Origin of the sequence: Bradyrhizobium genomosp. I (2014) (genome assembly GCF_000261685.1) — a bacterium.
Classification (GTDB): domain Bacteria; phylum Pseudomonadota; class Alphaproteobacteria; order Rhizobiales; family Xanthobacteraceae; genus Bradyrhizobium.
Genome location: NZ_AJQE01000151.1, coordinates 1 through 42,962 on the forward strand (window position 1 = coordinate 1; position 42,962 = coordinate 42,962).

The window sequence follows — 42,962 nt, forward strand, 5'->3', positions numbered from 1 at the left end:
CAGAGGTAACGGGCGGGCGCCGGCGGCGTAGAGCAATGTCAGAGGCTCAGGTGGACCGGCAGGCGAAGGCAGCGATGAAGGTCGATCCCGAACGACGGCTTCGTGCGATCACAAGGCTGACGGTCAGCATCCGCCTTGCGGTGTCCGCGCTGGTCCTGGCGGCGATCCTGCTGACGGCCGCGCTCTCCAGCCTGCTCTGGTGGCGCACGGCGGAGGCGACCAGCCGGCAGCTCGCCTCGACCATCAACGATCAGATCGTGGCGGCGGTGCGCAAGGAGGTCTCGGCCATCGTCGACGAGGCGCGCGCCGCGCACACCGCGATCCGCACGCTGTTTCTGCAGAACGTGCTCGACACCCGCGAGGCCGACAAGCGCGAGTTCGTATTTCTGTCGCAATTGCAGTCGCAGGCGACGATCTCGTGGGTCGCGTTCGGCTGGCCCGACGGTTCCTTCTTCGCCGCGCACAAGCTCGGCGATCGCCGGCTCGAGATGATGGAGATCTCGCTGACGGATCATCCAGGCCAGCGCCGCGTCGATGAATATGACGTGGTGCCCGGCGACATCGAATTCGCCAATCGCCGTTTCGAGCCGACCTCATTCCACGTCGCCGATCAGGCCTGGTTCAAGGCCGGGCTCACGGCCGATGATCCGCAATGGTTCAGGGTGATGGACCATGCGACCGGTGGGCGGCCGTCGATCGCGTTCGCGGGGCCGATCGACGTCTACCGGGAGCGGCAAGGCGTTCTGGCCGTCATCATCGAGTATACGAGGCTCGCGCGCTTCCTGTCGCAGCTCGAGGTCGGGCGAACGGGGACTGCGTTCATCGTCGATGATGGCGGGGAGCTCGTCGCGGCGCCGGACAAGGCGGCCGACGAGCTCCATCCGGCGCGTGGCGACACGACGTTGCTGCCGCTGGCGCGCGCAGCGCTCGACAAGGCAGGCGAGGCCGGCCGCAAGGAGGCCTGGCGAAGCCGGCTCACCTCGGGCGGCGCGGCCTACGAGGTTGCGCTGACGCCGCTGCCGTTTCCCGGCTGGTCGCTCGCGACCGTGATTCCCGAGGCCGAATTTCTCGGGCCGGTCGAGACGACGCTGCGGCGCCTGATCCTCGGCCTTGCCATCGGTGCCGTGCTCGCGGCGCTGGCCTCGGCGATGCTGGCGCGTTCCGTCATTGCCGCGCCGTTGTCGCGCGTCGTCGGCGAGCTTCGCCATGTCGAGGCCTTCGCGCTGGAGCAGGTGCGCCGCCACCCTTCGCGGCTCAAGGAGATTGCCAGCCTGTCCGGCGCGATCGCCGAGATGGCGTCCGGCCTCTCCGCGTTCCGCAAGTTCATCCCGGCCGATCTCGTCCGCGGCCTGCTGCGCCAGGGCGTCGAGGCGAGGCCCGGCGGCAGCATCCAGGAGCTCAGCGTGATGTTCATCGACATTGCCGGCTTCACCGGCCTGTCCGAGCGGCTCGGCGATCGCGTGGTGCCGCTGCTGTCGCGCTATCTCGACGTCACCTCGGCGATCATCGTCGACAATGGCGGCACCATCGACAAGTTCATCGGCGACGCCGTGATGGCGTTCTGGGGGGCGCCGCAGCCGCAGGGCGATCACGCGGCGCGATGCTGCCGCGCGGCGCTCGCCTGCCGCAAGGCGGTCGAAGAGTCGGGCCTGGTGGATGATCTCGGGCAGCCGCTCCAGATCCGGATCGGCATCAATTCCGGCCGCATGCTGGTCGGCAATATCGGCTCGGAGCTGCGGCTGAACTACACCGTGATCGGCGATGCCGTGAACGTCGCCAGCCGGCTCGAAGGCGCCAACAAATCCTATGGCACGCAGATTCTGATCGGCGAGACGACCGAACGTCTGGCGCGCGGCGTCGTCGTCACGCGCGAGATCGACAGCATCGCGGTGTACGGACGGGAGGAGGGGCTGTCCGTCCACGAATTGATCGGGATGGTGAACGCAGATGCCGTCGATGGCGAGACCACCGGCTGGATCGCGGATTACGAGCGCGGCCTCGCCGCCTATCGCGCACAGCGGTTCGCCGATGCGCTGGCCGATTTCGAAGCTGTGTTGAAGCAGCGCGGTCATGATCGTCCCGCCGCGCTGATGCGCGACCGCTGCCAGCAGTTCGCCGCAGCCGCGCCCGATGCGACGTGGCGGCCCGTGGCGGCGTTGGCGTCGAAATAGCGAGATGGACCCCAGGTCGCGGCCTCCGGCCGTTGCAGTGGAAACCGGTTGGCAAAGTCTGCTGATTCCGCTCATGATGTGGACATGAAAACCACATTGCTCACACCCGAACGCTACACCCGCTCGCCCTGGAAGAACGGCGGCGGCATCTTCACCGACATTGCAGGCGCCTGGCGCGCCGAGGCGGCGACGAGGGATTGGACCAGTCTGCTCTGGCGCTTTGCCAGCACGCCGATCGTGGCGCCCGGTCCCTTCTCCCACATGCCCGGTATCGACCGCTTGCAGATGGTCGTCGGCGGGGGCGGGCTGGTCCTGAAGTCGCCGACGCAGGAGTTCGACGAACGTGAACCTTTTACGACGGTGCGCTTCACCGGCGAGATGGAGATCGTGACGGCGCTCGAACAAGGCCCGGTCGAGGTCGTGAACCTGATGGCCAGGCGCGACGCGGCGGAGATCGATCTCGTGGCGTTGCGCGAGCCCGGCGCGCGGCAGCTCAATGCCGGCACTCATCTGGTCTACGCCGCGCGCGGCGATTGCCGCGTCCGCCTCGATGGCGAGGAGTTTTCACTTTCGCACGAAAACACGCTGCAGGTGGAACTTGCCGCGGCCTCGCAGCTCGTGCTGGTGTCGGGGCTGGCGGTGCTGGGCTCGATCTGGCGGGTCGGCTAGCGTCCTCACTCCGTGCGCACAATCCGGGCAGCTGGCCAGGTTGACGGCGCGCGGCCAGCGCACGATATGTGTTGCGATGCACACCGCCGCTGAAGGGCAGACGATGACAACGCCGCCGACCAACAATGCCCCCACGCAGGCCGACAGCGTCGTCGACTGGCTGACCAACGGCACGCGCGACGAGCGCTTCATCGACAACATCTTCGCGCAGATGTGCATCCGCCTCCAGCAGGCGGGCATACCGGTCAGGCGCGCGACGCTCCACGTGCTGATCAATCACCCGCAGTGGCTCGGGGCACGGATGATGTGGTCCGATGGGATGCGCGAGGCGGAGATTGCGCTGGTCGATTATGACGTTCGCGAGCGGTCCGAATATATCGGCAGCGCCGCCAGCGAGATCCATGACGGCGCCGCCGAGGTGCGTGAGCGGCTCGAGCAGGATTCCACGCTCAGCCGCAAGCACGCCCTCTATGACGAAATGCGGGCCAAGGGCCTCACCGACTATATCGCCTGGCCGCTCTACCACACGCTCGGCAAGCGCCATCTCGTCACCTTCGCGACCGATCGGCCCGGCGGTTTCGACGATGCGCATGTCGCCGGCCTGAAGAAGCTGCTGCCGGTGCTGGCGCTGGTCAGCGAAATTCGCATCAAGAACCGCCTGGCACGGACGCTGCTGGAGACCTATGTCGGTTCCCATGCCGGCGAGTTGATCCTTGCCGGCGCGACGAGGCGCGGCAGCGGCACGACGGTGCGCGCCGCGATCATGATCTGCGATCTCAGGGATTTCACCAAGATTTCCGACAATTGGCCGCGCGACGACGTCATCGACCTGCTCAACGACTATTTCGACGCGATGTCGGAGCCGATTGCGCGGCACCGCGGCGAGATCCTGAAATTCATCGGCGACGGACTGCTCGCCATCTTCCCGCTTCATGAGCCCAACGCCTGCGCGAATCTGCTGCATGCCGTGGCCGAGGCCCGCAAGGCCATGGCCGCGCTGAACGAACGGAACGGCGCGACCGGCCGCGCGCCGCTGAACTACGGCATCGGCGTCCATGTCGGCGACGTCATGTACGGCAATATCGGATCGACGAGCCGGCTCGACTTCACCGTGATCGGCCCGGCCGTCAACATGGCCTCCCGCCTCGAAGCCCTCACCAAGCAGTTGGGACGAAAGGTGCTGCTGTCACGCGCCTTCGCCGAGCTGGTGGAGAAGCAGTTCCAGCTGGAGCACGTAGGCAGGCACGAGGTGCGCGGCTTCAGCGATCCGATCGAGCTGTTTGCGTATCCGGGCTGAGGGCAGGGCCAGCGCATATGACGTGCTGGACGGTCCGGGCCAACGCCTCGTCCTTCGAGACGACCGCTTCCAGCGGTCTCCGCAGGATGACGCCAATGGGGCCCGCTGAAGCTGCTGCCGCATACGTCAACGGAACCGCGCTGCCTGTTCCTGCTATTTCTCGACCGGCCCCGACCAATCCTTGAAGCCGCCGACATTGTAGACCTTCTCGTAGCCCATGTCCTTCAGCACCTTCCCGGCCAGCGCCGATCTGCCGCCGGACGCGCAGTAGAGGATCACGGTCTTGGTCTTGTCGAATGCCTTATCGTGATAGGGCGACTCCGGATCGGCGCGAAACTCCAGCATCCCGCGCGAGACATGCACGGCGCCGGCGATCTTGCCGCTGGCGGCGACTTCGGGCGCATCGCGAACGTCTACGACCAGCGTGTTGCCGCTTCCGATCATCTCGGCCGCCTGCTCCGACGTGATCTTCGGGACTGCCGCGTTCGCAGCTTCCAGCATTTGCTTCACACTCGTTACCATCGGTCTCTCTCCTGCCGCCCCCGTTGGAGGATAGCACATCGATCCAGGCTGCGCCTCCTCCGGTCGACGGCCGCCGCGCCACTCAGACGGGCGTTCGCCGGCCCCTTTCATGGACCGGGCCGGGCGTCGTGCGGATGGGCAAATGAGGGCGCCTTGTTGAAAGAGATTGCCGCGCAGGACTCGTAAGCTGGCTTCGTTGGCGGCTCGGACGACGAGTGCCGCCCGCTTCATCGGGAGGGAGGCGAGCCCGGTGCAACAGAAGAGGTGATCGGCGACATCAGGCGCGACAGCAAGAGGAGACGTCAATGCCAATTTGCTCCGGAAATCTTCACGGTCGAGCCGGGCGCTGTGCCGTCTGCGACGGCCAGTTCGGTCTCGTCAGGTATTACGCGTGGCGCAACCCTCTTTGCTCGAGAAAGTGCGTCGAACGTTTCGCGACGCGCCGCCAGGACGACCGCGACTGGGTCGGCCATTTCCCGGTCGCCTTCGACCTGCCCCCAGAGAACCGCGCGAGGATCCCATGACGCTGCAGATGTCACGACGAGGCAAGGAATATATGGAAACGGCGCAGAGCCTGCTGCGCGTGGCCCGGAGCATGACCGACGATGCGGTGGCAGCGCGGTTGAAGATGCTGGCCGATGACTATCAACGGCGCGCCGAAGAGGCCTCGAGCGTCGATGCCGCCAAATCGGTGACGCGCTCGGCTGCCAGGGCCGAGTACGATTGGTCGCAGGAGCCCGCGTGAGAGCCCCGCAACTCGCCGAGTGGATGGCGCAGCATCCGGCCGAACGTCTGGTCGCATGGCGCTGCACGATCGGCAAGCAGGGCGGCGGCAGAGCAGCCTAGGATGCGGACCTGGAATACGCGGGGCGGAGGGCGGGTCGGGGTCCGGTTGCCAACGCCGGATTGTGCGACTACGCTTTGCGACAAGTTGGGCCCAAACGGTCTTTGGCCGCACGTTCATGCCGAAATTCCTTCGCATCGGAGTCCATCAGTCCAACGTGTCCGGATACACGTCGAAGGCGTGGTGCGTCAGGCGCGTCGGCTCGGCGGTGTTCCTGAAATGGGGTGCCGTGGAGGTGCATGGCGCCGGCGATGGGCGCAAGGTCTTCTGGTCGCGATCGCCGCAGGAGAAGACGGTTCGTTGCGGCACGGCGCAGCGCGCACAGGACTACACGAAGGCCGCGATCGCGCGGCGACGCAACCATCGCTACGAGCCGCTGACGGGACCGATTGCGCTCGGGCGCAGGTCCTTCGATCGCGGCACTGAACCCAAGCAGGCGCTCGCCACCATCCTGATCGTCGATATCGTCGGCTCCACCGCGAAAGCCGCGAAACTCGGCGATGCGCGCTGGACCAAGGTGATGGGCCATTACTACGCCGCGGTCCGCAAGGAGCTGAAGAGCGCGCGCGGCAAGGAAGTCGTGACCACAGGCGACGGCGTGCTGGCAACGTTCAGGAAGCCCGCCGCCGGCATCACTTGCGCGGCCGCGATCCAGAAGGCGGTTCGCACGCTGGGCCTCGAGATCAGGGTGGGCTTGCACGCCGGCGAGTACACGATCAGCGGCGGCGAAATGGTCGGCCTCGCCTTCCACATAGGCACCCGCGTCGCCGCGAAGGCGCGCGCGGGAGAGGTGCTGGTGTCGAGCGCGGTGAAGGAGCTGGTTTCGCAGCCCGAGATCAGGTTCAGGGATCATGGCGTGCATCAGCTCAAGGGCGTGCCGGAGCGGTGGAGGTTGTGGCGGGTGGAGGCGTGAAGCGGCGCCGCGCCGGTGCGAAGGCGATGCGGACCAGCAGGACGCGGGCCGCAACTTGCGTTGCGGATCAATTGAATCCGACGACGTCTCGCGGCCGGAGCGGCGACGGTCTTCGCCATGGAACGCTTTCGAATCCGTGAGTCGACTACGAAGGCCCGAAACTCTGCTCAGGTTACGTTGAAGCGCCGAATAGCTTGCGCACTGCCGGCAACCACTCGCCGGTCATTGTGAACTCGAGCCCGAGACGAGCTCCGCAGGCAATCGCCAGCATGGTGATCGGTGCCGAGACGGCGAGCGTCGAGAGCGCGGTCAATCCCTGGCCGATCGTGCATCCCATCGACATGACCCCCCCGATACCCATCAGGAGCGCGCCGGTCATGTGACGCTTCAATTCGCGCGCGTCGTCGCAGGCCTCCCAACGAAAGCCGCGCGCGAGCATCGCCGCGGCAAGGGAGCCTGCCACGACGCCGGCGACGGAGCCGATACCGAAATTCAGCCGCGCACCGGAGAAGGTGGCGATGTAGAGGATGGTGTCGCCGAGTGGTGCGACGAAACTGAGCGATGAGACGCGGACGGGATCGAATTCGTCATCGGCGAGCCATCCGGTCGCGAACCAGCCGAATGCGATCGCGCCGCCGACGGCAAGGCCAGAGACCAGCAGTCGGGGCGATCGCATCAGCCTGCCGTCGGCGAGGGCCCAGACGGCAAGCGCCGTGGCGATCGACAGGACGAGGAGTGCGCGCACCGCGCTCCCCGCGCCCAGAAGCGAGGTCAGCGTCTGGTCATAGCCTTCGGAGAGCCGCAGCGACAACGGCTCGATCAGCATCAGGCGCAGCATCCCCGTGATCCCGCGCATGGTCGCGAGCGCCGAGAGGCCGAGCACAAGAAAGACCACGATGGCCCGCAGATCCCCGCCGCCGATACGGACCAACGTGCCGAAGCCGCAGGTGCCGACCAGCGCCATGCCGATGCCGAACGTCAGCCCGCCCAGAATCGCGCCGCCAAGCCCGATCGACGACGTCAGGTAGATCGACCGCGACAGGTCGACGATGCCGAACTCGGCGAGCATCTGGGTGGCCAGCAGGGCCACGGCCGCAGCCAGCGCAAAGGATTTCAGCCGACGCAAATCCGACCCGAAGAACGCATCCTCGAGCATCGCCAAGGTGCAAAACCGTCCCGCGCGGCCGGCAACGCCGAGCACGGCACCGGCGGCAAGCCCACATGCAAACGCTATGGTCGAAGGGCTCAGCAGTCCTCCCGCTTCTTCTTGGTTTGGCCTTGCGGGTAATCTGCGCCGTCAGGGCGCGAAAAGCCAGCGCGGAAGAAATTACCGGCGGCGCCGGCGTACCGGCTCGCAGAACACGTCGTAAACGGCGGTGAGAATCTTGCGGACGTCCTCGCTGGCGAGACTGTAGTAGATCGTCTTGCCGTCGCGCCGGGTCGTTACCAGCCGATCCAGCCTCAGCCGCGCGAGCTGTTGCGAGACGGTCGATTGCCGCTCGCCCAGGAATTGCTCGAGCTCGGTTACGGATTTCTCGCCCTCGGCGAGGATGCAGAGCAGCAACAGTCGGGACTCGTGGGACAGCGCCTTGAGCATGTCGCTCGCCTCGCGCGCCTTTTCGATCATCTGCTCGAGTTCGGCGGAGCCTTCGATCTCCTTCAGCTTCGGCAATGGCATCGCGTCAAGTTCCTCTCAGCAAAATCCGCAAGACCAGTCACGACTTCTCGGGTTCCGATCCCGCCTTTGACAGGATTCGGCCCAAGAGGCCAAAGAAGAAGGCATCCCCCGGATAGCCGCGAATGCGCCCGATCTCACGGCCCTCTTGTACCACGACGAAGGTCGGCGTGAAGGGACCCGGATCGATTCCGGCGAGATCGGCGGGAACGGGGCTGTTCAGGTCGACCCGGCGCAGCGGTGCGGCCCGGCTTTCGTCGGTCTTGCCGTAGATCGGCGCGATCTCGGCGTCGAAGCGCGCACACCAGGCGCAACCGGCCCGCTCGAACATGACGAGCTCGACGGCGCGCGACGCCGTCGCGGGCAGCGCGAGCCCGACGGCGACTGCGACCAAAATGACGATTCTGTTCATGCGTGACCGAACTCCGGACTTGCCTGTAGACGTCCCTGGCGCTTTATATCATTAAATTCGCATATGTGATAGGGATGGGGTGGAATGACCTTGGACGTCACGCTTGGTGCGGCCTTCGTCGCGGGCCTCTTGTCGTTTCTGTCGCCCTGCATCCTCCCCCTGGTCCCGCCTTTCCTGTGCTACATGGCCGGCGTCTCGGTCACGGATCTGTCCGGCGACCGGCCGGATCTGCGGCCGCGCATCCTGGTGTCCGCGCTGGCCTTCGTGGCGGGCTTTTCGCTGGTCTTCATCGCGCTCGGCTCGACTGCCTCGATCGCGGGCCGCTTCGTCTCCGCGCATCTGTCGACGCTCGGCATCGTCGCGGGCGGACTGATTATCGTCATGGGCCTGCATTTTCTCGGCGTATTCAGGATTCCGCTGCTCTATCGCAGCGCGACCATGCAGGTCGACAACCGCCCGGCCGGCCTGGCGGGAGCCTTCGTCATGGGTCTGGCATTCGCGTTTGGCTGGACGCCCTGTGCTGGCCCCATCCTTGCAGCCGTCCTGCTGATGGCAGGCTCGGAGGACACGACCGGACGGGGCGCGCTGCTGCTTGCAGCCTATTCGGTCGGGACCGGCATTCCCTTCCTGGTTGCGGCTGCGTTCACCGGTCGTTTCATTGCCGCGCTTGGCCATGTGCGCCGGCATCTCGGTCTGATCGAGAAGACGATGGGCCTCTTCCTGGTCGTGACCGGCCTGATGTTCCTGACCGGCTTGATGCCTGCGGTCTCGGAATGGCTGCTTGAGCATTTTCCTGGACTGACCAGCATCGGCTGAGGCTAGCCGTAACGGAAGTCGAGCAGCTGGGCAAAGGACTGCAGTTCGATGAGGTAACGATGCACGAGGAAGCCGTCGCCCGCCATCGCGGCATGGGCGATCTCGCCGCTGCTGGCGATCGCGCCATCGATCAGGCGGCGGAATTCGCCTTGGGCAACGATCTCGCCATCTGCCCATTCGTTACAGTGCCGAAGCCGATCGCGGAATGCGCTTGCGGCGGCGACGGTCTCCTCGGCGTTCGCTGGCGCCGGCTGCTCGGAGTACCTGATGGCTGCGACACGCAACGTTTCCGTGGCGGGCGCGATCTCGAAGATGCAATCGCCAAGATCGTACAGGCCCGCATGACGCCTGAGCGCGTGAAAAGCCTGCCGAATTGCGAGCAGCTCGCGGCCGGCGGCGACATTGTCTCCGCGCTCCAGCGCGCCCGTGATCATCGTGAGCCGGTCGCGACCCCCGTCGAGAAATCCCGACAATTCGGCCGGCGCGTAAGCGGCCGGGGGACTGGAGGCGTTCGGCTCGAGTCGTTTCCACCGGGCGGCCGCTTCGTCGGTCTCGATCTGGGCCAGCGCGACGTTGCCGGTGCGCGCATAGCTCGCGGCGGTGCGCAGGTTGGCCATGATCGGCGCCATCGCCGATCCGAAATCCGAAGCTTTGTCGACATCTGCGCCAAGCGCGAGCGCATTCGAAGCCAGCCATGCCAGCAGCACGATGGTGCAGCGCAAGATCGGAACTCCTTGTCACATTCGTACATTCGAATATCATAATAGAAATGACCAGCGCGCAAGATCTCCCAACGCACAAGACCCCGACGTCGCTTCGCATGCCGACGCGGCGCGGCCTTCTCGCATTCGCGTTTGGCGCAGCCTGGGCCGGCCCCGGCGCGGCGGCGGCCGAGCCCGCGGTTGGCGAAGATGGGCTCTATCACGAGCCCTGGTTTCTGCAGAGCTTCCTCGATCTGCGCGAGGACCTGGAGAGCGCCAGCGCCGGCGGCAAGCGCCTCGCCATCATGTGGGAGCTGCGCGGCTGTCCCTATTGCCGCGAGACGCATCTGGTGAACTTCGCCGATGCCGGCATCGCGACCTATATCCGCGACAATTTCGAGGTGTTGCAGCTCAATCTGATCGGCTCGCGCAAGGTTACCGACTTCGACCGCCAGGAGTTGCCTGAGAAGGACCTCGCTCGAAAATACGGGATCAGGTTCACTCCGACCTTTCAGTTCTTTCCGCCAACCGCCGATGGCATCGAAGCGAAGGAGGCGATGGCGCGCGAAGTGGCGCGGGCGCCCGGTTATCTCAAGCCGGCGCACTTCCTGGCGATGTTTCGCTTCGTGCGGGAGCGCGCCTATGAGCGCGGCTCGTTCCGGGATTTCCTGGCCGCGAATGGCTGACCGAGAGCGTCCTTCGAATTTCGCTTGACGCCGCCGGTCACATGAACATATCATAATAACTGAATTTGATGGACCGTGAGTCCGTCGTAATCAAGAGCGGGCGTCACCCCGCGATCCGAGGGTAGGAAACATGCGGCGCTCGCTTGCGGCTGCGTTTGCACTTTGTCTGTCGGCCGGAGGCGGTCTTGCCCAAGAGACTGCCAGAGAGCCGACCAAGGAGCCCATCAGGCTCGACGTCGTCAACGATTCCTTGCCGAAATCCCTGTCCGGTGTGCCCGGCAATGCCGCCGCCGGCAAGAAGGTGTTTCTGACGCGCACGCTCGGCAATTGCCTGGCCTGCCATCAGGTCACGAGCCTGAAGTCCGAGGATTTCCACGGCGAGTTCGGTCCATCTCTCGACGGTGTGGCAGACCGCTACACCGAGGCGCAATTGCGCCTCATCGTCGCCGACCCCAAGCGCGTCTTCACCAACACCGTCATGCCTGCGTTCTTCAAGAACGACGGCTTGAGCCGGGTGCGCCCGGAGTTCGTCGGCAAGTCCATTTTGACGGCCGTGCAGGTCGAGGACGTCATCGCTTTTCTCAAGACGCTGAACTGACGGCGAGGAGGATCTGGAATGAAAGCCATCAATCGACGGCAGGCATTTGCGCTTGGGGGCGGCTTCGTCATGCTGACCCTGATGCCCATGGCGGCCGATGCCGAAGTGACGGGCGATGCGGCGAAGTGGATCGAGAAGTTCACCGGCGGCAAGCAAGCTGCCAAGGGCAAGATTTCGCTCGACCTGCCGGAGATCGCGGAGAACGGCAACACCGTGCCGCTCTCGATCAACATCGAGAGTCCGATGACCGCGGACTCCTATGTCAAGGACGTCATGATCCTCGCTGACGGCAACCCGAATGCGGGTGTCGCGACGCTGTCGTTCACGCCGCTATCGGGCAAGGCGGAAGCATCGATCCGGATCCGGCTCGCAACCACGCAGAACGTGGTTGCGATCGCGAAGATGAGCGACGGTTCGCTGTTCATGGAGCAGAAGACCGTCAAGGTTACGATCGGCGGCTGCGGCGGCTAGGGGCGTCAGGAGAGGAACAATGGCAGACAAACCGCGCATCAAGCTTCCCAAGGAAGCGGCCAAGGGCGAAGTGATCCAGATCAAGACCCTGGTCTCGCATGTCATGGAATCGGGCCAGCGCAAGGACGCGCAGGGCAAGGCCATTCCGCGCAAGATCATCAACAAGTTCGCCTGCGAGTTCAACGGCAAGCCGGTGTTCTCCTGCGCGCTCGAACCGGCGATCTCGGCCAATCCCTACATCCAGTTCGACGCCAGGATCGACGAAGCCGGAACGTTCAAGTTCTCCTGGACGGACGACGACGGCACGGTGATCACGGCCGAAGAGAAGATTGCGCTCAAGGCATGATGCGTATCACGCATTGAGGGAGGCTCGGATGGCGCGACGATATGTTGGGATGGCCGCTCTGGTCGCAGCCGCTGCGTCGGTTGCGACGCTCGCGGTCGCAGACGACGCCGAGCGCAAGGGCATCGCGGCGCCGCCCGGCCACGTCTTCAAGACCATCATCTCCGGCTACGAATTTCGCAGCAAGGAGACCCGTGCGTTGCAGGACGACGATCTCGAAAACCCGGGCTTCCTCGCCGTGGAGCGCGCGGCGGATGTCTGGAAGAAGGTGGAGGGCAGCGAAGGCAAGTCCTGCATGAGCTGCCACGGCGAGGCCGAGACCAGCATGAAGGGCGTCGGCGCCGCCATGCCGAAATGGGACGACAAGCTGAAGAAGCCGGTCAATCTCGAGCAGCGCATCAACATCTGCCGCACCGAGCACATGAAGACGGAGCCCTGGAAATTCAAGTCCCGGGAGTTGACCGACATGACCACGTTCGTGCGCTACCAATCGCACGGCATGCCCGTGGCGGTGAAGACCGACGGGCCGATGTCGCCCTGGTTCGAGCGCGGCAAGCAGATCTATTACACGCGCTATGGCCAGCTCGATCTCGCCTGCGAATCCTGCCACGAGCGCAACAACGGCAAGTTCATGCGCGCCGATTTCCTGAGCCAGGGCCAGACCAACGGCTTTCCGACCTATCGGCTGCGCGACCAGCGCCTGGTGCCGCTGCACGAGCGTTTCCAAGGCTGCATGTTCGACGTGCGCGCCGAGCCGTTCAAGCCGCTCTCGGACGAATTCCTCGCGCTCGAGCTCTATGTGGCCTGGCGCGGCATCGGTCTGCCGGTCGAGACGCCGTCGGTGCGCAACTGAGACGATGAGTTTGCAGGAGTATTGCGCATGATCTCTCGCCGCGAGTTCATTCAGGTTGCCGCGGCAACGGCGGCTCTTTCGACCGGTGTTGGCTCCGGCCTGACCCGGGCGGTCGCCCAGCAGCGCCTGACCGAGAAGGAGTTGCTGGCTTTCGAGCCGCTCGGCAACGTCACGCTGGTTCACGTGACCGATATCCACGGTCAGCTCATGCCGCTCTATTTCCGCGAGCCCTCGACCAATCTCGGCGTCGGCGAGGCGAAGGGCCTGCCGCCGCACGTCACCGGCAAGGAGTTCCTCGCCCGCTTCGGCATCGCCCCGGGCTCGTCGGCGGCCTATGCCCTGACGTCGGAGGATTTCGAGGCGTTGGCCAAGAGCTATGGCCGGATCGGCGGCCTCGATCGCGCCGCGACCGTGATCAAGGCGATCCGCGCCGAGCGCGGCGACAAGGTCGCGCTGCTCGACGGCGGCGACACTTGGCAGGGGTCGTGGTCGTCGCTGAAGACGCGCGGCCAGGACATGATCGACTGCATGGCGCTGCTCAAGCCCGACGCCATGACCGGCCATTGGGAGTTCACCTACGGCACCGAGCGCGTCAAGCAGGCGATCGAAGGCCTCGGCTTCCCCTTCCTCGGCCTCAACATCCGCGACACCGAATGGAACGAGGCGGCGTTCGAGGCCTCGACCATGATCGAGCGTGGCGGCGTCAAGATCGCGGTGCTCGGACAGGCTTTCCCCTATACGCCGGTCGCCAATCCGCGCTGGATGATCCCGAACTGGTCGTTCGGCGTGCGCGAGGAGGACGTCCAGGCGCAGGTCGACAAGGCGCGCAAGGACGGCGCGCAGCTCGTCGTGCTGCTCTCGCACAACGGCTTCGACGTCGATCGCAAGCTCGCCGGCCGCGTCAAGGGCATCGACGTCATCCTGACCGGACATACCCACGACGCGCTGCCCGAAGCCGTCAAGGTCGGCAAGACCTTGCTGATCGCGTCGGGCTCGTCCGGCAAGTTCGTCTCGCGGCTCGACCTCGATGTCCGCGACGGTGAGGTCAAGGCGTTCCGCTACAAGCTGATTCCGCTGTTCTCCGATGTGATCACGGCGGACGCCGAGATGGCGGCCAAGATCGCCGAAGTGCGAAAGCCCTTCGAGTCCGAGCTGTCGAAGGTGCTCGGCAAGACGGATTCGCTGCTTTACCGGCGCGGCAATTTCAACGGCACGTTCGACGATTTGATCTGCCAGGCGCTGTTGCAGGAGCGCGATGCCGAGATCGCGCTGTCGCCCGGCTTCCGCTGGGGCACCAGCGTGCTGCCCGGGCAGGACATCACCTTTGAGGACGTCACCAACGCGACCGCGATCACCTATCCGGCGGTCTATCGCATGGGCATGACGGGCGCGCGGCTGAAGGAGATCATCGAGGACGTCGCCGACAATCTCTTCAACGTCGATCCCTACTACCAGCAGGGCGGCGACATGGTGCGGATCGGCGGACTGTCCTACGCGATCGACGTCACCAAGCCGCAAGGCAGCCGCATCTCGGACATGCAACTGGCCAAGACCGGCGCGCCGATCGATCCCGCCAGGGAGTACCAGGTCGCCGGCTGGGCCAGCGTCAATGAAGGAACCGAAGGGCCGCCGATCTGGGAGGTCGTGGCCAATTACCTGATCCGACAGAAGACGGTTCGTCTCGAACCCAACAGAGCCGTCAAAGTCACCGGAGCGTAAGAAGCGATGTCGAAGACGGATCATTCCCGGCAATCCCGACGCAGTTTCCTGGCCGCTGGCGCCGGTGTTGCGGCTTCGGTGCTCGCAAAGCCCGCCTTGGCCGGAGGCGGCAATCCGGCGAACCAGCCTCCAAACGTGCCGGAATGGACCAAGTCCCTCGGCGAAGGCGTCGCCGTGCGTCCGTACGGCAAGCCGTCGAAGTTCGAGAAGGACGTGGTCCGGCGCGACGTCGAATGGCTGACCGCCTCGCGCGAGTCCTCGGTGAGCTTCACGCCGCTGCACGAGCTCGAGGGCATCATCACCCCGAACGGCCTCTGTTTCGAGCGGCATCATGGCGGCATCGCCGAGGTCGATCCGGCCGATCATCGCCTGATGATCCATGGGCTGGTCGAGCGTCCGCTCATTCTCACGCTGAAGGAGCTGAAGCGCTATCCGCGCGTCAACCGCATCCACTTCATGGAATGCGCGGCGAATTCGGGCATGGAATGGCGCGGCGCCCAGCTCAATGGCTGCCAGTTCACCCACGGCATGATCCACTGCGTGCAGTATACCGGCGTGTCGCTGCGCACCCTGCTGGAAGAAGCCGGCGTCAAGACCAACGGCAAGTGGCTGCTGGTTGAAGGGGCCGACGCGGCCGCGATGGATCGCAGCCTGCCGATCGAGAAGGCGCTCGACGACTGCATCATCGCCTACAAGATGAACGGCGAGGCGCTCTATCCCGAGCAGGGCTATCCGATGCGGCTCGTGGTGCCGGGCTGGCAGGGCAATCTCTGGGTCAAGTGGCTGCGCCGCATCAAGGTCGGTGACCAGCCCTGGCACACCCGCGAGGAGACGTCGAAATACACCGACCTCCTGCCGAGCGGCAAGGCGCGCCGCTTCACCTGGTCGATGGACGCCAAGTCCGTGATCACGAGCCCGAGCCCGCAGGCACCGATCAGGCACGGCAAGGGCTTCACTATCGTCTCGGGGCTTGCCTGGAGCGGCAACGGCAAGGTCAAGCGCGTGGACGTCTCGCTCGACGGCGGCCGCAACTGGTGGCCGGCGCGGCTCGACGGGCCCGTTCTCGACAAGGCGCTGACGCGCTTCTACTACGAGTTCGACTGGAACGGTGAGCCGCTGCTGCTGCAGTCGCGGGTGCAGGACGAGACCGGATACGTGCAGCCGAGCAAGGCCGAGCTGCGCAGGATTCGCGGCGTCAACTCCATCTATCACAACAATGGCATCCAGACCTGGCATGTGCAGGCCAACGGTGAGGTCGAGAATGTCGAAGTCGCCTAAGTTCATTGCAGCCGCGCTGATAGCTTGCGCGCTGAGCGCTCAGGTGCTTGCGGAGCAGAAGCCGGACGCCAGGAGCGCTCCCCGCTATCACATCGGCCGCGCACCAACCGCGGACGAGATCCGCGGCTGGGATATCGATGTGCGGCCCGACGGCCAGGGCCTGCCGGAAGGCAAGGGCACGGTCGCCCAGGGTGAAAAGCTGTTCATGGACAATTGCGCGAGCTGTCACGGCGAGTTCGGCGAGGGCAGCGGCCGCTGGCCGGTGCTTGCCGGCGGCAAGGGCTCGCTGACGTCGGACAATCCGGTCAAGACGGTGGGCTCGTACTGGCCCTACGCGTCCACCGTGTTCGACTACGTCCGTCACGCCATGCCCTATGGCAATGCCGAGTCGCTGTCGGTCGACGAATACTATGCGCTGGTCGCCTATGTCCTCTACCTGAACGACATCGTCACCGACCAGAATTTCGAGCTGACCAACAGGAACCTCGCCACGATCAGGATGCCGAACGAGCAGGGCTTCGTGATGGACGATCGCGCCACGAGCGAGAAATCGTTCTGGCAGAAGGATCCCTGCATGAAGAACTGCATCGCGCCGGTGAAGATCACCGGGCGTGCCGCCGCCATCGACGTGACGCCCGAGGACAGCAAGGACGGGAAGTCACGGGGCGTGGAGTGAGATGCGGCCGGGCGAGCCGCCGCGGATTCTTTCGCGGTCTGATCGCTGCCGCCTTCATCGTGACAAGTCCCGCCGCCTCGTCACGGGCGGCCGAACCGCACAGGCTCGCGCTGCAGATCAGCGACGACGACCCGCTCAAGATGCGCGCCGTCCTCGATGTTGCGGCCAACGTCTCGCGGCATTATTCCGGGCTGGGCGAGGAGGTCGAGATCGTGGTCGTCGCCTTCAACGGCGGCCTCGACATGCTGCTCGAGGACCGCTCGCCGGTGAGGGAGCGCTTGGTGAATTTCCTGAAATCGATGCCCAATGTGAGCTTCACCGCCTGCGGCAACACGCTGGAGACGCTGGCGGTGAAGGAGGGCAGGCGGCCACCGCTGATCGAGGGCGTCAGCGTCACACAGGTCGGGGTTGCCGAGTTGATGGAACTGGCGGAGAAGAACTGGACGATTGTCCGGCCGTGAGGAGAAGCCGCCGATGCGATGGTTGATGGGACTGACAGTCTTGCTCGCGCTCGCCGTGCCTGCGGGTGCGGCCAAGCAGGAGCTCGAACTGTCGGTCGACGGCCGCACGACGCTCGCGACATTGCGCACACCGGCCGTGATGACACCGGACACGCCACTCGTCGTGATGACCCACGGCACGCTCGCGCACAAGGACATGGAAGTCATCCAGGGCGTTGCCGAGGCGTTGGAGCAGCGCGGCATCGCTTCGCTCGCCCATACGCTGTCGCTGGGGCTTGACCGCCGCAAGGGCATGTATGACTGCGCCGCGCGGCACGATTATGTCGTCGAGGATGCAGTTGCGGAGATCGGCGCCTGGGTCGCGCGGGCGAGGGGCATGTCCCGGCTCGTCGTCACGTTCGGCCATTCGCGCGGCGGCAACCAGGTCGCGCGGTATCTCGCTGCGAGCGATACCACTCCGGTGGCGGGTGCGGTGCTGCTGGCGCCGGTGACCGCAAAGGCCGAGGCCGATCTGCGCGGCTCCTACGCGCAGGCCTATGGCAAGCCGCTCGAGCCGTTTCTGGAGCTGGCGACGAAGGCGATCGCTGCGGGCCGCGGCGAAGAGTGGATGGACGTGCCGGGCTTCATCTATTGCCGCAATGCCGTGGTCACCGCACGCGCCTTCGCGTCCTTCTATGCCGCCGATGCCGGCCAGGACACGGCCGCGCTCGTGGCGCGCGCGAAGCCGCCGGTGCTGGTACTCGCCGCGACCAAGGATGCGGTCGTGCCCGACGTGGCAGCCTCCTTCGCTCCACTTGCCGGTTCGAGCGGCGGCAGGGTGCAGCTCGACAGGATCGAGGACGCCGATCATTTCTTCCGCGACCTGTTCGCGGAAGACGTCGCCGACCGCATCGCCGAGTTCATCAAGCAGACACGCTAGGGGGGACCATGCAGCGCCGATCCATGCTTCGCGCGAGCCTTGCCGGACTATTTGGTATTTTCGCGGTGCGCCAGGCGTCCGCGGCGACGGAAACGCCCGCGCGACAGCGCGTCGTCTATCATCTCGCCGATGCCGATCGCGTCGTCTTCGTTCTGGGCAATCTGCAGAACCACGTCGACGGCGTCGGTGGGCCCGGCAAGGCCGACATCAGGCTGGTCGTGCATGGGCCGGCGCTGCGTGCCTTTCATGCGCTCGCGGCCCAGGACCACACCGTTGCGATGATGTCGAAGCTCGTTGCTGCCGGCGTCGGCTTTGACGCTTGCGCCAACACGATGAAGGCGCAAGGCGTCAAGCTCGACGACCTCACGCCCGGCTTCGCGGTGGCCGAGAAGGGCGGCGTGGTGCGGCTCGCCGAGCTGCAACAACAGGGATATGCCTATCTGCGTCCCTGAGGCCGCTCCGACCCGGCATCCTGCGGCGTCGGAGCTTTGATCTGGCTCATGGGACGCGACGACGAGATCGCTAGAATTGCAGGCTCGCAGGAACAGCCGAGGCGGACGTGCTGACGCCGATCATCGATCTCTTGGGTGAAGACCGGCTGTCATGGCTCGGCGGGCTCCTGGTCGGAGGTCTGTTCGGGTACTTCGCTCAGCGCAGCCGCTTCTGCCTGCGTGCCGCGGCGGTCGAGTTCTCCCGTGGCGAGGGCGGACCGCGCCTTGCGGTCTGGCTCCTGACCTTTGCCGCGGCGCTGGTCGGCACGCAGGCGCTGGTCGCGCTCGGCTGGCTCGACGTTTCCGAGGCGCGTCAGCTCGCGCAGCAGGGCAGCATCTCCGGCGCTCTCGCGGGCGGCGTGATGTTCGGCTGCGGGATGATCCTCGCGCGCGGCTGCGCCAGCCGATTGCTCGTGCTCTCGGCCAATGGCAATCTGAGAGCCCTGCTTTCGGGGCTGGTGTTTGCAGTGACCGCCCAGGCCGCTTATCGCGGTCTGTTGTCGCCCGCACGCGAATGGGTGACCAATCTGTGGCTGGTCGATGGCGGACCGTCCCGCGACATCATGGCCGTGTTCGGCGCCGGTATCCCCGAGAAGCTCGCATTCGGGGGATTGTGGCTGATTGCCGGATTGGCTTTCGCCTTTCGCAGCAGCCTGCCACGCGGTCTCATCCTCTCCGCGCTTGCCACGGGAGCGGCGGTCGTTGCCGGCTGGCTCTTCACCTACCAGCTCTCGCAGGCCTCATTCGTGCCCGTGACGCTCAAGAGTCTCACCTTCAGCGGCCCTTCGGCCGAGTTGCTGATGTTGGTGCTGAACAGTTCGCAGCTCCGGCTCGGCTTCGACCTCGGCATCATTCCCGGCGTATTCCTCGGCTCATTCGCCGCAGCGGCGCGCGCGGGCGAGCTGAAGCTGGAAGGATTTTCGGACGGGCTCGGCATGAGACGCTATCTAGTCGGCGCGGTGCTGATGGGGTTCGGCGCGATGCTGGCGGGCGGCTGCGCGGTCGGCGCCGGGGTGACCGGCGCCTCGGTATTTGCGCTCACGGCTTGGCTCGTGCTTGCTGGCATGTGGCTCGGCGCAGGGCTGACCGACCTTCTCGTCGACCGTGCCGGCATGCCGCGACCGCACCAGGCGGCAAACTCGCCGGCGTCGGGAAGCTGATCTCATATTTTAGAGATTGCTAAATTTTACTTCTTGAATATGATTTTTGCCGATGCGAGCCGATCGAGCCGCAGGAACGCGGTAACGTGCCGCTGCCCCGGGGAAACGCACATGACCACCATCACGGAAAGCTACGTTCGCGAAGCGTCGCGCGCCGCGCGTATCGACTGGTCGCCCTATCTCGTCGGCGCCGGAATCGGGCTGTTGAGCTGGATCGCCTTTGCAGTATTCGGCGATCCGCTCGGCGTCACCACCGCCTATTCGCGCATCGCCTCGCTGTTCGCCGTCCCGGTGGTCGGGCCGGAGGCCGTGGCCCAGAATTCCTACTGGAAGAGCATGCCGCTGAAGTGGGATTACGGCGTCTGGTTCCTCGTCGGCATACCGCTTGGCGCGTTTCTCTCGGCGGTGATATCGGGCACGTGGCGCCTCGAGCTCGTGCCTGATGTATGGAAGGAGCGGTTCGGCCCGTCAGTTGCGAAACGTTTCGTGGCCGCGTTCCTCGGTGGCGTCGTGATCATGTACGGCGCCCGGCTTGCCGGCGGATGCACCAGCGGGCACGGCATCTCCGGCGGTTTGCAGCTTGCGGTCTCGAGCTGGCTGTTCCTGGCGGTCATGTTCGCCACCGGACTCGCTGTCTCCGCCCTCATGTTCCGTGCACGGTGAGGAGAATTGAGATGACCGCAATGATGACGATCCTTGGGCCGGTACTGATGGGTGCAGCTTTCGGCTTCCTCCTGCAGCGAGGCAAGGTGACGAGCTGCAACGTGATCGAGAATCAATTTCGGTTGCGCGACTTCACCGTGCTGAAGGTGATGGGCACGGCGATCGTGGTCGGCGGCATCGGCGTGCTGCTGCTCGTCGACACCGGCAACACGAAATACTACGTGAAGGATGCCAACATGCTGGCGGTGGCGCTCGGCGCCGCACTGTTCGGCGTCGGCATGGTGGTCTACGGCTACTGTCCTGGAACGGCGCTCGGCGCCATTGCAGCCGGAAGTGTTCATGCTCTGGTCGGCGCGCTCGGTATGATCGCCGGGGCCATCCTCTACGCGCTTAGCTTCGACTGGCTGAAAGCCCACGTGCTCAACGTCGGGGCGCTGGGCAAGGTTCGCCTTCCGGACGTGACGAACATCCCCGATATCGTCTGGTTCGCCGCACTGGCAGTCGGTGCCGGACTGTTCTTCTGGTGGGTCGAATCCACTGAAGCCAGGCAAAAGAGGGGTTAAAGCATGATCCGGAAAAGCGCGCAGCGGTTTTCCCTCGCGACAAACGCGGAACGCGTTTGCGCGGAGATCATGCTTAAACAACAACCTAAAGCGCGATGACGCGCTTTAGGTTCCCGCTTCCTGCGTCGAGGTGCGCGGAGGCAAGCTCATCGCTTGCGGGGGCGGCAGAAGAGCCGGTGCAAGTTTGAAAACAGCTCTTCGACCCGCCGGTCCGCGATGCGATACCACATCGTTTGCCCGTCGCGTCGGGCAGCGACGACGCCCTCTGCCTTCAGCTTGGCGAGGTGTTGGGACAGTGCCGAGGCGGAAAGACCGACGTCTTCGGCGAGAGCACTCGCGGCAACCTCGCCATATTCCACCAGCCTGCAAAGGATGAGCAGGCGGTGCTCATTGGCGAACATGCGCATGAGCGCAGCCACCTCTTTGGCCTGTCGCTCCAGTTCGGTCGTGTTCAGTTGGCGCATGACAGCGTTTCAATAGCATCTGTGTCGCCGCAGTCAAACACGCTCACGAGGTCCATTTCCCGTGGACGATCAACGAAAGTACCGAGACAATGGTCCGAATATGATCGGCGGCGGCGTTGGCTTCAGCCTGCCGACAGGTACCGGAACAGGACGTAGATCGCGACCGCGAAGATCAGTCCGGAAAAGACCGAGGTCAGAAGACCCCGGCGGGTGCCGAGCGACTTCGCCAACCGCGCACCGATCAGGCCGCCGAGAGTTCCTCCCGCGACGAAGAGGAAGGCGATCCGCCAGTCGATCAGTCCGGAGACGGCGTAGTTCGCCGCCGTGGTCAGCCCGAACGCCGTGACTGCAACCAGCGACGAGCCGATGGCATTCAGCATCGGCATGCCGGTCGCCAGCACCAGCGCAGGGACGATCAGGAAGCCGCCGCCGATCCCGAAGAAGCCGGACAACACCCCGACTCCGAGACCTGACACGATCAGCTTCGGCAGGTTTTCCCTGGACAATCTGACGCCGGGATCACCGAGATAGGCGCGATTGCGCAGCATCAGGCCGCCAACGACCATCATCAACACGGCGAACAGGGCGAGCAGTCGCTGCCCGTCCACGATCTTGCCGAGGGTCGAGCCAAGATAGGCGCCGACCACACCGGCGCTCGCGAAGATCGTGGCGCAGCGCCATTTCACATGTCCGCTGCGGGCATGCGTCGCAAGATTGGCGGCCGCATTGACGGCCACGGCGATCGCGCTCGTGCCGATGGCCACGTGCGGATCATTCAGGCCGACCACATAGACCAGGAGCGGAACGGCGAGGATCGAGCCGCCTCCGCCGACAAGGCCAAGCGAGAATCCCACGAGGACGCCGGAGGCCGTGGAGAGAGCCGCTTCCGTCAGGAGCGAATGCATTGCTGAACTCCAAGGGCCGGTCCTTCCAGGTCGGCGGCTTGGCTCTGACCGTGCACGCGAACCCGAGGGGCCGCGTGCCGGCTTCGGCCGGGTTGTCGGATCGTTACACGGGTGGTCCGGATCGCTTCCAGGCGTCGAGGCCGCCGTCGAGGATGTAGGCTTCGCACGCGCCGTTCAGTTTTGCTGCGAGGCGGGAGGCGTTCATCGAAGTTCGGGCGCCGCTCTTGCAGTGGAAGATTACGGCTGCCCCAGCTTTCACGGTCAGTTCCGCCTCGTGCAGTCGTGACAGCGGAAGATGATGAGCGCCCGTGATATTCTCGCGGGCGAATTCGTCGGCTTCGCGGATGTCGACGAGGATAGCGCCCTGGTCGACGAGACGGCGCGCGGCCGCGGGATCGATTTTCGGAAGTGACATCACATGCTCCTGTTCAACGTGGTTTGATTGGCTTGCAGTACAGTTCGTGTAAGGTCGCCAACAGCTTTTCGATGCGTGGATCGGCGATCCGGTACCAGGACGTCTGGCTTTCGCGCCGGTAGGTCACCAGGCCCTCATCGCGCATCTTTGCCAGATGCTGCGACAGGGCCGATTGGGACAGGCCGACGGAATCTGCGAGGGAATTGACGGTGGCCTCTCCCAGTTCCACGAGCCTGCAAAGGATCAGCAGCCGCCGCTCGTTGGCCACCGTTCGCAGCAAGTTCGCGATATCGCGGGCAGCGTTTTCGATGGCTTGCGAATTGAACACGACCGTCACATCCATTCCTCATTATTTAGGTATTGCTAAATTAGGAAGAACTAATATATCTGTCAAGACGCGAGGCGTCGAAACCATTGGGAGATGAGCTGATGGCGAAGCCGATCATCAAAGCCTTTTTCGACGAGCCGACGAATACGATCAGCTATCTCGTGGCCGATCCTGCGACCAAGGAAGCCGCCGTCATCGATCCCGTGCTCGACTACGATCACAACGCGGGCGCGGTCGATACACGTTCCGTCAAGGCGATCCTTCGAGAGGCCGAAGCGGAGGGCTTTCGCATCCGATGGGTGCTGGAGACACATGCTCATGCCGATCATCTCTCCGGCGCCCCCTACATCAAGGCCAAGACCGGCGCCCTGATCGGCATCGGCGAGCATATCAAGGACGTCCAGCGCATCTTCCGGCCGGTCTTCAACGCCATCGACCTGGCGACGGACGGCAGCGACTTCGACCACCTGTTCAAGGACGGCGAGCATTTCCAGGTGGGCGATCTCGATGTCGAGGTTCTGCACACGCCGGGCCACACTCCGGCGGATGTGTCCTACAAGATTGCGGACGCGGTGTTCGTCGGCGACACGATCTTCATGCCAGACTACGGCACGGCCCGCGCCGACTTCCCGGGCGGCGACGCGCAGCGGTTGTATCGCTCGATCAGGCGGCTGCTCGCGCTGGCTCCGGAGACCCGGCTGTTCATGTGCCACGATTACAAAGCTCCGGGTCGCGACGAATACGCCTGGGAAACGACGGTCGCGGAGCAGAAGAGCAAGAACGTTCACGTGAAGGAAGGCGTGGCCGAGAGCGACTTCGTGCGCATGCGCGCCAAGCGCGACGCCACGCTTGCCGCGCCGCGCCTTCTTCTGCCCTCGATCCAGGTCAACATCCGGGCGGGCAAGTTTCCTCCCAAGCAGTCCAATAGCGTGCGCTACTTGCAGATTCCGGTGAAGATGAAAGACGATGCCGAGTTCGGCCTGTGACGGTCCGAGCATCGCTCGGATCACTAACTCGTTCTCGCTCGGCATTTCGGAAGATGTGGCGTGAGTTCGAAATGGATCTCGCATCGACAAAGCGGTCCCATCTGCCACGCCAGAGTATCAAATCCCTTCGGCTGCGATCGCGCGATCGATCAGCTTGATCCACGTCAAGGACTGGAGCCGTATTCAGGACAATCCTGACAACGAGGTCGGCGAGCCGCGTGATGTCTGTCGTGCCTATTCTCCATTCGCTCTTGCTTTTGACGCTCGCAAACGGGTCCCCGGTCGTTGCCAAGAAGCTCTTTGGCTCCCGCTTCGCGCTGGCACTGGATGGGGGCGTCTCGTTCTTCGACGGCCGACCGGTATTCGGAGCTTCCAAGACCGTTCGCGGTCTGGTCGCATCGACCGTCGTGACTGCAATCGGTGCGACCGTTTTCGGTCTGAGCTTCCAATTGGGTGCCCTGGTGGCGATCGCCGCGATGGCTGGAGACTTGTTCTCCAGCTTCCTGAAACGGCGCATGAACCTGCCTCCAAGCAGCCAGGCCCTCGGATTGGATCAGGTTCCGGAATCGCTGTTTCCGCTCCTGGCCTGCCGGGATATGCTCGGGCTGAACTACGCCGATGTCTTCCTGACCGTCTGGATATTTCTCGTCGGCGAGCTCGCGATCTCCCGCGTACTATACACGTTGCGCGTTCGAGATCAGCCGTATTGAACCATCGGCGCGCCGGCGCAATCGGTGCAGCGTGATCTCCGGCGGGCAATTGAAGCGCACGGCCACGACGCTCGATCCTGCGCCCACGGACGTATAGCCGAGCATGTCATGATAGCGCCACGCGCCGGCCCCCATCCTGCGCGGCAGGACCGAGTCCAGCGTGATGGGGATCGATCCCGGAAGACAGATCTGACCTCCATGCGTATGCCCGCTCAGCAGCACGTCGAAGCCGGCATGCGCCGCCTGTCGGTAGACTTCCGGGGTATGCGACAGCAGGATCGAGAATGCACCGTCCGGGACATCCGACCCGACCTTCTCGATGTTATCCACCCTGAAGTAGTGCGCATCGTCGATGCCAGCGACGTATATCTCCTGATCCCCGCGCCTGATTGTCGCGCACTCATTCTGAAGCATGCGTATGCCCATCGCCTCGAGGCCGGGCAGCATCCTAATGGTGTCGTGATTGCCAAGCACGCCGAGAATAGGGGGATTCAGGTAAGCCGTTAACCGTTTCATGCCTTCAAGCGCTGCCTGGAATGGCCCGAAGGTCTTGCCGCGGTAGTCGCCGGTGAGAACGCACAGGTCGTAGGTCAGATCGGGAAGCAGCTTGATGAGCCGCCGCATGGCGGGCTCGCTCATGTCGACATGAGTGTCGCTGATATGGAGGATCGAGAATCCGTCAAACAGTGGCGGTAAATTGGCGCAATCGAAGTCGTTGTGCTTGACGACGATGTCTTCGGCATTGCGACGTCCCCGCCCGTAGAGGCCGGACAGCTTCAGGAGGTTTCGAATGAGCGAATGAAAGGAGTACCAGTTTTCGATATGAAAGAAGTTGAGACCCTGGCCAAATATCTGAGCCTCATGATCAGTTTCGATCCCGAGGCGCTGCCGTGCGTGTATCCGCCCGAGGCGCTGCTCCAATCTCGAAAGCAGTTCGTCTTCCACCTGGCTTGCCCCGGGATTCGCGGTCATCAACTGCATCTGCGCGCTCGCCCGTCATCCAGTGGACATTGGTCGATCTTCTTCAAGATATGACAGAGCCGCGCCTTGGCGCAGGGCCGCTTATCCGCGCCAATCGCTGCTATTGGGCGGCGCGTTGACCTGCGTCATGGCAGTCGCGCCAACATCTTTATAAGCTTACATGTAAAATGAGGTCTGGCCAACAGAGCTCGCGGCCCAACAGCATCGGAGGCTGACCAATGCGCGTTCTACTTCTGCTCGGCGAGACCGAATCCTCGCTTTGCGCCCGGGAGATTGCCTTCGATCTCGCCCGTTCTGGCGGAGCGCTCGTGACCGGCCTCTCTGGAATCGATCTGTCTTCCCTCACGGTTCCGATGATTGGCGGCATCGGCGCCTCGGCGTATCAGGTCAAGCTGGAAGAGATCCGGGGGCGGCAGGCGCGCGAGAATGACGCCCGGATACATGCGTCATATGGCGAAGCATGTGATGCGAGAGGTCTCGAATTCTCCTGGCTCTCTTTCGAGGGTGATGCGCCTGAAGTCTTCCGCGCTGCCTGCGAGACGCGTGATCTCATTGTCACCGGCCACGATACGACCTTTTCCGTCGATCGACCCGCATCGTTACCGGAATTGCTGTCGAATCTTCTCTTGCTGTCGCCGCGGCCGATTGTCGTCTGTGGCGCCGAGTATCGCCGTCCGAGCGATGTGTTGGTCGCATATGATGGGAGCCTGCCCGCCATGCGCGCCCTGCAAATGTACGTGCTTCTGGGATTGTGGCGCGAGGCTCGCGTGCACGTGACGTCTATCGCGACGGAGTCGGAGCTTGCGACCCGACGCGCTCATGCGGCGGCTGAGTTTTTACGTGGCCATGACGTCGACTGCACGATCGTTCCCATCGAAGCGACCGTGGATCCGTCCGAGGCGATCCGAATTGAGGTCATTGACCGAAACATCGGTCTGCTGGTGATGGGCGCGTTCGGTCATCGCGGCTGGAGCAACGCCCTGTTCGGCTCGACGACGCGACGATTGGCCGAGCGCCCGCCTTGTCCGCTGTTTCTCTTCCACTAGAAGCGGCGTCAGTGCCCATGCAGGTACGCGGCATACGCGCTGAATAGATAGACGGCCAGTAGCGCGATGCTGACCCAACCGATCGTGCCGCGGATGCGTGTTTCCGGCTTGTAGAGCATCGCGACAATGAAGAGTCCCGACATCACGACGGCCGCGAAAGCCGAGATCGCGTGCACCGGCGACACCGACGACAGCAGGGGTCCGTCGCGATAGGCGAGATCGTCGATCGCCAGTACAAGCACGTCGAACAGATTGCTGCCGAGCAGATTGCCAATTGCCATGTCGACGGCCTTGAGCCGCAGCGCACTGATGCTCACGACCAGTTCGGGGACAGACGTCGCCCCGGCGATCAGCAGAGTGCCGACGAAGCTCGTTTGCCAGCCCATGGTATCTGCGATTTGCGCTCCGACGAACGGCAACCAGGTTCCGGCGGCGACGATAACGGCGGCGGCAGCGGCATAGCGCAGCAGCGCTTCGGACAGGCTGAGGTCGGAGCCGGTCCGGAGTATCTGTGGGGGCTGGGGCGTACGACGCTCGTATTGGAAGGCCGCGCGCATTGCGACAAGGTAGAGCAGGGCGAGAAGCGGCGAGTAGATGCTGACGTGGAAAAACTGGACGCTCAGGGGTCCGCGACCAATCAGGATGATAGCGCCAACCGTTCCGATCAGAACGATTCCAAAACCTGCGGTTAGCACATGCCCCTGGTCGACTCGCCGGTACAAGGGCTCGTCGCGGCTCAACTCGTCGAGCAGGACCAGCATCACGAGGTTGAAGACACAACTGCCCAGAGCGTCTCCGACGGCAATGTCCGGCACGTCTGCAATGGCAACCGAACTGATGCCGGTGAACAATTCCGGCAATGAAGTGGCCGTGGCGAGCAGGACGAGGCCGATCCAGGATCGGCTCAATCCCGTCAAGCGCGCGATGACATCGCCGTACTGCGTTAGCACAGGGCCGGCAAGACCGATGGCGATGGCACAAAGAGCAAATTCGAGCCAGGGCAACGCGGCGGTCATCTAGCGGCCTCGGTTGGCAAGCGCGACGATTGCGCGGCCGACCTGAATGAGCAGCATTGGCGCCAAGCTGCAGCCGGCGACGATGGTCCACATCGCCACCGTCGGAGGGCTGACGTGCAAGACCTCCGCCGTCAGGGGCCAATAGGGAGGGACCGCGAGCAGAGCGCTGCAGAGGCCGACCGCAGCCCAGATCCATGGATTGCGCGTGACCTCGTTGGTCACGACACCGGAGCGGCTGCTGCGCATGTCGAAAACGTGCCAGAGTTGGGCGAATGCGATCGTCAGGAAGGTGGTGGTGACCACTGCTTCGCCGGTCCAGCCGGCCGAAAGCGCCAGCCCAAGCGCCGCGAAAGCTCCGCCCGCCAGCGCAATGCTCTGCAGCACGATCGCTGTCCATTGCCGACGACCGAGGATCGGCTCCTTCGGATCGCGCGGCGGCCGCGTGAGAATATCGCGTTCTCCCTCGCCCATCGCCAGTGCGAAAGCGGGGAATACGTCGGTCACGAGATTCAAGTACAGGATCTGCAGCGGCAGGATCGGCAGGGGCAGTGCCGCCGCAATCGCGATCCCAACGACTAGGACCTCGCTGAGATTGCAGGACAGAAGGTAAGCGGCGACCCGGCGGATATTGCCGAAAATGGTTCGGCCTTCCCGAACCGCCTTGACGATCGTCGGAAAGGCGTCGTCGAGCAGGATCATCGCCGCCGCCTGGCGCGCGACGTCGGTTCCGCGCAGGCCCATGGCGACGCCGATGTCGGCCTGCTTCAACGCCGGTGCATCGTTCACTCCATCTCCGGTCATCGCGACGATCTCACCGGACGCCTGATACGCGCGTACGATCGCAAGCTTCTCCGCCGGACTCACGCGGGCGAAGATGCCGACGCGCTTCAGTTCCTGCGGATGCTTTCCGATGAGACGCTCTATATGGCGGCCGTCTGCCACGTTGTCGGCTTCGAGCCCGATCGCACGGCCTATGCTGCGGGCCGTGACGGCGTGATCGCCGGTCACCATGACGACGCGGATGCCGGCATGACGGCAATCGCGGATCGCGTGCGGAACGTCGGCACGCGCTGGGTCTTCCAGGCCAACGAGGCCCACGAATATCAGCTCGCGATAGGGCTGGACATCTGCCGATGTCTCCAGTTTGGTCGCGCAGGCGAGCACGCGCAGGCCGTGCTGTCCGAGCTCGGCAATCCGCCCGCCCCATAGACGGCGCGCGGCTTCATCCAGCACGGTCTCGCCGCTCTCGGTGAGTATGCGGGTGCACGCCGCGAGCACACGCTCCGGTGCACCCTTCACGGCATAGAAATACGCGCCGTCGTGCCGGTGCACGGTCGCCATCATCTTGCTCTCGTTGTCGAAGGCGTGCTTGGCAGCGATCGGAAAGCCGTGCAGCAGCTCGCGGCGATTCAAGCCTGCCGCCCGGCCAGCCTCCAGCAGCGCCACTTCCATGGGATCGCCGCTATGCGCTACTCCCCCATGGCCAAGCGAGGCCTCGTTGCAAAGCACTGTTGTATGCAGCAGCCGCCGGAGCAGCGCATCGCCGGCAACCTCCTCCACGCCGGCCTTCTCGACTTCGCCGGACTCGACCCACAACCGCCGCACGGCCATCCGGTTCTCGGTGAGCGTGCCGGTCTTGTCAGTCAGGATCACTGTGGTCGCGCCCAATGTCTCGACCGCGGAGAGCCGCTCCAGAAGTGCATTCTGGCGGGCCATGCGCCACATCCCGCGGGCAAGGGCGAGCGTGGCCACGATCGGCAGGCCCTCGGGAATGGCGGCCACCGCGAGCGCGATCGACGATTCCACGACCAGGAACGCATCTTTGCCCTTCGCCATTCCAACCGCCGCGATCACAACGGTCAGAAGGCCGACGGCCCAAACGAGCTGTCCGGACAACCGTGCGAGCCTGCGTTCAACCGGCGAGCTTTCGGGCTCCGCTTCTTCGACGAGATGAGAAATGCGGCCGAGTTCGGTCTGGGAGCCCGTCGCGACGACCACGCCAAGGCCGCTGCCGCGCGTCACGGCCGTGCCCTTGAACAGCATCGATGTGCGCTCGGCGATCCGCGCATCTTCGGCGGCCGGCCTGGGCGCCTTGTCGACCGGCATCGACTCGCCCGTCAGCGTCGACTCGTCGGCCGCGAGACGCGAGGCCTCCACGATGCGCAAGTCGGCCGAGATCGCGTCGCCGGCTTCGACGAGGAGCATGTCGCCCGGCACGAGGTCCTCCGCCGGGAGTACGCGCGTGTGACCGTCGCGCCGCACGCGCGCCGATGTCCGACCGAGCGCACGCAGTGCCTCGATCGATCGTGCTGCCCTGATTTCGGTGATGAAACCAATGAGCGTGTTGAGCGCGAGAACCGCGACGATCGCGACGCCTTCCTCGAACTCGCCGAACCAGAAAGCGAGCGCGGCGGCTGCCGCGAGCAGGTACACTACCGGGCCCCGCAGCTGGTGAAGAAGTATGGTCAGGGCGCCGATCGGCTTCCTTGCAGCGATCGCGTTTGAGCCGAAGCGGATACGGCGCTCCGTCGCCTCAGCCTCCGCGAGGCCCTGCTCCGGATCGACTTGAAGCGCGCGAAGGACTTCGCTCGCCGATAACGAATGCGCGGTCGCTGTCCTCAGCCCAACGTCATGCATCAGATCGCGTCTCGACATCAGCCCAACGCCTTTCTCGGCTGCCTCCCCCCGGGCGCACCGAGAAAGACCAGGCCGCCGACGACAGCAATGAACGACAGCATCGGATGCATCCGTCGCGAGCGTGCCGGAGGTGTGATTGGAGGTCCGGGCACGGTATCCGCTTTGAGTCGTTCCATGCAAGGGCTTGCGGCTGTACCTATATCGACGAGGCCGCCGCGAGGCCTTTTGATTTCGGTCAATCTGACGGCCGCAAGAGCTGTCGCAAGTCCACGAGCTTGTTCAATTGGCCGAGAATGCTGCCGCTGATCTGATCAAGGCCCGCGCTACGGCCCAGCCGGCTGGGCCGGTGAGTGTTCGGGGCATGATTCGCGGTCGGCTGAACGAAGCGCCGGTCTGCGTGATGATGTCGCAGCAGGAGGTCGCCAGAGGTCGCAGCCTGCACAGGGCATGCCGTCGGTACTCTGAGCTAGATCAAGCCGTCAGGAACCTGCATGGATATGCTCTGGCAGCTTCCGTTCGGAGAGTCCCAATGGCCGTCAAGGACATCCTGCTCACCCTCACCAGCTATCCCGACCCGACCCCGGTCGCGGTGATCGACCGCGCCGTATCGCTGGCTTCTCTCCTCGGCGCCCACATCGCGGCGATCTCCTGTGAAGTCCATGTGCAAGTTCCCGGCAGCTTCCTGTCCGGCCCCGGCAATCTCGGGGCGATAGTGGCCAACGAGGCCCACAAGAGCAGAAAGAATGCACAGGATCTGCTGGCGACCTTTGAATCGACCGCAGAGAAATCCGGTGTCGTGCACGAGATCGTTCTCGATCGTTGCTTGTCGTCCGAGGTGCCGGGCATTTTGGCGGAGTATGCGCGGCTACGCGATCTCGCCATCGTGCCGGTGCCGGAATCCTACGATCAATGGCATGCCGAAGCGATCATCTTCGGGTCGGGGCGACCGACCCTGGTGCTTCCGGAAGCCTCGGCCTCCAGGGAGTTCGAACTGAACAGGGTCCTCATTGCGTGGGATTTCAGCCGCGCGGCTGCGCGTGCAGTATCCGACGCCATCCCGATCCTGGAGAAGGCGCGCGAGGTCTGCATCCTCACGGTAACCAATGAGAAGACGATTTCGAGCCGACGCTCGTCGTCCGAGCTCGCCAGGAACCTGTCGAGGCATGGCATCGATGTGGTCGTCGAGGAGGTCGATGCCGCTGGACGGGCCATCGGCAAGGTTCTCACCGAGCAGGTTGCCTCCCGCAGGGCGGATCTCCTCGTCATGGGGGCGTACGGTCATTCCCGTTTCCGGGAGTTCGTATTGGGAGGCGCGACCCGGAGTATCCTGACGAAGCCGCCGATTCCAGTGCTGTTGTCCCACTGATCAGGAGGCGAAAGTCACGATCCAACGCTGGGACGGTTTTGATCCAGGTCATGGCTGTGAACGACGCTTGCGGCTTGGCGTTCTTGATTCCTGCGGTTGATCCTACTCAAGCGACGATGCCGGTTTCGGGTGAGAGTGACGTTGCGGTAGCTGTGGAACCAAATCATGTCGTTTGAGCGGGTCCTGCGGTGGACCCTTGTTGCGATTGCAATCTCGGGATTGACCGCGGGCATTCTTGCGCGAGCCGCCGGCCACCCCGATCTGGCCGATGTCGCATGGGCGCTCGGCACGGCGCCCGTGATCGGCGGATTGGCGGTCTCGATTGCCAGGGACTTGCTGGGTGGCCGTCTGGGCGTGGATGCGATTGCGCTGCTGTCGATGAGCGCGGCGTTGGCGCTGGGCCAACCGCTTGCCGGGGCCGTGGTTGCGCTCATGTATTCCGGCGGCAACGTGCTGGAGGATATCGCGATCGCAAGGGCGGAGCGTGACCTGAGATCCCTGGTTGATCGGGCACCGCGGCAGGCCCATCGCAGGAGCAACGAGAGAATCGAGGAGGTTCCGATCGAGGAAGTCGCGGTCGGCGACGAGCTCCTCGTCAGGGCCGGCGAGATCGTGCCTGTCGACGGTATCGTTGGCTCGGTCTCGGCCACGATCGACGAGTCCGCGGTCACAGGCGAACCCATTCCGGTCGAGAAGACACGCGGCAGCGCAGTTCTCTCCGGTTCGTTGAATGCTGGTGAGACCTTCGAGTTGACCGTGACCGCACCGGCTGGCGAGAGCACCTACGCCGGCATCGTGCGCATGGTGACGGCGGCCCAGACGTCGAAGGCTCCCTTCGTGCGAATGGCCGATCGCTTCGCACTCGTTCTTCTGCCGGTTACGCTCGTCTTCGCTTTCCTGGCGTGGCGGATTTCCGGCGATCTGACCCGCAGCCTTGCCGTGCTGGTGGCGGCGACGCCTTGTCCCCTGATTTTGGCCGCACCCGTCGCCTTCATCGCCGGCGTGGCCCAAGCGGCACGCCGCGGCATCCTGGCCAAGGGCGGTGCGGCGTTGGAGGCGCTGGCCCGCGCACATACCGTGCTCTTCGACAAGACCGGCACCCTGACGGTGGGAGGGGCGCGATTGCTCTCTGTCGAGGTCGCGCCGGGGCAGGACGCGGACGAGGTCCTCGCGCTTGGGGCATCGCTCGAGCAAGCCTCGCATCATGTGCTCGCGAAGGCGGTCGTTGCTGCGGCCGTCGATCGCGGTCTCGAGCTGAAGCGGCCGGAACAGGTCAAGGAGACCATGGGTTCTGGCCTGAGCGGCCTGATCGATGGACGCCAAGTCACCGCAGGCTCGCGAGAGATGCTTCTTTCGCATGCCGAGCTATCGCCATGGGAACTGCGCGCCATCCGGCGCGCCTCGTGGCGTTCGGCGTTGATCGTTTTCATTGCCGTGGATGGGCGTCCAATCGGCGCGCTGCTGCTGGCCGACGAGCTGCGGGCCGATACGCCACGCGCGATCCGGCTGCTGCGCGATGCCGGTATTGCGCGAATGGTGATGGTCACGGGTGATCGCGCCGCAGCGGCGCAGGCCATCGGTGCCGCGCTCGACCTCGATGCCGTGCTGGCCGACCGCGTTCCGTCGGACAAGGTCGAGGCGGTACGCAGTGAACAGCGCCTTCATCCGACCATCATGGTCGGCGACGGCATCAATGATGCCCCTGCGCTGGCCGTGGCCGACATCGGGGTCGCGCTCGGCGCGCGCGGCGCGAGCGCCTCGTCCGAGGCGGCAGATGTGGTGATCCTGGCAGACCGGCTCGATCGGGTTGGCGAAGCGATCATGATTGCACAGCGGGCGCGGCGCATCGCCCTGCAAAGCATCGTCGTCGGCATGGGGCTGTCGTTGGCGGCAATGGTCGCCGCCACTCTGGGCTGGCTCGATCCCGTGCCCGCGGCGATCGTCCAGGAGGTGATCGATGTCGCGGTCATTCTGAACGCGCTGCGGGCGCTCACTCCGGCCCTCGTCAGGGGCGGCCCGCGCATCACGACAGAGCAAGGCTTGAGCTTGCATCACGATCATCAGGCTCTCTTCAGGGATCTCGACCGCTTGCGCAAGATCGTCGACGCGCTGGACGACGTGACGCCCGAATCCGCCGCGGCGCTCATCGAGGAAGCCCAGCGCCTGGTTCAGGGCAGCGTCGTGATGCACGAGCGCGACGATGAGGACAGCGTCTATCCAAGGCTTGCGGAGGTGCTGCGCGAGCGCCACGGCCTCTCTGCCATGAGCCGCGCGCATCGGGAGATCCTGCACCTCGCCCGGCTGCTCACTCGGATCGCCGAGGACCTGCCGTCCGAGAAGGTCGACCGCTATCTGGTCCGGGACGCTCAGCGGGTCATCGAGGCCATCGAAACGTTGGTGCGCATGCACACGGCCCAGGAGGAGGATATCTACGAAGCCGTGGCCGCCGAGGGACCGGCTTAGCCTGTCGGCCCGCGCACTTCTTCACCAAGCCGTGAGAGCGAAGGAGCCCAGAAGGAGCGCGTGCCGCTCCGTAAGGCCGCCGCTGCGACGAGAACGTAAATTCCTGCGCCGATCGTGACGCCGAGCCCGTAGAGGACCGCATGGGTCAGCGTGAGTGATCGAACAAGCTTCGGCGGGCATCATTTACCGTCCGGGTGCTGCAGTCGTAACCCTTTGATTTGCATCAGTGTGCGGGTTGAGTTCTTTGCTTTGATGGGAAACCAAGCTGGAGGAACTCTCATGCGACGCCGAACCATCGTTGCAGCGCTGCTGTTTGCCACCTTGAGCTATCCCGCACTTGGCCAGATGGCAGCCGATCACGAGGCCCACCATCCGGGGCAGGACCAAGTGTCTGCGCCCGCCCCAACAAATTCCACGTCGAGCCAATCGCAAGGGCAACAAGGCATGAGCGGGGGCACGATGGGAATGATGGGCCGCGGTATGAAAGGCCGCGGTCCCGCCTCCGGAGACCCGATGGGAACTCCAATCATGTTCCGAATGATATTCGCTCTGATGGACGCGGATGGCGACGGGACCGTCTCATTGCCGGAGTTTCAGGTGGCGCACGAGCGCATTTTCAAGGCAATGGACGGCAACAAGGATGGCAAGCTGACTCAGGAGGAGATGCGGGCCTTCATGCACGGGACACGAAGCCCCGCTCCGCCGCAATAACGGTCTCATCCGAGCGTGACAGCGAAGGCTCGCGAAGAGCCGGGATCGGCTGGCGTCATATTGCGCGGGGATAACGTGCCGTTGTGAACGGTACCAGCGATTGCGTCATCGCGAGACGGATCTCGCTCATGCCGCGGTGCAGGACATCATCCGTCGACCACTTCCTGCCGTGATCCGGCTGAAGCCGGACTGTCGCCGCCGGTTTGTCGTGCGCGTGCGATCTTGCGACAAAGACAGGCTGTCTCATGACGAAGCCGAGTGCGGGGGCTGCCGGTATGAGCGACCCGGTTGAGATGATCGCTGGACCTCCTCCGAAGAGTTTCCTTGCTTTCAGTTGGGAGATCGCGACAGCCAGGAGTTTGCTGTGCAGCTCATGACGAGCAGGATTGAGTCAGCTCAATGCAAAACGGCTCAGTCAATTCAAGCTGGCGCTGCAACGTCATGAGAGAAGGGCCACATGCAGAACCTCAAGCCGGCATTCTGGGGCAGTCTGGCGGTTGTCGTCCTGCTGTGGCTGGTTGCGGAGCCTCAGCCATTTGGGCCGGGCTCCTTTTTCCCGCTTCGCGAGAGGATGGTGCAGTTGAGCGGCGTCCTGGCGATCGGTTGCATGAGCATGGCGATGATGCTTGCACTACGACCGCGTTGGCCGGAGGCGTTGGTTGGGCGGCCTCGACAAGATGTACCGCCTGCACAAATGGTTCGGCATCGCAGCGCTTGTGGATGCAGCAAAGATCGAAACTCGGACGGTCGCAACTCAGCTCGAGTTCGACCTCGGGTTCACCGAACACCTCGATGGCATCTTCAATAGTATTGATTGTGAAGGTCAAGACGTCGCCGCGTTCATCGGCGACCCGGCGATCGATTGGTCCCGTCGGAGCACCGTAGTAGCCGCCGACAGTAGATGCGGGTCTTAGCCAACATCCCCGAGATTCCCGACGCCATCGTCGACATCGGCCGCAAGTTCGAGATGCACATGCCGTCCGACCGTCCCGGCATGATCAAGCGCAAGCGCCTGCTCGATCTGCTACGGCAGCACGGCGAGGAGGAGCGGCCGCGCCAATAGAAACCCCTCTGAGGAGAGCAATCGGTTGGCCGCCAGGATCGCGCAGGTTGCGCTGAAATGATGGAGGCTCACGATCAGAATTCGAAAAGAAGTTGTCCTGGACTGGCGGGGTAGCAGATTGTTCCATCCGGATGAGGCTCGGCAAATGGGGTAAGACGTCCCTCTTCGCGGGTCGTTGAGTCCAGCAGATGGACCACTCTGTGGCCAGCCGTGAGCAGGTAGTCCGCAATGATTTGCCGATGGCAATCCGTCCATTGCCTTTCTGCGCACATCAGGACCGTCTGCCGCGCAGACAGCTGGTGAAGGCGATCAAGTGCGGCTCGGAAGGGAGGGCTCCTGGCGTAGTCGGCATAGCTCCGAAGAAATCCTTCGGGCCAGCCGTCATTGAGACGAAGGGGCGGGGCGTCCGTCCGCTCGCGATAGCCGCCAAGATCGGGAAGATGGTGATAAGCAATGCCGACTGATGCGAGCGCCTCTCTCAAGGGTCCGATGCTGAAATGAGGGTGTCGCCGCGATCCAGGAAATCTGCGCACATCGACCAGCGTCAGAATGTCCGCCGAACGCAGCACTTCGATGAATTCGGCACCCGATCTGCTGGAGTGTCCAACCGTAAAGATCGGATTGGTCAGCAATGCGCCGGTCATGTCGCCGAGATCGGCAGGTTCTGAACGGCCGCACTGATCGATTTGAAAAGCTCGTCGACGAGTCTCGGTGCCCGGAAACGGTACAGCCTGCCAAGCACGAGATTTTGTGGGCGATCCAAGTCAGCCAGGGGACGTGAAACCAAGCGGCCATGGCCGTCGACATTGTATGGAGGAACGAAGTTCAGCAGCGTATATCCGAAGCCATTGGCAACAAGGCTGCGCACCATCTCGAACGATTCGCTTTTGTGAGCCACCGTTGGGTTGAGGCCTTTGCTGCCGAACAGTGACAGGAAATAGTCACGGGTTCGTGGCTGATCGAGCAGTATCATGGGTTGTCCAACCAGATCCTGCAATGAACACGTCTGGCTTTCTGCGAGCGGGTGTGACGACGGCAGCACCACTTGCACAGGCATCGGCCTCAATGGCGCGACATGTACGGTGGTCGGAATATCGTAGTCATACACGATAATGAGATCAAAGCCGCCGCCGTGCAATGCATCGAGCAGCGCCTCGTGCTTGTCCTCACGCCAGCGCAGTTGGATCTCGGGGTGCTTCTCCGCAACTTCCTTCAGGATGAGTGGGATGAGATAGGGGGCGATGCTTGTAAGGCAGCCGATGTTGAGCCTTCCGACCGCCTTGTAGGGACCGCGTTGTGCGACGGATTCAATCTCGCGCGCGTGGAGCAGGATGTTACGGGCATGCGCTGCCAGATCCTGGCCCGCGGAGGTGAGCACCAGCCCTCTGGCATGCCTGCGGATGAAGAGCTGGACCTGGAGAAACTCTTCCATCTGCGCGATGGCAGTCGAGATCGAGGCGGATGAAACGTTGAGTGTTTCTGCTGCCCTCAACACGCTCTCGTTGTTAGCGGTCGCAAGGAAGTAGGTGAGTTGCCGCAGCGACAGCTTTGGAACGGTTTCTCCGACCTCGATCTTGTCCTGATACTTGTCTGGACTCACGACCGCTCCCTTTTAGTGAGCTGCTCCCGTTGATCTGCTCATCATTCGCGCAGTACTCTGCAGCTCTGTTCGGCATTCCGCGTGAGAAACTAAGCAGTTCAAGAAAACCAAACTAAAGCGACAAGTAATCATAATTGGCAGAACCAAGGCTGAAGGCAATAGTCGAGAGGCGAATTTGACGCGGCGTCTTGACGCCGGAAGACATGGAGCCCGCGATGGTTGCGCAGAAGCAATTCCTCACCACGGCCTTTGGCGGATATCTCAAACAGGAGACACCGGCCGAGAATGCGGAGCTGACCCATGTCGAGAAGGGGTCGCCGGGCGGAGAGTTGCTCCGTCGCTACTGGCAGCCGATCGCCTTGACTTCCGAGGTCGGCGAAGTCCCGCTTGGATTTCGGATGTTCGGTGAGGATCTCGTTGTCTTCCGCACCACGAGAGGCGACTACGGCATCCTCGATCGTCATTGCAGCCACCGCGGTACGTCACTGGAGTTCGGCCTACCGACGGAGGAGGGGCTGCGTTGCTGCTACCATGGCTGGCTGTTCGGGGTGGACGGACGCGTATTGGAGACGCCGGGTGATCCTCCGGGCAGCGCCCTAAAGGATCGCCTTTTCCACGGCGCCTACCCTTGCAAGGAGTACAAGGGTCTCATCTTCGGCTATTTCGGCCCGCCGGCCAGCATTCCCGAATTTCCGATCTACGATAGCTACGAATATCCGGGCGACAAACTCGTTCCTTACTGCATCACCTATCCCTGCAATTGGCTTCAAGTGCAGGAAAACGTGATGGACCCCGCGCACGCAGTGTTTCTCCACACGCGCGTCACCTTCTCGCACTTTTCCGACACCTGGGGCGAGCTCCCGGTGATGGACTTCGTGGAGACGCCAACCGGCATGATTTACGTCACCACGCGGCGGTGGAAAGACAAGGTCTGGGTCCGCTCTAACGATATTCTCATGCCGAACCTCGCCCAGGTCGGCCACATCTGGGAAGACGGCCAGGATGCCAAGCAGTTCGGCCGCGTCGGCATCACGCGATGGACGACGCCGATCGACAACACAACTTGCAAGGTCATCGGCTGGCGGCACTTTCACTCTGAGGTCAATCCGCGCGGCATCGGCAAAGAGGAGGAGTGCGGTCTGGAAAAGGTTGACTTCTATGGACAGGGCGCAGGCGCCTCGTTCGAGGAGAGACAACGGCTGCCCGGCGACTACGATGCTATCGTCTCGCAGCGGCCGATTGCGCGGCATGGACTGGAGCATCTCACCTATTGCGACAAGGGCGTCGTGATGCTGAGAAAATTGCTGCGACGGGATATCCGCAGGCTCGCCGCCGGTGAGGACCTGCCGGCTTCGTCGTTGCGCTCAAATGGGCTGATTCCGACTTATTGCCACGATACCGTCCTGTCGATACCGCCCATTGCCGGCATCGACGATCTCGAACTGCAGGAGGAGATCGGTCGCCGGGTGACCGAGATCGTCGTCGAGGGTGATCATCACGGCTCCGACGGACGGCTCTCAGCCGTGCGCGACATGCTGCTGGCTTACGAGCAGTCCGTGGTGTCGCAGGCCGCGGCCTGATCCAAGCGAGTAAGGAGAAGCGCGTGTCGAGCAAAAGTCCCATTCATCCTGGCAAGGTGGCCTGGACCGGCGAAAATCCCGGTATCTATCTGAAGGATAGTCAGGATGGTCCGTGGACCGGCCTGATGTGCTTCTTCCGGATCGTGTATTCCGCGCATGGCATGGGTAGCGGCATCGTCGTGCTCGACAAGCCTGGGCTCGCGCAAGGTTATCCGGAGGTCGCGAACTTCTGTATCAGCGATAACGAGCCACTGGCACGTTACCTGATTGACGAGTTCTTCTCGAAGTTCGCGTCTTTCCGTGTCTCTCCAGGTATCCAGGCCCTCACGCATCTGCCTATGATCGAATGCCGGCGCGAAGGCAGCACGTTGTCGACCTATTCCGAGATCGTTCGCAGCAAGGAACTGGAGGTTGTCGCGACTTGGAAGGATCTCGGCGCCGCCTACGCGGTCGACATGCCGGCCGAGAACGGCCCGACCAAGCTCCATCAAATGTACAGCCTGTTCCTCGACGCCGCCGGCGGATCGGTGACGATCAACGGCCGGCCGCTCGCCGGCAAGGTGATGCAGCGGGATTTCGCCGGGACGCGCAAGAGCACAGCGTTTCTCGCCTTTTCCGAATCCTGGATGGAAGTCTGAGGCGCGAGGAGGGCCGATGTCCGACGCATTGCAGTTTCTCATCAGCGGACTGGTGGTCGGCAGCATCTACGGGCTGATTGGGGTCGGATTCACCTGTATCTACAACGTCACCGGCATCGTCAATTTCGCGCAAGGTGACTTCGCGATGGTCGGTGCGATGAGCGCGATCGCGATCCAGGCCGCGGGCGCGCCGCTGTGGCTCGCGATCCTGCTCGCCATCGTGATCACCTGCGCGGTGGCGTTGCTGATCGAGCGCAGTGCGATCAGGCCGGTCCGGGGCGACGTGATGCGCGGCATCATCGTCACCATCGGCGTCGGCGTGGTACTGCAGGGGCTGGCGGCGATCGTCTGGGGCACCGATGCGCAGCCGATGCCCGCGTTCTCGGGCGAGCAGCTGATCCATGTATTCGGCGCGACGGTGATGCCGCAGTCGCTGTGGGTGCTCGGAACGGCCATTGTTGCAATGGTGGCCCTCGATCTGCTTTTTCGAAGAACATATCTTGGCCAGATGTTTCGTGCCTGCGCGATGAATCCGTTTGCCGCGCGTCTCGTCGGCATGAAGGTCGAGACAATGAGCCTCGTCGGCTTCGTGATGTCCGGCGCACTGGGAGCGATCGCGGGAATCGTGGTGGCGCCGATCGCGCTGACGCAATACGACACCGGCCTTCAGCTCGGCATCAAGGGTTTCGTCGCCTGCATCGTCGGCGGCTTCGGCGGCCCGATTGGCGCCGCGGTGGGCGGCCTCGTGCTCGGCGTGCTCGAGGCTTTTTCCGCCGGCTACGTCAGTTCGGGCTACAAGAACGCGATCGCCTTCGCGCTGCTGCTGGGCTTCCTGCTGTTCAGGCCGGGCGGCCTGCTCGGCGAATACGAGCGGGTACGCGGATGATGAACTGGCGCATTCCAGCCCTGATCGTCTGCATCGCCGCCTGCGCCGCCACCGGCAACGGCTATTTCGTCAGCCTGATGGTGATCATCGGCCTGCAGGCGCTGCCCGCGATCGGCCTCGCGCTGATCGCCGGCTATACCGGTCAGATCTCGCTCGGACACGCCGCGTTCTACGGACTCGGCGCCTACGGCGCCGCGCTGATCGGCAAATGGCTCGGCGTGCCGGCCGGGCTCGACATCGTGCTGTCGGCGGCGGTGGTCGCCGCGCTGGCCTGGGCGATCGGCTGGCTGGTGTTTCGTCTCAAGGGACACTACCTGGCGATGGCCACGCTGGCCTTCGGCATCATCGTTCAGGTGTGCCTTGTCGAGATGCACGGCGTCACCGGCGGACCGGACGGACTGACCGGAATCGCGCCGCTCAGTTTGTTCGGCGTCCCGTTGGCGAGCGACTTCGCGATCCTGCCGGTGATCTGGCTGGTGACCATCGCGGCGATCGTCTGCGCCCAGAACCTCGTCGCGTCGCCGACCGGGCTGGCGATGCGGGCGATCTCGGAGAACGAGGCCACGGCGCGCTCGGTCGGCAACGACGTGAAATCGGTCAAGCGCCTGATCATGATGGTGAGCGGGCTGTTCTGCGCCCTCGGCGGCGGCCTTTACGCGCACTACATCGGCTACCTCAGCCCCGGCCCGTTCGACGTCGGCTTTTCGATCAAGCTGCTGCTGATGGTGGCGATCGGCGGCTTCGCCGACGTCTGGGGCGTGCTGTTCGGCGTGATCTTCATCACCCTGATCGGCGAGGCGCTGAAGCCGCTCGGCGCCTACGACATCGTCGCCTACGGCGCGCTGCTGGTGATCAGCGTGATCTACTGCCCCGACGGCCTGCTGCGCGGCATCGCCTCGCTCGCCGGCCGGGCCATGCACACCTCGACCGCGGAGCGTCGCTCATGACCGAAGCTCTGCTCAGGGTCGAGGCGGCCTCGGTGAGATTCGGCGCGTTCCGGGCGCTCACGGACGTCAGCTTCGACGTCGAGTCCGGAGAACTCGTCGCGCTGATCGGGCCCAACGGCGCCGGCAAGACCACCTTGCTCAACGTGCTCTCCGGCGAGATCACGCCGCAGACCGGAACTGTCCGCTTCGACGGCCGCGACATCACCGGCGATGCGCCGCACCGCGTCGTGGCGCAGGGCCTGGCACGGACCTTCCAGGCCGCCGAACCGTTCCAGCGTCTTACCGTCCGCGAGAACGTCATGGTCGGCGGCGTCGCCGGCCATCGGCTCGGCCTGTTGCCGTCGATGCTCGGCCGGGGCCGGGCGTTGCTCGACCATGGCGAGCTTCGGCGTCAGGCGGACGCGCATCTCGAGGCGGTCGGGCTCGCGGCGCTCGCCGATCAGCCGGCGTCGGTTCTGACCGCGGGTCAGCGCCGGCTGCTGGGGATCGCGCGCGTGCTGGCGTCCGGCGCCCGGATGCTGGTGCTCGACGAACCCGGCGCCGGGTTGAACGAGCCCGAAAAGCGAGCTCTCGGCGATATCATCCTGTCGCTCTCGGCGGCCGGCAAGACGATCCTGTTCATCGATCACGACATGCCGCTGGTGAGCCGGATCGCACGGCGAATCCTGGTGCTCGACCAGGGCCACATCATCGCCAATGGCGAGCCGGCCGCGGTGCGCAGCAATCGGCGGGTGGTCGAGGCTTATCTCGGACGACGCCCGGTCGGGCCGTCGGCGCTGAGACCGGCGCGCGTGTTCGCCGCCTCGCCGCTGATGGAAATCGACGGCATGCAGGTCAGCTACGGCGGGCTGAAGGCACTGGATCGTGCGTCGCTGACGGTCGGCCGCGGCGAGATCGTCGCGCTGGTCGGCGCCAATGGCGCCGGCAAGAGCAGCCTGCTGCGCGCCGTCGCCGGCGTTGAGACCAGCAGCGCCGACCGCCTGAGTTTCGACGGCGCCGATCTGCGCCGCGTCGGCGCGGACCGGCGGGTCGCCCACGGCATCAGTCTGGTGCCGGAGGGGCGCGCGCTGTTCTCGTCGCTGACGGTACTGCAGAACCTGGCCTCCGGCCGTTACGCACTGCGGCGTTCGCGAGGCTTCCACCACATCGTCTGGCCCGGTGGCCGCGAACGGCGCGATTTCGAACAGCGGCTCGAGACGGTGTACCAGCTGTTTCCGCTGTTGAAGGAGCGCAGCAGCCAGCTCGCCGGCACGCTGAGCGGCGGCCAGCAACAGATGCTGGCGATCGGTCGCGCGCTGATGGCCGAGCCGCGGCTGCTG

At 64.2% G+C, this 42,962-nt stretch carries 47 protein-coding genes; 33 read left to right on the plus strand and 14 right to left on the minus strand.

Going from position 1 to position 42,962, the window contains the following annotated elements; all coding sequences use genetic code 11:
* Positions 1-74: 74 nt before the first annotated feature.
* The 3 genes from IC50_RS14550 (at position 75) to IC50_RS14560 (ending at position 4,137) form a co-directional block, all read left to right on the plus strand.
* On the plus strand, positions 75-2,171 hold the full coding sequence (locus IC50_RS14550; protein ID WP_035705608.1) for an adenylate/guanylate cyclase domain-containing protein: 2,097 nt from the start codon (positions 75-77) through the stop codon (positions 2,169-2,171).
* 84 nt (positions 2,172-2,255) lie between these two features.
* Entirely contained in the window at positions 2,256-2,840 is a 585-nt protein-coding gene (locus IC50_RS14555) for a HutD/Ves family protein (RefSeq protein WP_035705519.1), read from the plus strand.
* 103 nt (positions 2,841-2,943) lie between these two features.
* On the plus strand, positions 2,944-4,137 hold the full coding sequence (locus IC50_RS14560) for an adenylate/guanylate cyclase domain-containing protein (protein WP_035705611.1): 1,194 nt from the start codon (positions 2,944-2,946) through the stop codon (positions 4,135-4,137).
* Positions 4,138-4,290: 153 nt separating this feature from the next.
* On the opposite strand, the gene IC50_RS14565 is transcribed toward IC50_RS14560, so the two are convergent.
* A complete protein-coding gene (locus IC50_RS14565; RefSeq protein ID WP_035705521.1) occupies positions 4,291-4,659 on the minus strand; it encodes a rhodanese-like domain-containing protein in 369 nt (122 codons plus the stop codon).
* A gap of 520 nt (positions 4,660-5,179) precedes the next feature.
* On the opposite strand from IC50_RS14565, the gene IC50_RS14570 reads away from it, so the two are divergent.
* Entirely contained in the window at positions 5,180-5,404 is a 225-nt protein-coding gene (locus IC50_RS14570; RefSeq protein ID WP_050990995.1) for a hypothetical protein, read from the plus strand.
* Between the two features lie 217 nt (positions 5,405-5,621).
* Positions 5,622-6,416, plus strand: coding sequence for an adenylate/guanylate cyclase domain-containing protein (locus tag IC50_RS14575; protein ID WP_035705524.1), 795 nt, complete (start codon positions 5,622-5,624; stop codon positions 6,414-6,416).
* A gap of 172 nt (positions 6,417-6,588) precedes the next feature.
* On the opposite strand, the gene IC50_RS14580 is transcribed toward IC50_RS14575, so the two are convergent.
* The 3 genes from IC50_RS14580 to IC50_RS14590 form a co-directional block, all read right to left on the minus strand.
* A complete protein-coding gene (locus IC50_RS14580; RefSeq protein WP_035705527.1) occupies positions 6,589-7,668 on the minus strand; it encodes a YeeE/YedE family protein in 1,080 nt (359 codons plus the stop codon).
* A gap of 75 nt (positions 7,669-7,743) precedes the next feature.
* Positions 7,744-8,094 (minus strand): ArsR/SmtB family transcription factor, encoded by a 351-nt coding sequence (locus tag IC50_RS14585; protein ID WP_028137430.1) that lies wholly within the window; start codon positions 8,092-8,094, stop codon positions 7,744-7,746.
* Positions 8,095-8,131: 37 nt separating this feature from the next.
* The gene (locus IC50_RS14590) at positions 8,132-8,503 is read right to left on the minus strand and encodes a thioredoxin (RefSeq protein ID WP_035705530.1); all 372 of its coding nucleotides are present in this window, start codon (positions 8,501-8,503) and stop codon (positions 8,132-8,134) included.
* Positions 8,504-8,587: 84 nt separating this feature from the next.
* On the opposite strand from IC50_RS14590, the gene IC50_RS14595 reads away from it, so the two are divergent.
* Positions 8,588-9,319, plus strand: coding sequence for a cytochrome c biogenesis CcdA family protein (locus IC50_RS14595; RefSeq protein ID WP_035705533.1), 732 nt, complete (start codon positions 8,588-8,590; stop codon positions 9,317-9,319).
* Between the two features lie 2 nt (positions 9,320-9,321).
* On the opposite strand, the gene IC50_RS14600 is transcribed toward IC50_RS14595, so the two are convergent.
* Entirely contained in the window at positions 9,322-10,041 is a 720-nt protein-coding gene (locus IC50_RS14600) for a hypothetical protein (RefSeq protein WP_050990996.1), read from the minus strand.
* Between the two features lie 98 nt (positions 10,042-10,139).
* Here IC50_RS14600 and IC50_RS14605 point away from each other — a divergent pair, with 98 nt between their 5' ends.
* From IC50_RS14605 to IC50_RS14670, 14 genes are all read left to right on the plus strand, one after another.
* A complete protein-coding gene (locus tag IC50_RS14605) occupies positions 10,140-10,706 on the plus strand; it encodes a SoxW family protein (protein WP_035705617.1) in 567 nt (188 codons plus the stop codon).
* A gap of 130 nt (positions 10,707-10,836) precedes the next feature.
* Positions 10,837-11,304 (plus strand): sulfur oxidation c-type cytochrome SoxX, encoded by a 468-nt coding sequence (gene soxX / locus IC50_RS14610; RefSeq protein WP_035705537.1) that lies wholly within the window; start codon positions 10,837-10,839, stop codon positions 11,302-11,304.
* Between the two features lie 18 nt (positions 11,305-11,322).
* Positions 11,323-11,775 (plus strand): thiosulfate oxidation carrier protein SoxY, encoded by a 453-nt coding sequence (gene soxY, locus IC50_RS14615; RefSeq protein ID WP_035705539.1) that lies wholly within the window; start codon positions 11,323-11,325, stop codon positions 11,773-11,775.
* Positions 11,776-11,794: 19 nt separating this feature from the next.
* The gene (gene soxZ, locus IC50_RS14620) at positions 11,795-12,121 is read left to right on the plus strand and encodes a thiosulfate oxidation carrier complex protein SoxZ (RefSeq protein WP_035705542.1); all 327 of its coding nucleotides are present in this window, start codon (positions 11,795-11,797) and stop codon (positions 12,119-12,121) included.
* 28 nt (positions 12,122-12,149) lie between these two features.
* Positions 12,150-12,971, plus strand: coding sequence for a sulfur oxidation c-type cytochrome SoxA (gene soxA / locus IC50_RS14625; protein WP_035705545.1), 822 nt, complete (start codon positions 12,150-12,152; stop codon positions 12,969-12,971).
* Positions 12,972-12,998: 27 nt separating this feature from the next.
* Complete coding sequence (gene soxB, locus IC50_RS14630; RefSeq protein WP_035705548.1) at positions 12,999-14,690, plus strand: thiosulfohydrolase SoxB; 1,692 nt, start codon at positions 12,999-13,001, stop codon at positions 14,688-14,690.
* A gap of 6 nt (positions 14,691-14,696) precedes the next feature.
* Positions 14,697-15,968, plus strand: coding sequence for a sulfite dehydrogenase (soxC, locus tag IC50_RS14635; protein ID WP_035705551.1), 1,272 nt, complete (start codon positions 14,697-14,699; stop codon positions 15,966-15,968).
* On the plus strand, positions 15,952-16,644 hold the full coding sequence (locus IC50_RS14640) for a c-type cytochrome (protein WP_035705554.1): 693 nt from the start codon (positions 15,952-15,954) through the stop codon (positions 16,642-16,644). The genes soxC and IC50_RS14640 overlap by 17 nt, the downstream gene beginning before the upstream one ends.
* Positions 16,645-16,700: 56 nt before the next feature.
* Positions 16,701-17,105 (plus strand): DsrE family protein, encoded by a 405-nt coding sequence (locus IC50_RS14645; RefSeq protein ID WP_244429586.1) that lies wholly within the window; start codon positions 16,701-16,703, stop codon positions 17,103-17,105.
* Between the two features lie 13 nt (positions 17,106-17,118).
* Positions 17,119-18,024 carry an alpha/beta hydrolase gene (locus tag IC50_RS14650; protein ID WP_035705623.1) on the plus strand — a complete coding sequence of 302 codons (906 nt, stop codon included), beginning with the start codon at positions 17,119-17,121 and terminating at the stop codon, positions 18,022-18,024.
* Positions 18,025-18,032: 8 nt separating this feature from the next.
* A complete protein-coding gene (locus tag IC50_RS14655) occupies positions 18,033-18,476 on the plus strand; it encodes a DsrE family protein (RefSeq protein WP_035705557.1) in 444 nt (147 codons plus the stop codon).
* 107 nt (positions 18,477-18,583) lie between these two features.
* Positions 18,584-19,675, plus strand: coding sequence for a YeeE/YedE family protein (locus IC50_RS14660; RefSeq protein WP_035705560.1), 1,092 nt, complete (start codon positions 18,584-18,586; stop codon positions 19,673-19,675).
* A 111-nt stretch (positions 19,676-19,786) separates the two neighbouring features.
* Complete coding sequence (locus IC50_RS14665; RefSeq protein WP_085973748.1) at positions 19,787-20,338, plus strand: YeeE/YedE thiosulfate transporter family protein; 552 nt, start codon at positions 19,787-19,789, stop codon at positions 20,336-20,338.
* 11 nt (positions 20,339-20,349) lie between these two features.
* Positions 20,350-20,901 (plus strand): YeeE/YedE thiosulfate transporter family protein, encoded by a 552-nt coding sequence (locus IC50_RS14670; RefSeq protein WP_035705563.1) that lies wholly within the window; start codon positions 20,350-20,352, stop codon positions 20,899-20,901.
* Between the two features lie 146 nt (positions 20,902-21,047).
* On the opposite strand, the gene IC50_RS14675 is transcribed toward IC50_RS14670, so the two are convergent.
* The 4 genes from IC50_RS14675 to IC50_RS14690 form a co-directional block, all read right to left on the minus strand.
* Positions 21,048-21,365: an ArsR/SmtB family transcription factor gene (locus tag IC50_RS14675; RefSeq protein ID WP_035705566.1), complete on the minus strand. Its 318-nt coding sequence runs from the start codon at positions 21,363-21,365 to the stop codon at positions 21,048-21,050.
* A 122-nt stretch (positions 21,366-21,487) separates the two neighbouring features.
* Entirely contained in the window at positions 21,488-22,270 is a 783-nt protein-coding gene (locus tag IC50_RS14680; RefSeq protein WP_035705569.1) for a sulfite exporter TauE/SafE family protein, read from the minus strand.
* Between the two features lie 103 nt (positions 22,271-22,373).
* A complete protein-coding gene (locus IC50_RS14685) occupies positions 22,374-22,685 on the minus strand; it encodes a rhodanese-like domain-containing protein (RefSeq protein WP_035705630.1) in 312 nt (103 codons plus the stop codon).
* A 13-nt stretch (positions 22,686-22,698) separates the two neighbouring features.
* On the minus strand, positions 22,699-23,028 hold the full coding sequence (locus IC50_RS14690; protein WP_085973749.1) for an ArsR/SmtB family transcription factor: 330 nt from the start codon (positions 23,026-23,028) through the stop codon (positions 22,699-22,701).
* Positions 23,029-23,114: 86 nt separating this feature from the next.
* On the opposite strand from IC50_RS14690, the gene IC50_RS14695 reads away from it, so the two are divergent.
* Together IC50_RS14695 and IC50_RS14700 are read left to right on the plus strand one after the other, a co-directional pair.
* Entirely contained in the window at positions 23,115-23,999 is an 885-nt protein-coding gene (locus tag IC50_RS14695; protein WP_035705572.1) for an MBL fold metallo-hydrolase, read from the plus strand.
* Positions 24,000-24,220: 221 nt separating this feature from the next.
* Entirely contained in the window at positions 24,221-24,709 is a 489-nt protein-coding gene (locus IC50_RS14700) for a CDP-archaeol synthase (RefSeq protein ID WP_035705575.1), read from the plus strand.
* Here the strand turns inward: IC50_RS14700 and IC50_RS14705 are convergent.
* Positions 24,674-25,690, minus strand: coding sequence for a metallophosphoesterase (locus tag IC50_RS14705; RefSeq protein ID WP_244429583.1), 1,017 nt, complete (start codon positions 25,688-25,690; stop codon positions 24,674-24,676). The genes IC50_RS14700 and IC50_RS14705 overlap by 36 nt on opposite strands.
* A 218-nt stretch (positions 25,691-25,908) precedes the next feature.
* On the opposite strand from IC50_RS14705, the gene IC50_RS14710 reads away from it, so the two are divergent.
* On the plus strand, positions 25,909-26,736 hold the full coding sequence (locus tag IC50_RS14710) for a universal stress protein (protein WP_035705578.1): 828 nt from the start codon (positions 25,909-25,911) through the stop codon (positions 26,734-26,736).
* Between the two features lie 8 nt (positions 26,737-26,744).
* Here IC50_RS14710 and IC50_RS14715 read toward each other — a convergent pair whose 3' ends face one another.
* Entirely contained in the window at positions 26,745-27,752 is a 1,008-nt protein-coding gene (locus IC50_RS14715; RefSeq protein WP_035705581.1) for a sodium:calcium antiporter, read from the minus strand.
* Positions 27,753-30,407, minus strand: coding sequence for a cation-translocating P-type ATPase (locus IC50_RS14720; RefSeq protein WP_081492442.1), 2,655 nt, complete (start codon positions 30,405-30,407; stop codon positions 27,753-27,755). It lies immediately after the preceding gene.
* A 511-nt stretch (positions 30,408-30,918) separates the two neighbouring features.
* On the opposite strand from IC50_RS14720, the gene IC50_RS14725 reads away from it, so the two are divergent.
* The 5 genes from IC50_RS14725 to IC50_RS41310 all read left to right on the plus strand — a co-directional run bounded on the left by IC50_RS14725 (position 30,919) and on the right by IC50_RS41310 (position 35,992).
* Positions 30,919-31,755 (plus strand): universal stress protein, encoded by an 837-nt coding sequence (locus tag IC50_RS14725; RefSeq protein WP_035705587.1) that lies wholly within the window; start codon positions 30,919-30,921, stop codon positions 31,753-31,755.
* Between the two features lie 165 nt (positions 31,756-31,920).
* Positions 31,921-34,218, plus strand: coding sequence for a heavy metal translocating P-type ATPase (locus IC50_RS14730; protein WP_035705590.1), 2,298 nt, complete (start codon positions 31,921-31,923; stop codon positions 34,216-34,218).
* 279 nt (positions 34,219-34,497) lie between these two features.
* Positions 34,498-34,929, plus strand: a complete 432-nt coding sequence (locus tag IC50_RS14735) for an EF-hand domain-containing protein (protein WP_035705638.1) — start codon at positions 34,498-34,500, stop codon at positions 34,927-34,929.
* A 659-nt stretch (positions 34,930-35,588) separates the two neighbouring features.
* Positions 35,589-35,843, plus strand: coding sequence for a hypothetical protein (locus tag IC50_RS43090; protein ID WP_244429584.1), 255 nt, complete (start codon positions 35,589-35,591; stop codon positions 35,841-35,843).
* Positions 35,831-35,992: a hypothetical protein gene (locus IC50_RS41310; RefSeq protein ID WP_244429585.1), complete on the plus strand. Its 162-nt coding sequence runs from the start codon at positions 35,831-35,833 to the stop codon at positions 35,990-35,992. The genes IC50_RS43090 and IC50_RS41310 overlap by 13 nt, the downstream gene beginning before the upstream one ends.
* A gap of 74 nt (positions 35,993-36,066) precedes the next feature.
* On the opposite strand, the gene IC50_RS39125 is transcribed toward IC50_RS41310, so the two are convergent.
* Positions 36,067-36,636, minus strand: a complete 570-nt coding sequence (locus IC50_RS39125) for a DUF488 domain-containing protein (protein ID WP_081492443.1) — start codon at positions 36,634-36,636, stop codon at positions 36,067-36,069.
* Positions 36,633-37,592, minus strand: a complete 960-nt coding sequence (locus tag IC50_RS14750) for a LysR family transcriptional regulator (RefSeq protein ID WP_050990997.1) — start codon at positions 37,590-37,592, stop codon at positions 36,633-36,635. Before IC50_RS14750 ends, IC50_RS39125 begins: the two co-directional genes overlap by 4 nt.
* A gap of 215 nt (positions 37,593-37,807) precedes the next feature.
* On the opposite strand from IC50_RS14750, the gene IC50_RS14755 reads away from it, so the two are divergent.
* From IC50_RS14755 to IC50_RS14775, 5 genes are all read left to right on the plus strand, one after another.
* Positions 37,808-39,172 (plus strand): aromatic ring-hydroxylating dioxygenase subunit alpha, encoded by a 1,365-nt coding sequence (locus IC50_RS14755; RefSeq protein WP_035705644.1) that lies wholly within the window; start codon positions 37,808-37,810, stop codon positions 39,170-39,172.
* Between the two features lie 23 nt (positions 39,173-39,195).
* Positions 39,196-39,810: a hypothetical protein gene (locus IC50_RS14760; RefSeq protein ID WP_035705600.1), complete on the plus strand. Its 615-nt coding sequence runs from the start codon at positions 39,196-39,198 to the stop codon at positions 39,808-39,810.
* A gap of 16 nt (positions 39,811-39,826) precedes the next feature.
* A complete protein-coding gene (locus tag IC50_RS14765) occupies positions 39,827-40,696 on the plus strand; it encodes a branched-chain amino acid ABC transporter permease (protein WP_035705603.1) in 870 nt (289 codons plus the stop codon).
* On the plus strand, positions 40,693-41,643 hold the full coding sequence (locus IC50_RS14770; protein WP_063826468.1) for a branched-chain amino acid ABC transporter permease: 951 nt from the start codon (positions 40,693-40,695) through the stop codon (positions 41,641-41,643). Before IC50_RS14765 ends, IC50_RS14770 begins: the two co-directional genes overlap by 4 nt.
* The coding region (locus tag IC50_RS14775) for an ATP-binding cassette domain-containing protein (RefSeq protein WP_035705605.1) at positions 41,640-42,962 on the plus strand (1,323 nt) is incomplete at its 3' end. The genes IC50_RS14770 and IC50_RS14775, both read left to right, overlap by 4 nt.

Excerpts from the sequence above, each read along its gene's own strand:
- IC50_RS14550 (WP_035705608.1), top strand. The coding sequence starts at position 75 with ATGAAGGTCGATCCCGAACGACGGCTTCGTGCGATCACAAGGCTGACG.
- IC50_RS14555 (WP_035705519.1), top strand. The coding sequence starts at position 2,256 with ATGAAAACCACATTGCTCACACCCGAACGCTACACCCGCTCGCCCTGG.
- IC50_RS14560 (WP_035705611.1), top strand. The coding sequence starts at position 2,944 with ATGACAACGCCGCCGACCAACAATGCCCCCACGCAGGCCGACAGCGTC.
- IC50_RS14565 (WP_035705521.1), bottom strand. The coding sequence starts at position 4,659 with ATGGTAACGAGTGTGAAGCAAATGCTGGAAGCTGCGAACGCGGCAGTC.
- IC50_RS14570 (WP_050990995.1), top strand. The coding sequence starts at position 5,180 with ATGACGCTGCAGATGTCACGACGAGGCAAGGAATATATGGAAACGGCG.
- IC50_RS14575 (WP_035705524.1), top strand. The coding sequence starts at position 5,622 with ATGCCGAAATTCCTTCGCATCGGAGTCCATCAGTCCAACGTGTCCGGA.
- IC50_RS14585 (WP_028137430.1), bottom strand. The coding sequence starts at position 8,094 with ATGCCATTGCCGAAGCTGAAGGAGATCGAAGGCTCCGCCGAACTCGAG.
- IC50_RS14590 (WP_035705530.1), bottom strand. The coding sequence starts at position 8,503 with ATGAACAGAATCGTCATTTTGGTCGCAGTCGCCGTCGGGCTCGCGCTG.
- IC50_RS14595 (WP_035705533.1), top strand. The coding sequence starts at position 8,588 with ATGACCTTGGACGTCACGCTTGGTGCGGCCTTCGTCGCGGGCCTCTTG.
- IC50_RS14605 (WP_035705617.1), top strand. The coding sequence starts at position 10,140 with ATGCCGACGCGGCGCGGCCTTCTCGCATTCGCGTTTGGCGCAGCCTGG.
- soxX (WP_035705537.1), top strand. The coding sequence starts at position 10,837 with ATGCGGCGCTCGCTTGCGGCTGCGTTTGCACTTTGTCTGTCGGCCGGA.
- soxY (WP_035705539.1), top strand. The coding sequence starts at position 11,323 with ATGAAAGCCATCAATCGACGGCAGGCATTTGCGCTTGGGGGCGGCTTC.
- soxZ (WP_035705542.1), top strand. The coding sequence starts at position 11,795 with ATGGCAGACAAACCGCGCATCAAGCTTCCCAAGGAAGCGGCCAAGGGC.
- soxA (WP_035705545.1), top strand. The coding sequence starts at position 12,150 with ATGGCGCGACGATATGTTGGGATGGCCGCTCTGGTCGCAGCCGCTGCG.
- soxB (WP_035705548.1), top strand. The coding sequence starts at position 12,999 with ATGATCTCTCGCCGCGAGTTCATTCAGGTTGCCGCGGCAACGGCGGCT.
- soxC (WP_035705551.1), top strand. The coding sequence starts at position 14,697 with ATGTCGAAGACGGATCATTCCCGGCAATCCCGACGCAGTTTCCTGGCC.
- IC50_RS14640 (WP_035705554.1), top strand. The coding sequence starts at position 15,952 with ATGTCGAAGTCGCCTAAGTTCATTGCAGCCGCGCTGATAGCTTGCGCG.
- IC50_RS14650 (WP_035705623.1), top strand. The coding sequence starts at position 17,119 with ATGCGATGGTTGATGGGACTGACAGTCTTGCTCGCGCTCGCCGTGCCT.
- IC50_RS14655 (WP_035705557.1), top strand. The coding sequence starts at position 18,033 with ATGCAGCGCCGATCCATGCTTCGCGCGAGCCTTGCCGGACTATTTGGT.
- IC50_RS14665 (WP_085973748.1), top strand. The coding sequence starts at position 19,787 with ATGACCACCATCACGGAAAGCTACGTTCGCGAAGCGTCGCGCGCCGCG.
- IC50_RS14670 (WP_035705563.1), top strand. The coding sequence starts at position 20,350 with ATGACCGCAATGATGACGATCCTTGGGCCGGTACTGATGGGTGCAGCT.
- IC50_RS14675 (WP_035705566.1), bottom strand. The coding sequence starts at position 21,365 with ATGCGCCAACTGAACACGACCGAACTGGAGCGACAGGCCAAAGAGGTG.
- IC50_RS14680 (WP_035705569.1), bottom strand. The coding sequence starts at position 22,270 with ATGCATTCGCTCCTGACGGAAGCGGCTCTCTCCACGGCCTCCGGCGTC.
- IC50_RS14685 (WP_035705630.1), bottom strand. The coding sequence starts at position 22,685 with ATGTCACTTCCGAAAATCGATCCCGCGGCCGCGCGCCGTCTCGTCGAC.
- IC50_RS14690 (WP_085973749.1), bottom strand. The coding sequence starts at position 23,028 with ATGGATGTGACGGTCGTGTTCAATTCGCAAGCCATCGAAAACGCTGCC.
- IC50_RS14695 (WP_035705572.1), top strand. The coding sequence starts at position 23,115 with ATGGCGAAGCCGATCATCAAAGCCTTTTTCGACGAGCCGACGAATACG.
- IC50_RS14700 (WP_035705575.1), top strand. The coding sequence starts at position 24,221 with ATGTCTGTCGTGCCTATTCTCCATTCGCTCTTGCTTTTGACGCTCGCA.
- IC50_RS14705 (WP_244429583.1), bottom strand. The coding sequence starts at position 25,690 with ATGCAGTTGATGACCGCGAATCCCGGGGCAAGCCAGGTGGAAGACGAA.
- IC50_RS14710 (WP_035705578.1), top strand. The coding sequence starts at position 25,909 with ATGCGCGTTCTACTTCTGCTCGGCGAGACCGAATCCTCGCTTTGCGCC.
- IC50_RS14715 (WP_035705581.1), bottom strand. The coding sequence starts at position 27,752 with ATGACCGCCGCGTTGCCCTGGCTCGAATTTGCTCTTTGTGCCATCGCC.
- IC50_RS14720 (WP_081492442.1), bottom strand. The coding sequence starts at position 30,407 with ATGTCGAGACGCGATCTGATGCATGACGTTGGGCTGAGGACAGCGACC.
- IC50_RS14725 (WP_035705587.1), top strand. The coding sequence starts at position 30,919 with ATGGCCGTCAAGGACATCCTGCTCACCCTCACCAGCTATCCCGACCCG.
- IC50_RS14730 (WP_035705590.1), top strand. The coding sequence starts at position 31,921 with ATGTCGTTTGAGCGGGTCCTGCGGTGGACCCTTGTTGCGATTGCAATC.
- IC50_RS14735 (WP_035705638.1), top strand. The coding sequence starts at position 34,498 with ATGCGACGCCGAACCATCGTTGCAGCGCTGCTGTTTGCCACCTTGAGC.
- IC50_RS41310 (WP_244429585.1), top strand. The coding sequence starts at position 35,831 with ATGCGGGTCTTAGCCAACATCCCCGAGATTCCCGACGCCATCGTCGAC.
- IC50_RS39125 (WP_081492443.1), bottom strand. The coding sequence starts at position 36,636 with ATGACCGGCGCATTGCTGACCAATCCGATCTTTACGGTTGGACACTCC.
- IC50_RS14755 (WP_035705644.1), top strand. The coding sequence starts at position 37,808 with ATGGTTGCGCAGAAGCAATTCCTCACCACGGCCTTTGGCGGATATCTC.
- IC50_RS14765 (WP_035705603.1), top strand. The coding sequence starts at position 39,827 with ATGTCCGACGCATTGCAGTTTCTCATCAGCGGACTGGTGGTCGGCAGC.
- IC50_RS14770 (WP_063826468.1), top strand. The coding sequence starts at position 40,693 with ATGATGAACTGGCGCATTCCAGCCCTGATCGTCTGCATCGCCGCCTGC.